This is a genomic window from Bradyrhizobium sp. F1.4.3, assembly GCF_040548375.1.
Taxonomy (GTDB): Bacteria; Pseudomonadota; Alphaproteobacteria; order Rhizobiales; family Xanthobacteraceae; genus Bradyrhizobium.
This window is the reverse complement of the sequence record NZ_JBEPRN010000009.1, coordinates 1-56,174: the sequence shown is the minus strand read 5'-3', so window position 1 is coordinate 56,174 and position 56,174 is coordinate 1. Positions and strand designations below refer to the sequence as shown.

56 protein-coding genes, 1 tRNA gene and 1 pseudogene (1 of these 58 running past the window's edge) are annotated in these 56,174 nt (G+C 64.0%); 46 read left to right on the top strand and 12 right to left on the bottom strand.

The window, feature by feature from the left end; all coding sequences use genetic code 11:
- The 3 genes in view from mscL to ABIB73_RS22650 are tightly spaced (at most 59 nt apart) and all read left to right on the top strand, a layout consistent with a single transcriptional unit that may run on beyond the window.
- Positions 1-382 carry the 3' portion of a large conductance mechanosensitive channel protein MscL gene (mscL, locus tag ABIB73_RS22660; RefSeq protein ID WP_354227852.1) on the top strand. The gene continues 35 nt to the left of window position 1, outside the view, so only the last 382 of its 417 coding nucleotides appear in the window; its start codon lies off the left edge, out of view; its stop codon occupies positions 380-382.
- A gap of 59 nt (positions 383-441) precedes the next feature.
- On the top strand, positions 442-915 hold the full coding sequence (gene smpB, locus ABIB73_RS22655) for an SsrA-binding protein SmpB (RefSeq protein WP_148743736.1): 474 nt from the start codon (positions 442-444) through the stop codon (positions 913-915).
- 4 nt (positions 916-919) lie between these two features.
- Complete coding sequence (locus ABIB73_RS22650; RefSeq protein WP_354227491.1) at positions 920-1,501, top strand: peroxiredoxin; 582 nt, start codon at positions 920-922, stop codon at positions 1,499-1,501.
- Here ABIB73_RS22650 and ABIB73_RS22645 read toward each other — a convergent pair.
- Positions 1,498-2,172: a uracil-DNA glycosylase gene (locus tag ABIB73_RS22645; RefSeq protein WP_354227489.1), complete on the bottom strand. Its 675-nt coding sequence runs from the start codon at positions 2,170-2,172 to the stop codon at positions 1,498-1,500. The genes ABIB73_RS22650 and ABIB73_RS22645 overlap by 4 nt on opposite strands.
- A complete protein-coding gene (locus ABIB73_RS22640; RefSeq protein ID WP_148773836.1) occupies positions 2,153-2,797 on the bottom strand; it encodes a LabA-like NYN domain-containing protein in 645 nt (214 codons plus the stop codon). The genes ABIB73_RS22645 and ABIB73_RS22640 overlap by 20 nt, the downstream gene beginning before the upstream one ends.
- A 328-nt stretch (positions 2,798-3,125) precedes the next feature.
- On the opposite strand from ABIB73_RS22640, the gene rpoZ reads away from it, so the two are divergent.
- The 14 genes and pseudogenes from rpoZ (at position 3,126) to ABIB73_RS22570 (ending at position 18,844) form a co-directional block, all read left to right on the top strand.
- Positions 3,126-3,518: a DNA-directed RNA polymerase subunit omega gene (gene rpoZ / locus ABIB73_RS22635; RefSeq protein WP_014494742.1), complete on the top strand. Its 393-nt coding sequence runs from the start codon at positions 3,126-3,128 to the stop codon at positions 3,516-3,518.
- 208 nt (positions 3,519-3,726) lie between these two features.
- Entirely contained in the window at positions 3,727-6,015 is a 2,289-nt protein-coding gene (locus ABIB73_RS22630) for a RelA/SpoT family protein (RefSeq protein ID WP_354227487.1), read from the top strand.
- A 44-nt stretch (positions 6,016-6,059) separates the two neighbouring features.
- The gene (locus tag ABIB73_RS22625) at positions 6,060-6,812 is read left to right on the top strand and encodes a pyridoxine 5'-phosphate synthase (RefSeq protein ID WP_354227485.1); all 753 of its coding nucleotides are present in this window, start codon (positions 6,060-6,062) and stop codon (positions 6,810-6,812) included.
- On the top strand, positions 6,809-7,228 hold the full coding sequence (gene acpS, locus ABIB73_RS22620; RefSeq protein ID WP_354227483.1) for a holo-ACP synthase: 420 nt from the start codon (positions 6,809-6,811) through the stop codon (positions 7,226-7,228). The genes ABIB73_RS22625 and acpS overlap by 4 nt, the downstream gene beginning before the upstream one ends.
- 249 nt (positions 7,229-7,477) lie before the next feature.
- Positions 7,478-8,242, top strand: a complete 765-nt coding sequence (gene lepB / locus ABIB73_RS22615) for a signal peptidase I (RefSeq protein WP_354227481.1) — start codon at positions 7,478-7,480, stop codon at positions 8,240-8,242.
- Positions 8,239-9,072 (top strand): ribonuclease III, encoded by an 834-nt coding sequence (gene rnc / locus ABIB73_RS22610; RefSeq protein ID WP_354227479.1) that lies wholly within the window; start codon positions 8,239-8,241, stop codon positions 9,070-9,072. Before lepB ends, rnc begins: the two co-directional genes overlap by 4 nt.
- Complete coding sequence (gene era / locus ABIB73_RS22605; RefSeq protein WP_354227477.1) at positions 9,062-9,988, top strand: GTPase Era; 927 nt, start codon at positions 9,062-9,064, stop codon at positions 9,986-9,988. Before rnc ends, era begins: the two co-directional genes overlap by 11 nt.
- A gap of 21 nt (positions 9,989-10,009) precedes the next feature.
- The gene (locus tag ABIB73_RS22600) at positions 10,010-10,390 is read left to right on the top strand and encodes a hypothetical protein (protein ID WP_354227475.1); all 381 of its coding nucleotides are present in this window, start codon (positions 10,010-10,012) and stop codon (positions 10,388-10,390) included.
- A 145-nt stretch (positions 10,391-10,535) separates the two neighbouring features.
- The gene (gene recO / locus ABIB73_RS22595) at positions 10,536-11,288 is read left to right on the top strand and encodes a DNA repair protein RecO (RefSeq protein ID WP_354227473.1); all 753 of its coding nucleotides are present in this window, start codon (positions 10,536-10,538) and stop codon (positions 11,286-11,288) included.
- Positions 11,289-11,439: 151 nt separating this feature from the next.
- Positions 11,440-11,678: pseudogene (locus ABIB73_RS22590) on the top strand (hypothetical protein).
- Positions 11,679-11,742: 64 nt separating this feature from the next.
- Complete coding sequence (parC, locus tag ABIB73_RS22585; protein WP_354227471.1) at positions 11,743-14,001, top strand: DNA topoisomerase IV subunit A; 2,259 nt, start codon at positions 11,743-11,745, stop codon at positions 13,999-14,001.
- A 320-nt stretch (positions 14,002-14,321) separates the two neighbouring features.
- On the top strand, positions 14,322-15,872 hold the full coding sequence (locus ABIB73_RS22580; protein WP_354227469.1) for an ABC transporter substrate-binding protein: 1,551 nt from the start codon (positions 14,322-14,324) through the stop codon (positions 15,870-15,872).
- A gap of 4 nt (positions 15,873-15,876) precedes the next feature.
- Positions 15,877-17,421, top strand: coding sequence for a GMC family oxidoreductase (locus ABIB73_RS22575; protein WP_354227467.1), 1,545 nt, complete (start codon positions 15,877-15,879; stop codon positions 17,419-17,421).
- A 904-nt stretch (positions 17,422-18,325) separates the two neighbouring features.
- Positions 18,326-18,844: an SgcJ/EcaC family oxidoreductase gene (locus ABIB73_RS22570; protein WP_354227465.1), complete on the top strand. Its 519-nt coding sequence runs from the start codon at positions 18,326-18,328 to the stop codon at positions 18,842-18,844.
- 735 nt (positions 18,845-19,579) lie between these two features.
- Here ABIB73_RS22570 and chrA read toward each other — a convergent pair.
- Complete coding sequence (gene chrA, locus ABIB73_RS22565) at positions 19,580-20,959, bottom strand: chromate efflux transporter (RefSeq protein WP_354227463.1); 1,380 nt, start codon at positions 20,957-20,959, stop codon at positions 19,580-19,582.
- Positions 20,959-21,777, bottom strand: coding sequence for a chromate resistance protein ChrB domain-containing protein (locus ABIB73_RS22560; RefSeq protein WP_354227461.1), 819 nt, complete (start codon positions 21,775-21,777; stop codon positions 20,959-20,961). Before ABIB73_RS22560 ends, chrA begins: the two co-directional genes overlap by 1 nt.
- A 195-nt stretch (positions 21,778-21,972) precedes the next feature.
- Between ABIB73_RS22560 and dmeF the strand changes: the two genes are divergently transcribed.
- From dmeF to ABIB73_RS22545, 3 genes are all read left to right on the top strand, one after another.
- The gene (dmeF, locus tag ABIB73_RS22555; protein ID WP_354227459.1) at positions 21,973-22,935 is read left to right on the top strand and encodes a CDF family Co(II)/Ni(II) efflux transporter DmeF; all 963 of its coding nucleotides are present in this window, start codon (positions 21,973-21,975) and stop codon (positions 22,933-22,935) included.
- 86 nt (positions 22,936-23,021) lie between these two features.
- Entirely contained in the window at positions 23,022-23,852 is an 831-nt protein-coding gene (locus ABIB73_RS22550) for an N-acyl homoserine lactonase family protein (RefSeq protein ID WP_354227457.1), read from the top strand.
- A gap of 84 nt (positions 23,853-23,936) precedes the next feature.
- Positions 23,937-24,815, top strand: a complete 879-nt coding sequence (locus ABIB73_RS22545; protein WP_354227455.1) for a DMT family transporter — start codon at positions 23,937-23,939, stop codon at positions 24,813-24,815.
- Here the strand turns inward: ABIB73_RS22545 and ABIB73_RS22540 are convergent.
- Positions 24,812-25,003 (bottom strand): hypothetical protein, encoded by a 192-nt coding sequence (locus ABIB73_RS22540; protein WP_354227453.1) that lies wholly within the window; start codon positions 25,001-25,003, stop codon positions 24,812-24,814. The genes ABIB73_RS22545 and ABIB73_RS22540 overlap by 4 nt on opposite strands.
- Before the next feature lie 31 nt (positions 25,004-25,034).
- Positions 25,035-26,192 (bottom strand): MFS transporter, encoded by a 1,158-nt coding sequence (locus ABIB73_RS22535; RefSeq protein ID WP_354227451.1) that lies wholly within the window; start codon positions 26,190-26,192, stop codon positions 25,035-25,037.
- Positions 26,193-26,358: 166 nt separating this feature from the next.
- Between ABIB73_RS22535 and ABIB73_RS22530 the strand changes: the two genes are divergently transcribed.
- On the top strand, positions 26,359-27,618 hold the full coding sequence (locus tag ABIB73_RS22530; protein ID WP_354227449.1) for an adenylate/guanylate cyclase domain-containing protein: 1,260 nt from the start codon (positions 26,359-26,361) through the stop codon (positions 27,616-27,618).
- Here ABIB73_RS22530 and ABIB73_RS22525 read toward each other — a convergent pair.
- Entirely contained in the window at positions 27,615-28,859 is a 1,245-nt protein-coding gene (locus ABIB73_RS22525) for an MFS transporter (protein ID WP_354227447.1), read from the bottom strand. The genes ABIB73_RS22530 and ABIB73_RS22525 overlap by 4 nt on opposite strands.
- 169 nt (positions 28,860-29,028) lie before the next feature.
- Between ABIB73_RS22525 and ABIB73_RS22520 the strand changes: the two genes are divergently transcribed.
- Positions 29,029-30,381 carry an Nramp family divalent metal transporter gene (locus ABIB73_RS22520; protein ID WP_354227445.1) on the top strand — a complete coding sequence of 451 codons (1,353 nt, stop codon included), beginning with the start codon at positions 29,029-29,031 and terminating at the stop codon, positions 30,379-30,381.
- Between the two features lie 67 nt (positions 30,382-30,448).
- Here the strand turns inward: ABIB73_RS22520 and ABIB73_RS22515 are convergent, their stop codons facing one another.
- The 3 genes from ABIB73_RS22515 to hemB form a co-directional block, all read right to left on the bottom strand.
- Positions 30,449-31,225 carry an arginyltransferase gene (locus ABIB73_RS22515; RefSeq protein ID WP_063194860.1) on the bottom strand — a complete coding sequence of 259 codons (777 nt, stop codon included), beginning with the start codon at positions 31,223-31,225 and terminating at the stop codon, positions 30,449-30,451.
- A 119-nt stretch (positions 31,226-31,344) separates the two neighbouring features.
- Positions 31,345-31,878, bottom strand: a complete 534-nt coding sequence (locus tag ABIB73_RS22510) for an RDD family protein (protein ID WP_354227443.1) — start codon at positions 31,876-31,878, stop codon at positions 31,345-31,347.
- A 290-nt stretch (positions 31,879-32,168) separates the two neighbouring features.
- A complete protein-coding gene (gene hemB / locus ABIB73_RS22505; RefSeq protein WP_354227441.1) occupies positions 32,169-33,230 on the bottom strand; it encodes a porphobilinogen synthase in 1,062 nt (353 codons plus the stop codon).
- Between the two features lie 151 nt (positions 33,231-33,381).
- On the opposite strand from hemB, the gene ABIB73_RS22500 reads away from it, so the two are divergent.
- The 17 genes from ABIB73_RS22500 (at position 33,382) to ABIB73_RS22420 (ending at position 49,527) form a co-directional block, all read left to right on the top strand.
- Positions 33,382-33,885: a DUF6163 family protein gene (locus tag ABIB73_RS22500; protein WP_354227439.1), complete on the top strand. Its 504-nt coding sequence runs from the start codon at positions 33,382-33,384 to the stop codon at positions 33,883-33,885.
- 514 nt (positions 33,886-34,399) lie between these two features.
- Positions 34,400-34,918 (top strand): transcriptional regulator LdtR, encoded by a 519-nt coding sequence (ldtR, locus tag ABIB73_RS22495; RefSeq protein ID WP_007603420.1) that lies wholly within the window; start codon positions 34,400-34,402, stop codon positions 34,916-34,918.
- 202 nt (positions 34,919-35,120) lie between these two features.
- Positions 35,121-35,360: a hypothetical protein gene (locus ABIB73_RS22490; protein ID WP_354227437.1), complete on the top strand. Its 240-nt coding sequence runs from the start codon at positions 35,121-35,123 to the stop codon at positions 35,358-35,360.
- Between the two features lie 37 nt (positions 35,361-35,397).
- Positions 35,398-35,619, top strand: a complete 222-nt coding sequence (locus ABIB73_RS22485) for a hypothetical protein (RefSeq protein WP_354227435.1) — start codon at positions 35,398-35,400, stop codon at positions 35,617-35,619.
- Between the two features lie 220 nt (positions 35,620-35,839).
- Complete coding sequence (gene glyA / locus ABIB73_RS22480) at positions 35,840-37,138, top strand: serine hydroxymethyltransferase (RefSeq protein ID WP_354227434.1); 1,299 nt, start codon at positions 35,840-35,842, stop codon at positions 37,136-37,138.
- 29 nt (positions 37,139-37,167) lie between these two features.
- A complete protein-coding gene (nrdR, locus tag ABIB73_RS22475) occupies positions 37,168-37,650 on the top strand; it encodes a transcriptional regulator NrdR (RefSeq protein WP_007603426.1) in 483 nt (160 codons plus the stop codon).
- Positions 37,647-38,795: a bifunctional diaminohydroxyphosphoribosylaminopyrimidine deaminase/5-amino-6-(5-phosphoribosylamino)uracil reductase RibD gene (gene ribD, locus ABIB73_RS22470; protein ID WP_354227432.1), complete on the top strand. Its 1,149-nt coding sequence runs from the start codon at positions 37,647-37,649 to the stop codon at positions 38,793-38,795. The genes nrdR and ribD overlap by 4 nt, the downstream gene beginning before the upstream one ends.
- A 1-nt stretch (position 38,796) precedes the next feature.
- On the top strand, positions 38,797-39,405 hold the full coding sequence (locus ABIB73_RS22465; protein WP_354227430.1) for a riboflavin synthase: 609 nt from the start codon (positions 38,797-38,799) through the stop codon (positions 39,403-39,405).
- 74 nt (positions 39,406-39,479) lie between these two features.
- Positions 39,480-39,971 carry a 6,7-dimethyl-8-ribityllumazine synthase gene (ribH, locus tag ABIB73_RS22460; protein ID WP_354227428.1) on the top strand — a complete coding sequence of 164 codons (492 nt, stop codon included), beginning with the start codon at positions 39,480-39,482 and terminating at the stop codon, positions 39,969-39,971.
- A 2-nt stretch (positions 39,972-39,973) separates the two neighbouring features.
- Positions 39,974-40,468: a transcription antitermination factor NusB gene (gene nusB / locus ABIB73_RS22455; RefSeq protein ID WP_354227426.1), complete on the top strand. Its 495-nt coding sequence runs from the start codon at positions 39,974-39,976 to the stop codon at positions 40,466-40,468.
- Between the two features lie 160 nt (positions 40,469-40,628).
- Positions 40,629-41,627: a thiamine-phosphate kinase gene (thiL, locus tag ABIB73_RS22450; protein ID WP_354227425.1), complete on the top strand. Its 999-nt coding sequence runs from the start codon at positions 40,629-40,631 to the stop codon at positions 41,625-41,627.
- A 237-nt stretch (positions 41,628-41,864) separates the two neighbouring features.
- Positions 41,865-43,985 carry a sodium-translocating pyrophosphatase gene (locus ABIB73_RS22445; protein ID WP_354227423.1) on the top strand — a complete coding sequence of 707 codons (2,121 nt, stop codon included), beginning with the start codon at positions 41,865-41,867 and terminating at the stop codon, positions 43,983-43,985.
- Positions 43,986-44,446: 461 nt separating this feature from the next.
- Positions 44,447-45,808, top strand: a complete 1,362-nt coding sequence (gene ltrA, locus ABIB73_RS22440; RefSeq protein ID WP_354227850.1) for a group II intron reverse transcriptase/maturase — start codon at positions 44,447-44,449, stop codon at positions 45,806-45,808.
- A gap of 206 nt (positions 45,809-46,014) precedes the next feature.
- A complete protein-coding gene (locus ABIB73_RS22435) occupies positions 46,015-46,752 on the top strand; it encodes a hypothetical protein (protein ID WP_354227421.1) in 738 nt (245 codons plus the stop codon).
- Positions 46,753-46,768: 16 nt separating this feature from the next.
- Positions 46,769-47,101, top strand: coding sequence for a hypothetical protein (locus ABIB73_RS22430; protein ID WP_354227419.1), 333 nt, complete (start codon positions 46,769-46,771; stop codon positions 47,099-47,101).
- Positions 47,102-47,107: 6 nt separating this feature from the next.
- Positions 47,108-48,019: a hypothetical protein gene (locus ABIB73_RS22425; protein WP_354227417.1), complete on the top strand. Its 912-nt coding sequence runs from the start codon at positions 47,108-47,110 to the stop codon at positions 48,017-48,019.
- Positions 48,016-49,527 carry a tetratricopeptide repeat protein gene (locus ABIB73_RS22420; protein ID WP_354227415.1) on the top strand — a complete coding sequence of 504 codons (1,512 nt, stop codon included), beginning with the start codon at positions 48,016-48,018 and terminating at the stop codon, positions 49,525-49,527. The genes ABIB73_RS22425 and ABIB73_RS22420 overlap by 4 nt, the downstream gene beginning before the upstream one ends.
- A gap of 18 nt (positions 49,528-49,545) precedes the next feature.
- On the opposite strand, the gene ABIB73_RS22415 is transcribed toward ABIB73_RS22420, so the two are convergent.
- Both ABIB73_RS22415 and ABIB73_RS22410 read right to left on the bottom strand, forming a co-directional pair.
- Positions 49,546-50,547, bottom strand: coding sequence for a Bug family tripartite tricarboxylate transporter substrate binding protein (locus ABIB73_RS22415; protein ID WP_354227848.1), 1,002 nt, complete (start codon positions 50,545-50,547; stop codon positions 49,546-49,548).
- A 142-nt stretch (positions 50,548-50,689) separates the two neighbouring features.
- Positions 50,690-51,175: an outer membrane protein assembly factor BamE gene (locus tag ABIB73_RS22410; protein WP_354227413.1), complete on the bottom strand. Its 486-nt coding sequence runs from the start codon at positions 51,173-51,175 to the stop codon at positions 50,690-50,692.
- A gap of 98 nt (positions 51,176-51,273) precedes the next feature.
- Between ABIB73_RS22410 and ABIB73_RS22405 the strand changes: the two genes are divergently transcribed.
- The 7 genes from ABIB73_RS22405 (at position 51,274) to ABIB73_RS22375 (ending at position 56,003) form a co-directional block, all read left to right on the top strand.
- On the top strand, positions 51,274-51,825 hold the full coding sequence (locus tag ABIB73_RS22405) for a ubiquinol-cytochrome C chaperone family protein (protein WP_354227411.1): 552 nt from the start codon (positions 51,274-51,276) through the stop codon (positions 51,823-51,825).
- Positions 51,822-52,403, top strand: coding sequence for a YceD family protein (locus ABIB73_RS22400; RefSeq protein WP_354227409.1), 582 nt, complete (start codon positions 51,822-51,824; stop codon positions 52,401-52,403). Before ABIB73_RS22405 ends, ABIB73_RS22400 begins: the two co-directional genes overlap by 4 nt.
- A 300-nt stretch (positions 52,404-52,703) precedes the next feature.
- Complete coding sequence (gene plsX, locus ABIB73_RS22395; RefSeq protein WP_354227407.1) at positions 52,704-53,765, top strand: phosphate acyltransferase PlsX; 1,062 nt, start codon at positions 52,704-52,706, stop codon at positions 53,763-53,765.
- The gene (locus ABIB73_RS22390) at positions 53,762-54,742 is read left to right on the top strand and encodes a beta-ketoacyl-ACP synthase III (protein ID WP_354227405.1); all 981 of its coding nucleotides are present in this window, start codon (positions 53,762-53,764) and stop codon (positions 54,740-54,742) included. The genes plsX and ABIB73_RS22390 overlap by 4 nt, the downstream gene beginning before the upstream one ends.
- Positions 54,743-54,875: 133 nt before the next feature.
- Positions 54,876-55,217, top strand: a complete 342-nt coding sequence (locus tag ABIB73_RS22385) for an integration host factor subunit alpha (protein WP_247983728.1) — start codon at positions 54,876-54,878, stop codon at positions 55,215-55,217.
- A 24-nt stretch (positions 55,218-55,241) separates the two neighbouring features.
- Positions 55,242-55,820, top strand: a complete 579-nt coding sequence (locus tag ABIB73_RS22380; RefSeq protein ID WP_354227403.1) for a MerR family transcriptional regulator — start codon at positions 55,242-55,244, stop codon at positions 55,818-55,820.
- 105 nt (positions 55,821-55,925) lie between these two features.
- Positions 55,926-56,003 (top strand) — tRNA-Pro (locus ABIB73_RS22375).
- Positions 56,004-56,174: the final 171 nt, after the last annotated feature.

The following is a 56,174-nucleotide window of genomic DNA, read 5'->3' as shown; positions in this document are numbered from 1 at the left end:
CAATGTCGTCGACCTCGCGGTCGGCGTCATCATCGGTGCCGCCTTCGGCGCCATCGTCAACTCGCTGGTCGGCGACGTCATCATGCCGATGATCGGCGCGGCCACCGGCGGCCTCGACTTCTCGAACTACTTTACCCCCTTGTCGGCGAAGGTCACCGCCACCAACCTGGCTGACGCGAAAAAGCAAGGCGCGGTGCTGGCTTGGGGCAGCTTCCTGACGCTAACGATCAACTTCATCATCGTCGCCTTTGTGCTGTTCCTGGTGATCCGCGCCATGAACACGCTGAAGCGCAAGGAAGAGGCGGCACCCGCCGCGCCAGCGAAGCCGTCGGCCGAGGTCGAGCTGCTGACCGAAATCCGCGATCTCCTCAAGAAGTCTTGACGCGCGCGCTTCATCCAAACTGTTAGCGTCCGCACGCATCTCGATCGGGTTTCTTTGCCATGGCCGATAAGAACGAACGTCCTATCAAGGTCATGGCGGAAAATCGCAAGGCCCGCTTCAACTATGCCATCGAGGACACGGTCGAGGCGGGCATTGCGCTGACCGGCACCGAGGTCAAGTCGATCCGCAACGGCAAGAGCACGATTGCGGAATCCTACGCCGATTCCAAGGACGGCGAGATCTGGCTGATCAACGCCACCATTCCCGAATATCTCCAGGGCAACCGCTTCAACCACGAGCCCAAACGGCCGCGAAAACTGCTGCTGCACCGCAAGCAGATCAATAAGCTGATGGGTGCGGTCGACCGCGAGGGCATGACGCTGATCCCGCTCAAGCTCTATTTCAACGAGCGCGGCCGCGCCAAATTGCAGCTCGCGGTTGCAAAGGGCAAGAAGCTGCACGACAAGCGCGAGACCGAGAAGAAGCGTGACTGGAGCCGGGAGAAGGGCCGGCTGCTGCGGGCGAGGGGATAGCGAGATGACTCAGAGAAACCTGCTCGAGGTTGATTGGAGCCAGATCCCCGCCCCCGCCGACGACGGCGGCGCCGCGCATCTGGCCGGCATGACGCTGCCAGCGATCAGCCTGCTTGCGACCGACGACAATTCGGTCACGCTGTCGGCGCTCTCCGGCCGCACCGTGGTGTTCGCCTATCCGCGCACCGGCGAGCCAGGCAAGATCGCGCTGGTCGACGATTGGGACATGATTCCGGGCGCGCGGGGTTGCACGCCGCAGACTTGCGCGTTTCGCGACCTGTTCGCCGAGTTGAAGGCGGCTGGTGCCTCACAGGTGTTCGGGCTCTCGACCCAGAGCAACGACTACCAGACAGAGATGGCGTCGCGGCTGCATCTGCCGTTCCCCGTGCTCTCGGACGAGGAGCTGGCGCTCACGCGCGCCCTCAAGCTGCCGACCATGGAGGTCGCGGGCCTGACGCTGATCAAGCGCCTTGCGCTGATCATCGACGACGCGAAGATCACCCATGTGTTCTATCCGGTGTTTCCGCCCGACCGGAACGCCGGCGATGTCCTGGGCTGGCTGAAGGCCAATCCCGCCAAAGGCTAATCGAACTCGGCCTTTATCCTGGCGAACACGCTGCGGAACATATCCGTCGTCAGCACGCCGGTGTTCGTGTTGTAGCGCGAGCAGTGATAGCTGTCGTAGAGCCTGAACGCGCCGGCCTGATGCACCGCGCCATGGCCGAAGGGCGCTTGCGAAGCCTTCATCTTCAGCGGCTTGAGCACGGTGTCGTGCGCAATTCGCCCGAGGGCCACGATAGCGCGCAAATTCGGCATCGTCTCGAGGTTCGCGGCGAGAAACTGGCGGCAGGTATTGATCTCCACCGGCAGCGGCTTGTTCTGCGGCGGCACGCAGTGCACGGCATTGGCGATCCGGCAGTCGACCAGCTTCAGTCCGTCGTCGGGCCGCGCCTGATAGGCCCCTTTGGCGAAGCCGTATTCGATCAGCGTCGCGTAGAGCAGATCACCCGCGTAGTCGCCGGTGAACGGCCGCCCCGTGCGGTTGGCGCCCTGCATCCCCGGCGCAAGGCCAACGATCAGGAGGCGCGCCTTGATGTCGCCGAAGGGCGCAACCGGTGCATTGTGCCACAACGGCTCGCGCGCGCGGTTCGCCTCGCGAAAGGCGACCAGGCGCGGACAGAGCGGACAGTCACGGTCTGGGACGAGGGTGGGGGGCTGGCGGCTTAACCGAACCGCCTCACTCCTCGAAGTCGTCATCGCCCCTCGGCGCCATGGTGGTCGCGCGCTGGAGGAACTGCGGGGCGTGGTGGCGTGCTTCGCGCTCGCCGCGATCGCGCGGGGCGGGGCGCTCGGACGGATCGCGGCCAAGCTTGGACTGCAATTCGACGAGGTCGGTGAAGACGTCGGCCTGACGGCGCAGCTCGTCGGCGATCATCGGCGGCTGGCTGGCGATCGTGGAGATCACCGTGACCCGCACGCCGCGGCGCTGCACGGCCTCGACCAGGGAGCGGAAGTCGCCGTCGCCCGAGAACAGCACCATCTGGTCGATGTGCTCGGCGAGCTCCATGGCGTCGACCGCAAGCTCGATGTCCATGTTGCCCTTGACCTTGCGACGGCCGGAGGCATCGATGAACTCCTTGGTCGCCTTGGTGACCACGGTGTAGCCGTTGTAGTCGAGCCAATCGATCAGGGGACGGATCGAGGAATATTCCTGATCCTCGATGATCGCTGTGTAGTAGAACGCCCGCAGCAGTGTCCCACGGCTCTGAAATTCCTTCAGCAGGCGCTTGTAATCGATGTCGAAGCCGAGAGTTTTCGCCGTCGCGTAAAGATTGGCGCCATCGATGAAGAGCGCGATCTTGTTGGTAGGGGAAGGTGACATTCAGTTTGCTCGCGTAGTGTTCGTGATAAATCGTTTATTGTTGGCGCGGCGGCAGCAAGCCGCGCAGTTCAAAGTCCTGCCGAAACCCGTCGAAACCGCAAATCCGGAGAAGTCGGGGCAATCAAGGTATAGTTATGGCGGACTTTCATACTCCCGGCGCCGCCCCCAATGGCAGCCCGGGAAACCACCCATCCCAGCCCCAATGTGGGGGTAGCAGAGCCGTTTGGCGAGGCCAAATTACAAATTGGCCTTGCGAAACCGCCTTGGTCCCTATAACTAGCGCCAATCATCCACATATTTCGTCCCACCCACAACGGAGCGACAGTCCATGGCTCGCGTCACCGTAGAAGATTGTATCGACAAGGTCGACAACCGGTTTGACCTGGTCCTGCTGGCTGCCCACCGTGCCCGCATGATTTCGTCCGGTTCACAACTAACGGTTGACCGCGATAACGACAAGAACCCTGTTGTATCCTTGCGCGAAATTGCCGACGAGACAATCTCTCCGGAGGACCTCCGCGAGGAGCTCGTGCACTCCCTCCAGAAGTTCGTCGAGGTCGACGAGCCCGAGCCGGATACGGTGCCGCTGATCGGTTCCGCGGGCGCGAGCGTCGATGCCGACGATACCGAAGTTGCCGTGGAACGCATGACCGAAGAGGAGCTCCTGAAGGGCCTCGAAGGCCTCGCGCCGCCGGAAGAGCAGCCCGAGGAGGACGAGTAATCGTCCCATCGCGATCGTCGAATTCTTGTGATCTTATCAAAGGCCCGAACCCGTGTTCGGGCCTTTGCTTTTGTTGGCGTTTTCGTGGTTACCATAGCGTTGTCGTTTCGCGCCGCGCAGCTGTCACTGAATTGATCGGCCGCGCGCGCGATCGGAGCTAGGATGTATACAACGGGCTACTTCATGGCCCGCTTGAAGGCAGGACGGCATGGTGTATCGACGCCGCAGACCAACGCAGATGCAGGCCGCAACCGAATCGGTTGCCGTGGCCCCGACTGCGCCGGTGACGCGGCCTGCGAAGCCGCGTGCGCGCATGATGCGTCAATATGACCTCGTCGAGCGCGTCCGGTCCTACAATTCGAACACCAACGAAGACCTGCTGAACCGCGCCTATGTCTACGCCATGAAGGCGCACGGCTCGCAGACCCGCGCCTCCGGCGATCCGTATTTCTCGCACCCGCTCGAAGTGGCTGCGATTCTCACCGACCTGAAGCTCGACGACGCGACCATTGTCGCCGCGCTGCTTCACGACACGATCGAAGACACGGAGGCGACGCGGGCTGAGATCGACCAGATTTTCGGGCCCGAGATCGGCGCGCTGGTCGAGGGCCTGACCAAGCTGAAGCGGCTGGAACTGGTGTCGCGCGAAGCCAAGCAGGCCGAGAACCTGCGCAAACTGCTGCTGGCCATTGCTGACGATGTCCGCGTGCTCCTGGTGAAGCTCGCCGATCGCCTGCACAACATGCGCACGCTGGAATTCGTGCCGACGGAGTCGCGAAGGCGCATCGCCGAGGAGACGCTCGACATCTATGCGCCGCTCGCCGGCCGCATGGGCATGCAGGAAATGCGCGAGGAGCTGGAGGATCTGTCCTTCCGCACCCTCGATCCCGAGGCCTATTCGGTGGTGATGCAGCGGCTCGACTCGCTTGCCGAGCGCAACCGCAACCTGATCGGTGAGATCGAAGCGCAGCTCTCCAACAATCTGCGCCACCGGGGCCTCGGCGCGCGGGTCTATGGCCGCCGCAAGAAGCCGTTCTCGATCTGGACCAAGATGGAGCGCAAGTCGGTCGGCTTCGAGCAATTGTCCGACATCTTCGGCTTTCGTGTCGTCGTCAACGACGTCGAGTCCTGCTATCGCGCGCTCGGCATCGTCCACACCACTTGGCCGGTCGTGCCCGGCCGTTTCAAGGACTACATCTCGACACCGAAGCAGAACGACTATCGCTCGATCCACACCACCGTGATCGGCCCCGGCAACCAGCGTGCCGAACTCCAGATCCGCACCGAGGCAATGGACCAGATCGCCGAGCGCGGTATCGCCGCGCACGTGTTCTACAAGGAAGGTGTGGGCTCGCCGACCGAATTCCTCAAGCGCGAGTCCAACGCGTTTGCCTGGTTGCGCCACACCGTCGGCATCCTCACCGAGAGCACCAACCCCGAGGAATTCCTTGAGCATACCAAGCTTGAACTGTTCCACGACCAGGTGTTCTGCTTCACCCCGAAGGGCAAGCTGATCGCGCTGCCGCGCCATGCCAATGTGATCGACTTCGCCTATGCCGTGCATACCGACGTCGGCAACAGTGCGGTGGGCTGCAAGATCAACGGCAAGTTCGCGCCGCTGTCCTCGGAGCTCCAGAACGGTGACGAGGTCGAGGTGCTGACTTCGGAAGCGCAATCGGCGCCGCCGTCGGCCTGGGAGACGCTCGCGGTCACCGGCAAGGCGCGCGCCGCGATCCGCCGCGCCACGCGGACCGCCGTGCGCGATCAATATGCCGGCCTCGGCCGGCGCATCGTCGAGCGCTTGTTCGAGCGCGCCAAGATCGAATATGCCGACGACAAGCTGAAGGGCGCGCTGCCGCGGCTCGCGCGCGCCTCGATCGACGAGGTCATGGCGGCGGTCGGCCGCGGTGAGATCAAGGCCTCCCACGTCGCCCGCGCGATGTATCCCGACTACAAGGAGGAGCGCGTCGCGCGCTACGGGATCAAGAAGGGACTAGCTGCCAAGCTCAAGGAGAAGGCGGCGTCCGAGCCGCCGCGCAGCCCTGTTGCCATCCCGATTCGCGGCATCAATTCCGACCTGCCGGTGAAGTTTGCGCCGAACGGCGGCGCGGTGCCCGGCGACCGCATCGTCGGCATCGTCACGCCGGGCGAGGGGATCACGATCTATCCGATCCAGTCGCCGGCCCTGAAGGATTTCGAGGAGGAGCCGGAACGCTGGCTCGACGTGCGTTGGGACATCGAGGACTCCGTGCCGCAGCGCTTCCCGGCCCGCATCAAGGTCGAGAACGTCAACGAGCCCGGCGCGCTGGCGCAGATCGCGACGGTGATTGCCGAGCATGACGGCAACATCGACAATATCAGCATGCAGCGCCGCTCGCCCGACTTCACGGAGACGACGATCGACCTCGAAGTCTATGACCTGAAGCACTTGAGCGCCATCCTGGCCCAGTTGCGCGCGAAGGCGGTCGTCGCCCGCGTCGAACGTGTTAATGGATAGGCATCTTTCGTATTGGCCTGTCCGCGAAATTTGTGAGCCTTGCAATGTCTGCTCTTCCGCTCCGCCTCGGCGTCAATGTTGATCATGTCGCGACCCTGCGTAACGCGCGCGGCGGCCGCAATCCCGATCCGGTACGTGCCGCACTGCTGGCGATCGAGGCCGGTGCCGACGGCATCACCGCGCATCTGCGCGAGGATCGCCGGCACATCCGCGACGAGGACATGGCGCGGCTGAAGGCCGAGATCTCCAAGCCGCTCAATTTCGAGATGGCGGCGACCGACGACATGATGCGGATCTCGCTCGCCACCAAGCCGCATGCGGTGTGCCTGGTGCCGGAGCGCCGGCAGGAGGTGACGACCGAAGGCGGGTTGGATGTAGTGGGCCAGCACAACGCGCTCGCGCCCTGCATCGCGCGGCTGAACGATGCCGGCATCCGTGTCTCGCTGTTCATCGCCGCCGATCCCGCGCAGATCGAGATGGCGGCGCGGCTGCGCGCGCCCGTGATCGAGATCCACACCGGCGCCTGGTGCGACGCCGTGGTCGACGGCCACATCGAGAAGGCCGAGGCCGAATGGCGGCGGATCGTGGCGGGGGCGAAGCTCGCAAAGGCTGCGGGGCTGGAGGTTCATGCCGGGCATGGGCTCGACTATGCGACGGCGGAGACGATCGCGGCGCTGCCGGAGATCATGGAGCTCAACATCGGCTACTACATGATCGGCGAAGCCCTGTTCGTCGGCCTTGCCGAGACGGTCCGCAGCATGCGCGCGGCGATGGACCGCGGCCGGAGCCGGGCATGATCATCGGCATCGGCTCCGACCTGATCGACATCACCCGTGTCGCCAAGGTGATCGAGCGCCACGGCGAGCGTTTCCTCGACCGCATCTTCACTGAGGCCGAGCGGGCCAAGGCGGAGCGGCGGGCCAAGAACGAGAAGATGGTGGTGGCCACCTATGCCAAGCGCTTTGCCGCCAAGGAGGCCTGTTCCAAGGCGCTCGGCACTGGCATCCGGCGCGGGGTCTGGTGGCGCGACATGGGGGTGGTCAACCTGCCGGGAGGGCGGCCGACCATGCGGCTGACCGGGGGAGCCCTGGCCAGGCTTCAGGCCCTGACGCCGGAAGGGTTCGAGGCGCAGATCGACCTGTCGATCACCGACGACTGGCCGCTGGCGCAGGCCTTCGTGATCATTTCCGCCGTCCCGCTGGCCAAGCCCTGACGGCTCGGCAAACATTTTATAATTCGTATTAAAAATCAATATCTTATGCGTTTTTGATGCGATCCTTGATTGCGTGGACCCCGACAACCGTCTAAAAGTCCGCGAACGCAAATCAGCCTGGGCAAATTCGGCTTTACGCCGGAATTAGCCCTCACTATCAGAATCAGGACAATCTCCTTGTGCCGCGAAGCGATGGGCCGTTCGCGAGGGGAGGGCGCTCTATGACCGCCGGCCGGAATTGAGAGAGCAATGAGCGTGACTTCGGGAACAAAAACTGAGAGCGGCGTCGGCGAAACGATCCGGGTCGTGATCCATGCTCTCCTGATCGCGCTCGTGATCCGCACCTTCCTGTTCCAGCCCTTCAACATCCCGTCCGGCTCGATGAAGGCGACGCTGCTGGTCGGCGACTATCTGTTCGTCTCGAAATATTCCTACGGCTACAGCCACTACTCGATCCCGTTCTCGCCGCCGCTGTTCTCGGGACGCATCTGGGGCTCGGATCCGAACCGCGGCGACATCGTCGTGTTTCGCCTGCCGAAGGACGACTCCACCGACTACATCAAGCGCGTGATCGGTCTTCCCGGCGACCACATCCAGATGAAGGACGGGCTGCTCTACATCAACGACACTCCGGTCGAGCGGCAGCGCATGAGCGAATTTGTCGGCGAAGATCCCTGCGGCTCCGAAGGCGGCGGCACCTCCCGGGTGAAACGCTGGAAGGAGACGCTGCCGAACGGCGTGTCCTATGAGACGCTGGATTGCGCCGACAACGGCTACATGGACAACACCAACGTCTACAGCGTGCCGCCCGGCCACTTCTTCATGATGGGCGACAACCGCGACAACTCGACCGACAGCCGCTTTCTCGGCCAGGTCGGCTATGTACCGCAGGAGAACCTGATCGGCCGCGCCCAGATGATCTTCTTCTCCATCGGCGAGGGCGAGCATGCCTGGATGTTCTGGCGCTGGCCGTGGGCGGTGCGCTGGAATCGTTTCTTCAAAATCGTCCGATGAAAGACGAAGCCAAGGACATCACGACTCAACCGATCGAGGCGCAAGCGGGCCCTGACGGCGAAGCTGCGACCAAGACGCTTGTGGCGAAGACGCCTGCGAAGAAGCGGGCGCGGGGTGGCAAGCCCAAGGCGGCGGACGCGAATGCGGCGCTCGAAGCGCGTATCGGTCACAGCTTTGCGGATCCGAACCAGCTGGTCCAGGCGATCACGCATGTCTCGGCGCTGAAGTCCGGGCGCAAGCGCGGCGACAGCTATCAGCGGCTGGAATTCCTCGGCGACCACGTGCTCGGGCTCGTCGTCTCCGACATGCTCTATCACGCCTTCCCGAACGCCGACGAGGGCGAACTGTCCAAGCGTCTTGCCGAGCTCGTACGCAAGGAGAGCTGCGCCGACGTTGCCAAGTCGCTTGGTCTGCTCGACGACATCAAACTGGGCTCGGTCGGCTCCAGCGCCGATGCCCGCCTGCGCAAGTCCATCCTCGGCGACATCTGCGAAGCCGTGATCGGCGCCATCTTCCTCGACGGCGGCCATGCGGCTGCGGCCGAGTTCGTCAAGCGCAACTGGACCGAGCGCATGCACAAGCCGCGCAGGCCGCTGCGCGACCCCAAGACCGTGCTCCAGGAATGGGCGCAGGGGAAGGGACTGCCGACGCCTGTTTACCGCGAGGTCGAGCGCACCGGCCCGCATCACGATCCGCAGTTCCGCGTCGCGGTCGACCTGCCGGGCCTGGCGCCGGCCGAAGGCATCGGCGGCAACAAGCGCGCGGCAGAGAAGGTAGCGGCCTCGGTCATGATTGAACGCGAAGGCGTTGGCGGCAGCAATGACGGTTGAAGCAAGCGGCGAGACGCCTGCCGCGACGCGCTGCGGCTTCGTTGCGCTGATCGGCGCGCCCAATGTCGGCAAGTCCACGCTCGTCAACGCGCTGGTCGGAGCCAAGGTCACGATCGTCTCGCGCAAGGTGCAGACCACGCGCGCGCTGATCCGCGGCATCGTCATCGAGAACAACGCGCAGATTATCCTGGTCGATACGCCCGGTATTTTCTCACCCAAGCGCCGGCTCGACCGCGCCATGGTCTCCACCGCCTGGAGCGGGGCGCACGACGCCGATCTCGTCTGCGTTCTGATCGATGCCAAGATCGGCATCGACGAGGAGGCCGAGGCGATCCTCGCCAAGGCCGCGAGCGTCAATCACGACAAGATTTTGGTGATCAACAAAGTCGACTTGGTCCAGCGCGAAAAACTCCTGGCGCTGGCACAGACCGCCAACGAGCGCATGCCGTTCGCCAGGACTTTCATGATCGCGGCGCTGTCGGGCGACGGCGTCGATGATCTCAGGCATACGCTTGCCGAGATGGTGGCGCCGGGCCCGTTCCTCTATCCCGAAGACCAGATGTCGGACGCGCCGATGCGACATCTTGCGGCCGAGATCACCCGCGAAAAGATCTTTCGCAAGCTGCACCAGGAATTGCCCTATCAGTCGACGGTCGAGACCGACAAGTGGGAAGAGCGCAAGGACAAGTCGGTGCGCATCGAGCAGACCGTCTTCGTCGAGCGCGAGAGCCAGCGCAAGATCGTGCTCGGCGCGGGCGGCGCCACCATCAAGTCGATCGGCGCGGATGCGCGCAAGGAGCTCGCCGAGATCCTGGGCGTGCCAGTGCATCTCTTCCTGTTCGTCAAGGTGCGCGAGAACTGGGGTGACGATCCCGATCGCTACCGCGAGATGGGCCTGGAATTTCCCAAAGAATAACCAAGAAAAGATCGGTACCCGATGAGCGTGCCCCGCAACGTCCAGCGCTTCGAAGCGTTGCTCTATGCTTCGCTGATGCTGGATGCCCTGTCGGTGGCGGTCCAGGATCGCACGCCCACAGTCGACATGACCGACCAGATGATCATGACGTCGACGCTGCTCGGCGGCGTGATGATTTCGCTGCTGGTCTATTTCGTCTGGCTCGCCGCGCACTGGCGCAAGAACTGGCCGCGATGGGTGCTGGCCGCGGCATTGGTGCTCTCCGTGATCTCGCTCGGCCAGGTCATCGGGGAGAAGGGGATGGAGCTCGACAGCGCCATCGAGATCGTCTCCTGCGTGCTGACGGTATTCGGGCTGTATTTCTCCTTCAGTGGCGACGCGCAGGGCTGGTTCAACGCGTGAGGTTTCGCGCGTTGCCGTAGGTGGGCAAAGGCGCGCCCTTGCGCGCCCTGCCCACCGCAGCCGCCAGCGTTCGGTTAATTAAAATGGTGGGCACGCTTCGCTTTGCCCACCCTACGATTCCTCAAAATGCGCTACACTTCCTCCCATGGAATGGACCGACGAAGGCATCGTGCTGGGCGTGCGGCGGCATGGCGAATCCAGCGCCATTGTCGAGCTGTTGACACGTGCGCACGGCCGGCATCTCGGCCTCGTGCGCGGCGGCGCCGGTTCGCGGATGCGGCCTTTGCTGCAACCAGGCAATAGCGTCAGCGTGGTGTGGCGGGCGCGGCTCGACGAACATCTCGGCACCTATGCCATCGAAGGCCTGAAGCTGCGCGCGGCGACGCTGCTGACGTCGTCCCATGGCGTCTACGGCGTGACCCATCTTGCCTCGATCGCACGGCTCTTGCCGGAGCGCGATCCGCACGAAGAGATTTTTGTGCGGCTCGAACATTCGCTCGACGATTTTGACGACATCGGCAGCGCTGCCGTGCACGTCATTCATTTCGAGCTGGCGATGCTCTCCGAGCTCGGCTTCGGACTGGCGTTGGAAAACTGCGCTGTGACCGGGGAGACCTCGGACCTGATCTACGTCTCGCCGAAATCCGGCGGCGCGGTGTCGCGCACCGCCGGCGAGCCGTGGCGCGACCGGCTGTTGCGGCTGCCACCGTTCCTGCGCCAGGGCGAGATGCACGGCGATCTCACCGATCAGGATCTCCAGGACGGGTTTCGGCTCACCGGATTATTCCTGCTGCGCCACGTGCTGGAGCCGCGCGGGCAGGTCCATTCCGACGCTCGCGCAGGCTTCATCAACGCATTGACGCGGCAGCAGGCGAGGGCGGCGATGTCGGCGCCATGAGGCCACCACTACTCTGCATTGCCGAATAAGATAGCTGTTTCTGGAACAAATCCCGGTCCCGGATGGGCCTCCGGGGTTCCAATCCAGGGAAAGCCTCCAATCCGGGGAAAGCCTGATGTTGATCAAGGCACTTGTGGTATAGGCAGCGTTGATGGCGCTGGCGCCGGATGCCCTTGCAGGCGAGCAGCCGGGGTTGATTCGTCGCGCCTCCTGCACCGTCGTCCGATACTATGTGGCGAAATATTCGGCAGTCGCGGCAGAGACATGGGGGCGATCCCATGGCGCGACAGAGGCCGAGATCGAGACCGCCCGACGCTGCCTGACCAATGCCCGGCAACCGCGCAGACCAAGGTCACCCAGATCGTGACCGCCGGCCGGGCCGGGCAGTAAGTAGCCGCCCACAGGGAACCAATCCATCCTTGCCCGATTCGCCCGTACGGTCTAACCGGGCGGCATGGGAAAACGATTGATTCCGCCGGGGGAGCCGGCTGAAATTCATGAGGTGCCGCTGCGGGACGCGCTGGAAGAGCGCTATCTCGCCTATGCGCTCTCCACCATCATGCACCGTGCGCTGCCGGATGCGCGCGACGGCCTGAAGCCGGTACACCGGCGCATTCTCTATGGCATGCGCCTGCTGAGGCTCGATCCGGGCTCGGGATTCAAGAAATCCGCAAAAATCGTCGGCGACGTGATGGGCTCGTTCCATCCGCATGGCGACCAGGCGATCTACGACGCCATGGTTCGCCTCGCGCAGGATTTCTCCTCGCGCTATCCGCTGGTCGACGGCCAGGGCAATTTCGGCAATATCGACGGCGACAACCCCGCCGCCTACCGCTACACCGAAGCGCGCATGACCGATGTCGCGCGGCTTCTGCTCGACGGCATCGACGAGGACGGAGTCGAATTCCGCCCCAATTACGACGGCCAGTCGAAAGAGCCCATCGTCCTGCCCGGCGGCTTCCCGAACCTGCTCGCCAATGGCGCGCAGGGAATCGCGGTCGGCATGGCGACCTCGATCCCGCCGCACAATGCGGCCGAGCTCTGCGACGCCGCGCTGCATCTCATCGAGAAGCCCGACGCGAAATCCAAAGCGCTGCTGAAATGGGTCAAGGGCCCGGATTTCCCGACCGGCGGCATCATCGTCGATTCCAAGCAGGCGATTGCTGAGGCCTACACCACCGGCCGTGGCTCCTTCCGCGTTCGCGCCAAGTGGGAGCAGGAGGAGGGCGCCCGCAGCACCTGGGTGGTCGTCATCACCGAGATTCCGTTCCTGGTGCAGAAGTCGCGCCTGGTCGAGAAGATCGCCGAGCTTCTGGACCAGAAGAAGCTGCCGCTTGTCGGCGATGTCAGGGACGAGTCGGCCGAAGACGTCCGTCTCGTGATCGAGCCGAAGTCGAAGAACGTAGATCCCGCCCTGATGATGGAATCGCTGTTCAGGCTGACCGAGCTGGAAAACAAGATTCCGCTGAACCTCAACGTGCTGATCAAGGGTCGCATCCCCAAGGTGGTGGGGCTCGCGGAGTGCCTGCGCGAATGGCTCGACCATTTGCGCGATGTGCTGATCCGCCGCTCCAACTTCCGCAAGGGTCAGATCGAACACCGGCTGGAGGTCCTTGGCGGCCATTTGGTCGCCTATCTGAACCTCGACAAGGTGATCAAGATCATCCGCACCGAGGACGAGCCGAAACCGGCGCTGATCAAGGCATTCAAGCTCACCGAAGTTCAGGCCGAGGCCATCCTCAACATGCGTTTGCGCAACTTGCGCAGGCTCGAGGAAATGGAGATCCGCAATGAAGACAGGGATCTGCGCAAAGAGCTGAAGGGCATCGAAGCCCTGCTCGCCTCCGAAGTCGAGCAGTGGAAGAAGGTCGCCGAGCAGGTCGGCAAGGTCCGCGACATGTTCGGACCGAAGACTCCGCTCGGCAAACGCCGCACCACCTTTGCCGATGCGCCCGAGCACGATCTTGCGGCGATCGAGGAAGCCTTCGTCGAACGCGAGCCGGTCACTGTCGTCGTTTCCGACAAGGGCTGGATCCGCACCATGAAGGGGCACGTCGAGGATCTCTCGGGCCTTGCCTTCAAGCAGGACGACAAGCTCGGCTTTGCGTTCTTCGCGGAAACGACCTCGAAACTCTTGCTGTTCGCGACCAACGGCAAGTTCTACTCGCTCGATGTTGCGAAACTTCCGGGCGGGCGCGGTCATGGCGAGCCGATTCGCCTGTTCATCGATCTCGAGCAGGAGGCCGCGCCGGTCGCGCTGTTCGTCAACAAGGGCGGACGCAAATTCCTGGTCGCGAGCCATGAGGGCCAGGGCTTTGTGGTCAACGAGGACGATTGCGTCGGCACCACCAAGAAGGGCAAGCAGATTCTCAACGTCGAGATGCCGAACGAGGCGCGTGCGATCACCGAGGTGCTCGGCGACACCATCGCGGTCATCGGCGACAACCGCAAGATGCTGATCTTCCCGCTGAGTGAGGTGCCGGAGATGGCGCGCGGCCGCGGCGTGCGCTTGCAGAAGTACAAGGATGGCGGCCTGTCCGATATCGCGGTGTTCGACGCCAAGGCGGGCCTTACGTGGAAAGATTCCGCCGGCCGCGAATTCTCGGCGACCATGAAGGAGCTCGCCGAGTGGCAAGGCACCCGCGCCGACGCCGGCCGCCTGCCGCCGAAGGGATTCCCGAAATCGAACAGGTTCGGTCGGCTGATCGGATAGGGTGGCTCTCGTGTCCCGGACGCGCTGCAACGCTCCATAGCGTGTCGAAGACGCGCGTAAACGCGCTTATGGTGTTGCGGCGCAGAGCCGGGACCCACGCTGCGCGGATGATGCTCGGAAACATGGACCCGGGCTCAGCAGCGCACCGCTGAAGTAGCGCTGCGCTGCGTCCGGGACACGAGAGATCGCAACCTCGCCAATCGCATCCGCGCAAACGCGCAGCAGGTAGTCGTCACGGCATGAGTGACTCCGCCTTGCAGGCACGAACATTGCCTTTTATTTCGCGCACACGAACTTCCAAAAAGCGAAAAAAGGCATCAATGTTCAAACTGAAGACTTTCACGCCGGCGCTGTTTGCCCTCGCGCTGGTCGCCACGCCGGCGCACGCGGCAGGCAATCTCGTCGCGGTGCTCGAGGCAGAAATCGTCACGCTCGATCCGCATTTCTCCACGGCCTACATTACGCGCACGTTTGGCTACATGGTGTTCGACACGCTGTTCGCGAAGGACTCCAAGGGCGACGTCAAGCCGCAGATGGTGCAGGACTGGAAAGTCTCAGCCGATGGCTTGACCTACAGCTTCACACTGCGTGACGGCTTGAAGTGGCATGACGGCCAGCCGGTCACGGCAGCGGATTGCGTGGCCTCGCTGCGCCGCTGGGGCACCCGCAGCGCGCTCGGTCGTCGCATTTTCGCGATCACGGCGTCGCTCGAGCCGACGGACGCCAAGACGTTCGTGCTGACGCTGAAGGAGCCGTCCGGCCTTGTCATCGACGCGCTCGGCAATCCCGTTAGCCCCGTCGCCTTCATGATGCCTGAGCGCATCGCCAAGACGCCCGGCGACCAGCGCATCACCGAGATCATCGGCTCCGGCCCGTTCGTCTACAGCAAGGCCGATCACCGCACCGGCGACCGCATGATCCTGAAGAAATTCGCCGACTATGTGCCGCGCCCTGAGCCGGCCGATTTCCTCGCCGGCGGCAAGCGCGTCACCATCGACACGCTCGAGATCCGCGTCATCCCCGACGGGTCGACCGCGGCCTCCGCGCTCCAGGCCGGCGAAATCGACTTCATGCAATATGCACCGTTCGATCTCCTGCCGGCCCTTGAAAAGAATGCGCGCGTAAAACTCGTCAATTTCACCGGCGGCAACATGTTTGCAGGCGCCTATCGCCTCAACGCCGCATCGAAACCGTTCGACGATCCTGCTATCAGACGCGTGCTATGGAGGCTGGTCGATCAGCGCGAGGTGCTGGACGCGCTCGGCCTCGATGCCAAATACGCCGCGCCCTGCGCGACGTACTTCACATGCGGCACCACCTATGACAGCAAGGCCGGCATCGAGGCTGCGGCCAGCCCGTCGATCGAGGCGGCGCGCGCCGCGCTGAAGGCGACGAAATATGCCGGCGAGCCCGTCGTCGTCATGGAGGCCAACGATCTTGAAGCCCCGCGTGTCTCGGCGCAGGTGTTGGCCGAGCGGCTGAAGCTTGCCGGGTTCAACGTCGATCTCCAGGTGATGGACTGGGCGAGTGTGCTGGCACGCCGCGCCAAGAGGGAGGGCTGGAGCGTGTATGGCGTTCATGCCGGCGGCTTCGATCTGGGTTCGCCCCTGACCAACGTCATGGTCGCCTTCAATTGCGCCGACTTCACCGGCTGGCAATGCGATTCGCGCATCACGCCGTTGATGGAAGCCTTTGCCAAGGCGCCTGCCGAGGAGGATCGCAAGAAGATCGCCGGCGAAATCCAGAGCGTCATGTACGATCAGGCGCCTGCGATTCCGTGGGGCCAGTTCGCGCAGCCGGCGGCCTATCGCGCCAGCTTGCGCGGTCTGATACCGTCCGCCATCCCGGTTTTCTGGAACGTTGAGAAGTAACGCGATGTACGATGTCATTGTTGTCGGCGGCGGCTCGGCCGGCGCCGCTGTTGCGGCGAGGCTCTCCGAGGATCCCGCAAGGCGCGTTCTGCTGCTTGAGGCCGGTCTCGACTGGCGCGCCGACGAGGCGCCATGGGAGGTGATGACGCCGAATCCGATTCCGATCATCCACAAGCGCGAGTACCAGGAGAAATGGCAATGGCCAGACCTGCTGACGCGCCGGGTAGCGGGGCAGGAGCCGCGCTTCTATTGGCGCGGCAAGGGGCTCGGTGGCTCATCGATGATGAACGGTCAGATCGCCATCCGTGGCGTTGCGGACGCGTTCGACGAATGGGCGGCCAATGGCTGCACTGGCTGGTCGGCCAAAGAGGTGATGCCGTTGTTCTCGGTCATCGAGGACGATCTGGAATTCGGCGACGCTGTGGGACACGGACGCGGCGGGCCGTTGCCGGTCTATCGCGCTCCGCCCGAGACATGGGGCCCGATCGATCGCGGCTTGCGCGACGCGGCGCTGGCGAGCGGCTATCCCTGGTGCGCCGACCTCAACGGTCCGGACGGCGAGGGTGCGGCGTGTTATCCGATCAACAGCCGCGATAGCCGCCGTATCACGACCAATGAGGGGTATCTGGAGCCTGCGCGCAGCCGCGCCAATCTGGAGATCCGTGGGCGTGCGCTGGTTGATCGCGTGCTGATCAGCGACGGCCGCGCGACCGGCCTCCGCGTCCACATCGAGGGGCAGGGTACGAGCGAGATCAGCGCGCGCCAGATCGTGCTCTGCGCCGGCGCCATCCACAGTCCGGCGATCTTGCTGCGTTCTGGCATCGGACCGGCCGCCGAGTTGAACGCGATGGGGATTGCGGTCGAACAGGACCTGCCGGTCGGCCGGCACTTCTTCGACCACCCGCTGTTTCGCGCCACGATCCAGCTCCACGAAAATCTGCGGCCCACCGATCCGGACACCCGCCACACCAATTGCTGCGTGACCTACTCCTCCGGCCTCGCCAGTGGCGGCAAGCGCGACATGATCCTTATCGCCTTCAACCACCGCGGCATCGGCGTGCCCGGGGCCATCGGCGCCGGGCTGTTCAACGCCTATTCACGTGGCACGCTCAAGCTCGCCTCGATCGATCCCGAAATCGATCCGATCGTCGAGGAGAACATGCTGGCCGATCCACGCGACATGCTGCGCATGATGGATGCGGTGAAGCGGCTGGCCATGATCACCTCCCAGCCCGCGCTCGCCGGCATCGCCGACTGGATCCGGCTGACCGACACCGATCTGACGTTGCCGCAGGCTGCCGCGCTGCCGGAACACGAGCTCGATGCGTTGCTGCGCCGTGAAACCGGCGACATCCAGCATGCCGCCGGCAGCTGCCGTATGACCGGCTTCAAGGACGCCGACGGCGTGGTCAATCCCGACGGCACGGTGAAAGGCATCGCGGGCTTGCGCGTGGCAGACGCTTCGATCATGCCGTCGGATTGCCGGGCCAACACCCACTTCACGACGGTGGTGATCGGCGAGGCGATTGCACGGATGATGATGCGGTAGTTCTGCTGGGGCAAGCTACCTCCGCGTCATTGCGAGCGGAGCGAAGCAATCCAGAATCTTTCCGCGGAGACAGTCTGGATTGCTTCGCTCCGCTCGCAATGACGGAGCAAGCGGCGAGGCCATCGTTCTCCAATTCACATATCAAACAGCAGACACACCTTCACGTTCTCGCGGCGCCTTTCGCCCGAGTTTTGTTTCTCGCAGCGCCCTCGCAGAGACGAGGGCGCAGGGAAGGCCGGGCGCCGGCTGGCACCCGCAGGTCCGTGCGCCATAGAAATGCACACGGGGTGGACCACAGGTGTTGCCGGTCGCCCGGCCTTCCCTGCGCGATGGTTTTAACGTGTCCTTCGTGCTCTCCCCGGGGAGCGATGCACTATTGCCCCCGTCGCCCTGCGGATGACTGATGCGCACGCCCGGTCGGGCTGCCACATCACCACAGGACTTGACGCACAGGCTCCGGGCGTCAGGACCACACGACTTGTTCGTCCGCGCACGTCCTCGCTGGGACTTCGGGAGCTGGCGTGTGCTCACGCCCGAAGCCATGCCAGGACGCTGTCGGCGTCGTGTCGTCGGCACGACGGCCATTGCTCACGACTAAAGCCGCCCTGCAACGCCGATCCCGCCCGACGCCGTCGCGTCCATCGCTGCCAGGCCCGCGGTTCGTGACGATCGCGATCCGCCCCTTGTCTCGGGCCAGGGTGTTTCGCTTTTACGACAAATCCGAATTTCGGTAAAGTGGAATATTTGGGTTGATGGGGCTTGACAGGTCGTGAGGTCATGCGGCGTGCCTGTTTTGCCCGACGGAGCAATTCCTTCGGCTGCTCCGGCAGACAGGTGGACGTTGGATGCTCGCGGCGAGTTTTATCGGGTTTGACCCAACTCGGACAATGGCTGTAGCCTGCCAGTGGCTGAACGTGCTTTGATGAATTGGGCTGAAATTTTTCCGGTGCAGGCTCGTGCAGCCCGCAACCACACCAATTATGGGGGGATCGTTATGCAGAGGCTGTTGGCAGTTTTTCTGATTGTCGTTGGTTTGTCTTCGCCGCAATTCGCAAAGGCCGGACCGAACGAAGACGCTGCGGCGGCGAGAGCGCAGTGGGAGCAGGTTTACAATTCGGGCGATGCCGACAAGTTCGTCGCTCTCTATACCAAGGATGCAACGCTTTTTGGTTCGACCGCCCAGCTATTCTCCGGCTCGGAAGGCGTGCGTGCTTACTTCAGTAAGCTGCCGCCAGGCATCCAGGCAAAGATGGGCGACCAACAAGCCATAGCGGTGGGATCAAACGTCCTCCTCAGCTCCGGCTTTGCGAGTTTCACTCTCAAAGACGGCACAATGATCCCCTACCGTTTGACGCTCGCGTTGGTGAAAGTCGATGGCCAATGGCTGATCGCTCAGCACCACGGCTCGCCGGTCCCGAAATGAGCTAACGATCCAACCAGTCAGTTGGCCCAGAGCTGAAGGGCTGCTCATCGGGGTGACGCGGACTCGCTATGCTCGCCGAGAGCTCTTCGGTTCATGACCCAGAGCCTGCATCACGCCGACTTTGGACAAATGGCAATTCGGCAGAATGATGGGCAAGCCTGAGAGCTATCGTTCGGGTTGTCGGACCCATATAGACGCGGCTGCGAATGGAGCACCATCGTAAAGCAAGCCGACCTGCGGAGATGTCAGAAAAAGAGCGTCGTGCGCCAACGAGGCTGAATATCTGAGTTCGGTGTGTCTCCATTCGAGCCGCGACGAAACGTCAGAAATCGTGCTGATTTCCGAACCTTCAAGAACGAAGCGTCCGGAATGAACCTCGTAGCCCAAGGCGCTTAAGGCCCCTTCGCTCCCAAGGACAACTAGCATCATCCGTTGGTCGCTCGTGAAGACAAGCGATCCGGTCGCGCTAGTGCCGAAGGGCCACTTTGTAGGGGCGTCGGGAAATTCGTGCCAAACTCTGGAGAGCTTCCACCAACCCATTAGTTCATTCAGTGAAATCGTCATCGATGCGCCGGCTCGGTTTCGCTTAGGAAGATGCGCCCAAGTTTGCGAGACAAACCCCCGATGTCAACTTCCGCTTGTGGCCTTATGCGACGTTAGGCAGTGCCCGTTCCTTCGCCGCTGTCGAGAGTTGAGCGGCCTGGGTCGCGGCCGACCGCTCGATGAGCACACGCCCTAAATCACCCCCGCCAGCCGCAGCGCCACGCCGGCGGCACAACTCCCCGCCAGCACCGTGAGCATGCCGAGCTTGAAGCGGAAGATCGCGGTCGCAGCCGTGATCGACAGCAGCAGCGCCGGGATATCGACGCTGGTCAGCACTGGCATGTCGAAGTTCAACGGGAAAGTATGGACCGACACGGTCTCGTGGAACAGCGTGTGCAGCGCGAACCAGATCGAGAGGTTGAGGATCACGCCGACGACGGCGGCGGTGATGGCGCTGAGCGCGCCGGCGAGGCCCTTGTGGCCGCGCAGCAGTTCGATGTAGGGGGCGCCCACAAAAATCCAGAGGAAGCAGGGCGTGAACGTCACCCAGGTCGCGAGCAATCCGCCGAGCGTGGCCGCGAGCATCGGCGACAGGCCGCTGGCGTCGCGGTAGGCCGCCATGAAGCCCACGAACTGGAGCACCATGATCAGCGGGCCCGGCGTGGTCTCGGCCATGCCGAGGCCGTCGAGCATCTCGTGCGGCTTGAGCCAGTGATAGTGCTCGACCGCCTGCTGGGCGACATAGGCGAGCACGGCATAGGCGCCGCCGAAGGTGACCAGCGCCATCTTTGAGAAGAACAGCGCGATCTGGCTGAACACGCTGGCCTGCCCGAGAGCCGCAAGCAGCGCGATCACCGGCACCAACCACAGCCCAAGCCACAACGCGCCGACACGGATCGCGCGCCCTGTGCCGGGACGGACGTGGTCGGGTACGGCTTCGCCGAGCATGCTGTCGATCGCGGCATCGCCGCCGCCATGACCGGCCTGCGCGAATTCCGGACGGCCCTGCCTGGCGCCGGCATAGCCGATCACGCCGGCGGCGATGATGATGATCGGGAAGGGGACGGCGAAGAAGAAGATCGCGACGAAGGCGGTCGCGGCGAGCGCGATCATGATGCGATTCCTCAGCGCGCGCTTGCCGACGCGCACCACCGCCTCGACGACGATGGCGAGCACGGCGGCCTTCAGCCCGAAGAACAGCGCCTCGACGAAGCTGACATTGCCGAAGGCGGCGTAGACGTAGCTCAAGCCCATGATGGCGATGATGCCGGGCAGGATGAACAGCCCGCCCGCCATCAGCCCGCCGGCAGTGCGGTGCATCAGCCAGCCGATATAGGTGGCGAGCTGCTGTGCCTCCGGTCCCGGCAAGAGCATGCAGTAGTTCAGCGCATGCAGAAAGCGGCCTTCGGAGATCCAGTTCTTCTCCTCGACCAGGATGCGGTGCATCACCGCGATCTGGCCCGCGGGCCCACCAAAACTGAGGCAGGCGACGCGGAGCCAGACGCGAAACGCTTCACCGAAGCTGATGCCGTGACCGGCATCAGCTTCGGCTTGAATGCTACGGGTATCCATCAGGCCTTCACCTTGTTGGTCGGCCAGTTGTGGGTCTCAGCCGTAGCGTCGCGGCACCAGCGATAGAAGGCGTCGTAGAGAAGCATGCCGGCTTCGAGCTGTTCGAGGTCGTCGTCGTACATGCGTGAGAGCCCGAGCGAGGCCGCGAGCAGGCCGGGCGCCTCCGGCGCGAGGTCGGGCCGCGCGGTGTCGGCGCCGCGCACCAGGGTTGCGAGCCGGAGCAAAGCCGGCGTGGTGATCCCGAACTCCTCGATCATGATGTCGAAGGTGCAGAGCTCGCCGCGGTGGCTCCAGAACACGTTCTCGATGTCGAAGGGCGCTGCATTGAAGCGCTCGCCGACGGCGACCACCTCGGATGGTGCCACGAACAGGAACACCGCGTTAGGATCGACGAAACGGCGGATCAGCCAGGGACAGGCGATGCGGTCGACCTTCGGCCGCGCCCGCGTCACCCAGACGGTGCGGCCTTTCGCATCGCGTGGTGGCAGCTTGCGGGTGTCGACGAGCGGCAGCTTTGCCGCCTTCCAACCCTCGAAGCCGCCCTCCAAGGTCTCGGCCTGCACGCCGAGCTGGCGCAACCAGGCCGCAGTGCCCTGCGCGAGCTTTTCGCCGCGCAGGCATGAGACGATCGCGGAGCGGCCGGCAAATTCGCCGCCCCAGTCCGAGACGTTGTCGTGGCTAAGCTTGATGGAGCCGGGAATCAGCCGCCGGTCGGCGGCGAAATCCTCGTCCGTACGCACGTCGATTAGGGCAGGGGCGTTTCCCGTGCCGATCAGCCGTGCCAATTTGTCAGATGATATCGTCGTGTAGGAAGACATGATGCGCCCTCGTAAAAGCAAACGGGACGCGATACTTGGGCATGTCGCCTCGTGGGGAGATCGCTCAAATCCCCATGAACGCCATTACAGCGAAACCGCGCCGAGCTGTCAATCGGCTCGTTTCCTTGATTTTGCACCGGCATCCCGCAGGTCTATATTGCGGGTCAACGGACCAGACCTTTCGGAGACTTTGCGATGCATTCCCATTCCATCGAACAATGGACGCACGACCATGCGTTCCTCGGCGAGAAGCACGACGAGAACGAGCGGCGTACCTGGCTGGTTGTGGTCCTGACGCTGGTCATGATGGTTGGCGAGATCGTTGCCGGCTCGCTGTTCGGCTCGATGGCGCTGCTCGCCGACGGCTGGCACATGGGCACGCATGCGGCGGCACTCGGCATTGCCGCGTTCGCCTACCGCTTCGCGCGCCGGCACCTGGGGAACGCGCATTTCACCTTCGGCACCGGCAAGTTCGGCGATCTCGCCGCCTTCTCCAGCGCGATCATTCTGGGATTGATCGCGGTCGAGATCGCCTATGAAAGCGTGCTGCGGCTGTTCACGCCGGTGCCGATCGTCTATGGCGAGGCGATTGCGGTGGCAGCCCTCGGTCTGTGCGTCAACCTCACCAGCGCGTGGCTGCTGCGCGACAGCCATAATCATCATCACGATCACGATCACGGCCACGGCCACGGCCACGGCCATGCGCATCATGACCACGATCATCACCACCATCATCACGACAACAATCTTCGCGCGGCCTATGTCCACGTGATGGCTGATGCCGCGACCTCGGTGCTGGCGATCGGCGCGCTCTTCGTTGCGATGTATTCGGGCTGGGTCTGGGCCGATCCGGCCGTCGGCCTGGTCGGCAGCGCGGTGATCGCGAGCTGGGCGTTCGGCCTGATCAAGACGTCCGGCGCAGTGCTGCTCGACGTCCGCGCCGACGAGAAGCTCGAGCGCACCATCCGCGCCCGCATGGAGGTCGGAGAGGACCGCGTCACCGACCTGCATCTCTGGCAGGTCGGGCCCGGCCATTGCGCCGTGCTGGTCTCGGTGGTGTCGGACCAGCCAAAGCAGCCGGCCGTCTACAAGCGGCGGCTCGCCGGCCTGAAGGGCCTGAGCCACGTCACGGTCGAGGTCGAGGCCTGCCCGCATTGACGTGATCGGCGGGAACGGAATTCTGCGGCGCAGCCGGGGTTGATCCTCGGTCGCAGCTTACCCAACCGCTGCAAGGAGGACCAAGGATGATGCCAAAGATCACGCTCGCACTCGCTGTCGCCGCGCTCGCTCTGTCGGGCCATGCTGCGGTGGCGCAATCGGAAAAGACCGGCGTCGAGAAGCTCTACATCCTCAATTGCGGGGAGGGGACCGCCGGTGACATCTCGCGCTGGACGCCGGGGTTGAACGAGGGCAAGACGATGGACTTCGTTGACACCTGCTATCTCATCAAGCACGCGCAGGGCTGGTTCCTGTGGGACACCGGCATCGCCGATTCCGTTGCCGCCATGCCCAACGGCCTTACGCCCGCCGATCCCAAGGCCGTCACCTGGCGCCGGCCGAAGACGCTCGAGGCCCAGCTCGAGCAGCTCGGCGTCAAGCCCGCCGACATCAAGCGGATGGGCGTCTCGCACACCCATCCCGACCATATCGGCAATGTCGAGCTGTTCCCGCAGGCAACGCTCTACGTGCAGAAGGCCGAATATGACTGGCCTGGCGCCAACAACGAACCGCGCTTCAAGCCCTCGCATCCCGTCGAATTGCTCGCGGGCGACAAGGACGTGTTCGGCGACGGCAGCCTAACCATTCTGTCGACGCCTGGCCATACGCCCGGCCATCAGTCGTTGCTGGTGAAACTGCCGAAGACCGGCGCGGTGGTGCTGTCCGGCGATGCCGTTCACTTCAAGGACAACTGGGACAACCGCCGTGTGCCCAGTATGAACGCCAACAAGGAACAGAGCGCGGCCTCGATGCAAAAGATCGCCGACACCCTCGACAAGGAGAAGGCGCAGCTCTGGATCAACCACGACAAGGCCCAGCGCGACAGCCAGAAGATGTCGCCGGAGTTTTACGACTAACCGCTCGCGCCGCTCCTGCTGCCATGATGCTGGCAGCAGGAGCGTGCTAGGGGCCCGCAACAAGCTCCGCGACAGGAGATGATTGTGGGAGAATGGACCGGGGTTGCGATTGCGCTGGCATCGAGCAGTATCGGCGGCACCGCGGCGGCGATCACCCGCTATCTCGTCGTCGGCGCCGATCCGGTCCTGCTTGCGATCCTGCGCTGGGGGATCGGCTTTCTCTGCCTCTTGCCCTGCGCGCTCCTGCTCGGCGTGCGCTGGCCGCAGCGCTCCGATTGGCCGGCGGTGGCGCTGCTCGGCATTTGCTTCTTCGGCCTGTTCTTCATCCTCTACAACATCGCGGTGTCCTATACGACCGCCGCGCGCGCCAGTCTGGCGCTGGCGACGCTGCCGCTCCATACCATGGTGGTCGGTGCGATTCTCGGCGTCGAGCGGCTGACGGCGCGCAAGATCATTGGCGTCGGCATCGCCGTGCTCGGCGTGGCGGGGGCACTGGCCGCGGGCCTGGCACAGAGCCCGCCCGGCGCCTGGCGCGGCGAACTGATCATGACCGGCGCCGTGTTCTGCATGGCGTTCTACAACGTGTTGTCGCGTCCGTTGATGCAGCGTTCCAGTGCGCTCGGCTTTCTCACCGTCGGCATGGGTGCGGGCGCCGTCGTGCTGGTGCTGGCGGGGCTCTTGAAGGGCAGCTTTGCGGCACTCGCCCACTTCACGACGGAGCAGTGGATCGCCGGCATCTATCTCGGCGCCGGCGGCGGCGCGCTTGCCTTCATCCTCTGGGTCATGGCGCTGGCGCGTGCGACGCCGACCCGGGTCGCCAATACGATGACGGTCAATCCGATCGCGGCCACCTTGCTGGCGGCGCTGCTGATCGGCGAGCCGATCACGCCAAATCTTCTGATCGGGCTGGTTGCCGTGTTCGCCGGCATCTGGATCGCGACCAGCGAGGCGAAGCCGGCCTAGCTGTGCGGCGACGTCACTGCGGGCGGGTTGGCTTCGGGCGTCTTCTTCGGCTTGAGCGTGCCGGCATAGAAGGAGACCAGCCAGACCAGGATGATTGCGAGGAGATAGACGCCCCAGGCCTGCGGTGGCGTGGTCGCCCAGCGCAGGAGGCCTTTGAACGTGCGGGGCGGGCTTGTGTCTTCGGTCATGGTTCGCTTGTGCGCGAAAGCCGCAAGCCCGTCAATCCGGCCGCGGCGCGGCGCGGATCAGGAACAGCGCGGCCAGCGCCGAGAGGCTCAGCGCGGACGAGACGATCAGCACCTTGGCTCCCATGATGTCGATGAGCAGGCCGAAGGCGAGCGGCGCTGCCGCCTGTGCCATCCGCGCCGGCGCGCCGATGACGCCGAGGCGGTAGCCGAAATCCTTCGGGCCGAAGATCGACAGCGGCAGCGTGCCGCGCGCGATCGTCAGGATGCCGTTACCCGAGCCGTGGAGCAGCGCAAACGCGGTGGCGGCGGGGGCGCCGAAGATGGCAACGACGGCTGCGCCGAGCGGATGGGTGAGGCAGGCGAGGCGCGTCGACCACAGCGGATGGAAGCGGCTCAGAAAGCCCGCCTCTAGAATGCGCGCGACCACCTGCGCCGGGCCGATCAGCGCGCCGGCCGCGATCGCCTGGACATGCGTCGCGCCCGTTGCTTCCAGGATGCGTGGGAAATGGACGGCCATTGCGCCGGTCACGGTCCAGACCGCCGCAAAGACGAAGGCGAGCAGGATCATGGTGCGGTCGAGCGGCAAATGCGGCTTTTCCGCCGTCGCCGCGGCGTGCTTCGCGCCCTTGATCGCCGGCAGCATGACGAAGTTGAGGGGCAGGCCGATCAGGACGTTGGCGGCGGCCCAGGCGAAACACGTGTCGCGCCAGCCGATATGGGCGAGCCCCCAGGCGGTGAGCGGCCAGCCGACGGTCGAGGCAAAGCCCGCCATCAGCGTGATGCCGGTGATCGAGCCGCGCGCCTCGGTGCCGTAGATGCGGCCGAGGGCTGCGAAGGCGGCATCGTAAAGTCCCATCGCCATGCCGATGCCGAGCACGAGCCAGGCGATCGCCATCACCGCCACCGATTGCGAGAAGCCGAGCAGAACGAGGCCGGCGGCGATGGTCAGGTTCGAGGCCGACAGCACCTGCCGGCCGCCGACGAGATCGATCTGCCTCCCGATGCGCGGACCGAGCATCGCGGAGATCACCAGCGAGGCCGAGAACGCGCCAAAGATCCAGTTGGAGGAGACGCCGAGGTCATGTGCCATCGGGTCGGCGAGCAAGGCCGGCAGGTAGTAGCTGGAAGCCCAGGCCAGGGTCTGCGTGGTGCCGAGCGCCAGGATGATTGGAAGTTGGCGCTGGCTCATGTCCTCGTGTTTCTGGTCGGCAGTGTCATCGGTTGCATTTGCGGCCCGTAGCGGGAGCGCGTCAACAGCGTTCGCGGCATATTCGATCTGCTGCCGGCGGGAGCCTTGGTTGCGCACGACCCGCGCGCGGCCTTTCGCTCGTCACGAATGCACGCCATAATGGCGTATGCAATTGACCTCGCGCCTCGGGCTGATGAACTGGCTGACGGGCCAGGGGCTCACCGGCCTGCCCGAAAACGAACTGCTCCGTGGGTTCTGCGAGCGTTGCCGCGCCGAGGGGCTGGAACTCTCGCGCGGGCTCGTCGTCATCGACACGCTACATCCGATCTATGAGGGCCGCGGCTTCCGCTGGAGCGACCGGCAGAGCAATGAGAGCGACGTGTTCGAATACGGCTCGACTGCCGAGGGCGATGCGGCGAAGAGTTGGCGCCGTTCGGTGTTCTTCCACATGCTCGAGCACGGCCACGACGAGATGGTGATCGATCTTGCCGATGCGCCCTCGATGGATTTCTCGCAGATCGGCGAACTCGCCGAGAAGGGGCACAAGCACTATCTCGCCTTCGTGCATCGCTTCGGCGAGAACGGTGCGCTCGGCCTGATGGACTGCCTCTATTCCTGCTGGACCACGCGCCGACCCGAAGGTTTTGGCGAAGCCGAGCTCGAAGCTCTGCGCGATCTCGTGCCGGTGCTGGGGCTCGCGATCAAGTCGGCGCAGCAGGTCGACATCGCGCGTACGCTCGGCCGCGTCTATCTCGGCCGCGGCGCCTCCGAACAGGTCCTGGGCGGGCGCATCTCGCGCGGCGTGACCGAGCGGATCAATGCCGTGCTGTGGTATTCGGATTTGCGCGGCTCGACCGGGATCAGCGAGAGCATCGGCCCCGACGAGATCATCCCGTTCCTCAATGATTATGCGCAGGCCGTGATCGATGCGATCCACGACGCCGGCGGCGATGTGCTGAAGCTGATCGGCGACGGTGTGCTCGCGATGTTCACCGGCGCGGATATGGCGGATGCGCGCCGCGCCGGGCTACGTGCCGAGCATGTGTCCCGCAAGAACGTTGCGGCGCTGAACGCGCGCCGGGAAGCCGATGGCCGTCCCACCACGTCGGCCTATATCGGCCTGCATGTCGGCGAAGTCTTCTACGGCAATATCGGCAGCGAGGATCGGCTCGATTTCACGGTGGTGGGGCCGACCGTCAACGAGGTGAGCCGCATCGCCTCGATGAGCCGCTCGGTCGACCGGGAGCTATTGGCGTCAGCGGAGTTCTACAAAGGCCTCGATGCCGCCGGCCGCCGCTATCTCGTCTCCACCGGCCGCTACGCGCTCCGTGGCATCGGCCGCGCGCAGGACCTCTATACGCTCGATCCAGAGGTCGACAGCAGCGAGCCGGTGACGGGGAGTTACGAGCGGTATCTGGCGGGTTAGCACCGCGCCGCCGCGCCGTCCCCCACCAAGTCCGGCTGCCGATCCAATGCCACCGCAGGCGAAAGCCAGATGACCAGTGCCTGCACGCCGAACACGGCGGCTGCGAGATAGAGGCAGGCCTCCGCACCGTAAAATCCGCCGACGATCGCTCCCAACGCAGAACCCAGCGGGCGTGCGCCGTAGCTCATGATGTTGATGGCGGAGACGCGCCCCAACAGGCGCGGCGGCGTCACCGACTGGCGCAGCGTCGTGGTCGAGATCACCCACAGGATCGGGCCGACGCCGAGCAGGAAGAAGCTGAGGCCAGCAAGCCAGGGCGAGGGCACCAGCACCGTCAGCGCCATCACCACCGAGGCGACGAAGCCGGTGACCGGGCCAAGCCCCACGACGGTGCCGAAAGCGATCCGTTTCATCACACGCGTTGCGAACAGCGCGCCAATCACCATGCCGACGCCGTACATCGTCAGCACGGAGCCGACACCGGCCGCGGTCAAACCGAGATGGCGCACCGCGTAGGGCACGAACACCGCGATCTGGAGGAACCAGCCGGTATTGAAGATGAACTGGGTGATGAACACCGGCCGCAACAGGCGGTGATGGAAGACGAAGGCCGCGCTTTCGCGGATGTCCTGGAATGGATGGCGTCGCGGCGAAGGCGCCCGCGCCGGCTCGTAGATGCCGGAGAGCAGCACCACGGCGATGGCCGAGAGCGCGGCAGCAAAGCCGAAGGCGGGGCTCGCGCCCCACCAGCCCACCAAAGCGCCGCCGACCGCAGGGCCGCTGGCAAAGGCGATGGTGCGGGCGAGCTCGATCCGTGCATTGGCGGCTGGCAGCAGTTCCGAACTTACCAGTGAGGGCACCAGCGCCGGCGCGGCCACGCTGTAGACGACGGTGCCGCATACAGCAGCAAAGCCGAGCAGCGCCAGCAGCGACAGATTGAGCGCGCCGAGCGCGAGCAGCAGCACGATTGTCCCGAGCGCGGCGGCCCGCAGCGCCTCGGCGCCCGCCATCAGCGCGCGGCGGGAGATGCGGTCGGCGAGCAGACCCGCCGGAATGGCGAACAGCACAAAGGGCAGGGTCAGGGCGGTCTGCAACAGTCCGGTCTGGCCCTCGGCAACGCCGAGCGTCAGCACGGCGACGATCGGCGCTGCAGCCAGCGCGATCTGCTCGGCCGATTGCGCCGCGAGGTTGGACCAGGCCAAGCGGTTGAACGTATCAGGAAGGCGGGGCGTCGTTGACATGGCTCGTTTCCTGCAAAGTCGGGTTTGCGCCAGTATCCGCCCCCTAGGGCAGCCAAACCCACCCGCTTCCCGACAGGGCCGCGCAACACTGGCCCGCAGTGGGAACCGAAGCGGCTAGATGCAGTTGCAAATGAGTTGCAATAAGGCTCGACTTCGGTATTGTGCCAGCATGGATGCCCGATCGCCCGATCTGACCCCCGACGCCGCCGGCTGGCGCACCGACGCGCCGACCACCAAGAGCTTGGCCGAGGTGAATGCCACCGTCGCAATCCCCGCGGCGGGGGCGTGGTGGCGGCGGCTGCTCGCCTTTGTAGGTCCGGGCTATCTGGTGTCGGTCGGCTACATGGACCCCGGCAACTGGGCCACCGATCTCGCCGGCGGGTCGAAATTCGGCTACACGCTGCTCTCGGTCATCCTGCTCTCGAATTTGATGGCGATCCTGCTTCAGTCGCTGGCGGCTCGGCTCGGCATCGTCACCGACCGCGATCTCGCGCAGGCTTGCCGCGCGACCTATTCGCCGGCCGTGAATTTTCTGCTCTGGCTCGCCTGCGAGGCGGCGATCATCGCCTGCGACCTCGCCGAGGTGATCGGCACCGCGATCGCGCTGAAGCTGTTATTCGGCATTCCCCTGATCGGCGGCGCGCTCATCGCAGCGCTGGACGCCTTCCTGCTTCTGGTCCTGATGAACCGCGGCTTCCGTTTCCTGGAAGCTTTCGTCATGGCGCTGCTCGCGGTGATCGCGGTCTGCTTTGCGGTCCAGATCGTGGCCGCGGCGCCGCCGGTGGCCGACGTGCTGCGTGGCTTTACGCCGAAAGCGGAAATCTTCACCAATCCTGAAATGCTCTACATCGCGATCGGCATCATTGGCGCCACCGTGATGCCGCATAATCTCTATCTACACTCCTCGATCGTGCAGACGCGCGCCTATGAGCGCAACGACACGGGCCGGCGCGAGGCGATCAAATGGGCGACGACGGACTCGACCATCGCGCTGATGCTGGCGCTGTTCATCAATGCCGCGATCCTCGTTGTCGCTGCCGCGACCTTCCACAAGAGCGGCCATTCCGACGTCGCCGAGATCGACCAAGCCTTCGAGCTGCTCTCGCCGCTGCTCGGCCTCGGCATCGCCTCGACGCTGTTTGCAATTGCGCTGCTCGCCTCGGGCCTGAATTCAACGGTAACCGCGACGCTCGCCGGCCAGATCGTGATGGAAGGCTTTCTCGACCTCCGCCTGCCGAGCTGGGCGCGCCGCCTGCTCACGCGCGGCATCGCCATCGTTCCGGTTATCGTCGTCACCGCGATCTACGGCGAGCGCGGCACTGCGGATCTGCTGGTGTTCAGCCAGGTCGTGCTGTCGATGCAGCTGCCCTTCGCGGTCATCCCGTTGGTGCGCTTCGTCTCCGACCGACGCAAGATGGGGAAGTTCGCGATCCCCGCGTGGGTCGCCGCGATCGCTTGGATCGTCGCGGGCGTGATCGTGGTTCTGAACGTGAAGCTGCTGGTGGATACGCTGTTCGGGTAGGGGGGCGAATAGCGAGTGGCGAATGGAATTTGTCCTATTCGCGATTCGCCACTCGCTATTCGCGATCTTAATCCTGCGGTTCGGACGCGGCATCACCCTGCGCGTCGATGCGCAGCCAGCCTGATGGCGCGAGGCGCTGCTGCGGCAGGAAACGGGCCTTGTAGTCCATCTTCTTGGAGCCTTCGATCCAGTAGCCGAGATAGACGTAGGGAAGGCCTTGCCGGCGGGCGCGCGCGATGTGGTCGAGGATCATGAAGGTGCCCATCGAGCGGCTGACCTGGCCCGGCTCGAAGAACGAATAGACCATCGACAGACCGTCGCTGAGCACATCGGTGAGGGCGACTGCGATCAGCTCCTCGCCGCGGCCGGTGATGCCGCTGTCGGGGCCGCGCTTGCGGTACTCGATGATGCGGGTCTCGACGTGGCTGTCCTCGACCATCATGGCGTAGTCGAGCACGGTCATGTCGGCCATGCCGCCATGGCGGTGGCGGGCGTCGAGATAGGCACGGAACACCGAATACTGTTCGGAGGTCGGCACCGCGCTGCGCTGCTCGCCGATGATGTCGGCGTTGCGCGCCATCACTTTGCGGAAGTTGCGGGAGGGGCGGAACTCGTTGGCGACCACCCGGACCGAGACGCAGGCGCGGCACTGGTCGCAGGCCGGCCGGTAGGCGATCGACTGGCTGCGGCGGAACCCGCCATGGGTCAGGAGGTCATTCAGGTCACCGGCGCGCTCTCCCACCAGGTGCGTAAACACCTTGCGCTCATGCCGGCCCGGCAGATACGGGCAGGGGGACGGCGCCGTGAGGTAAAATTGGGGCGTGTCGCGCGAATGCTGGGTCAAGGGACGTCGTGGGCCTCCGAAGTGAGTATCAGCATCGCGCTACGAAAGCCCCCGGTCAATTGGCCTGCTCGGCAGGGCAGATCAGTCAGCTTAGTAGGTCCTGGTTGATAGGTCCTTGATCAGTAGGTTCTGGCCGCCTGAGGCACCGGCGCCCGAACGGAATTGTTGATGATCACTGTTCCCAGCACGAAATCGTGCAGCAGGCGCCGGCGGCCGTTGAACAAGCCGACCAGAACCACGAAGGGCGACAGGAACGACACCGTCACCCAGAACAGCACGGCATGGGTGGCGCCGAGCACGAAATAGCCGGGCGCGCCGTACCAGGTGCGCAACTCCAGGTCCATCACCCGCATCCCGATCGTCGCCGAACGGGGGCCACCGATACAGGCGCCGTAGTAGACGATGGCCCAGACCACGGAGGCGGGCCAGGCCAGCCAGAACAGCGCCCAGCCGATGCCGAGCGTGACCACGCCGAAAACAGCGATGAAGAGGTAGCCCAGGATCACCGGCACTGAGATCACGACCATGTCGATCAGGAAGGCGAACACCCGCCGCGTCGCTACGCCGCGGAACAGGTCCGGATGCAGATAGGGATCGTAGGCATGAGCCCCGCCGTCATTGCGCCAGGCATTGCCCGAGTCCGAATACGACATGTCCGTTCTCCCAGGGAAAACTCCCGTGACAGGACATGGGAACAGGCCGTCCGCGTGCCAAGGGTGCGCAGGGATTAACAAGCCGAAATATTCCGGCGATTCCGCGGCGGAGGGGGCGGGAGGAAAGGGCGCTGGTGCCACACCACAATGTCTCCTGGCGAAACCCATAACCACAGGGAGCAGTTTGGCGAGAACTGGAAGTTGACCGCTTCGCCAGTATTGATACCGCGCATCAAGGATAGATCACGCAGTATGAATCCCCTGGCTTTCGCCAGGACGACGTTGTTCGCCTACCCCTGCGCCCGCAGTTTCTCTGCAGCCTTCGGCGCAAAGTAGCTGAGCACGCCATCGGCGCCGGCGCGCTTGAACGCGAGCAGGCTCTCCATCATCGCGCGCTCGCCGTCGAGCCAGCCGTTGTTGGCGGCTGCCGCAATCATCGCGTATTCGCCGGAGACCTGGTACGCGAAGGTCGGCATCGCAAAGGTGTCCTTCACCCGGCGGACCACGTCGAGATAGGGCATGCCGGGCTTCACCATCACCATGTCGGCGCCCTCGGAGATGTCGAGCTCGACCTCGCGCAGCGCTTCATCGGTGTTGGCGCTGTCCATCTGGTAGGTGCGCTTGTCGCCGGTCAGCGTCTTGGCCGAGCCGATGGCGTCGCGGAACGGGCCGTAGAAGGCGGAGGCGTATTTTGCCGCATAGGCCATGATCTGCACGTCGAGCAGGCCTGCGTGGTCCAGTCCCTCGCGGATTGCGGCGACGCGGCCGTCCATCATGTCGGAGGGCGCGATGATGTCGCAGCCGGCTTCGGCCTGCACCAGCGCCTGGCGCACCAACACCGCGACCGTCTCGTCGTTCAAAATCTTGCCGTCGGTGATCAGGCCGTCATGGCCGTGGCTGGTGAAGGGATCGAGCGCGACGTCGCAGAGGATGCCGAGATCGGGAAACTCCTTCTTGATCGCGCGCACGGCCTGGCAGACCAGATTGTTCGGATTGGTTGCTTCCGATCCCTCCTCGTCGCGCAGGGACGGGTCGGTATAGGGAAACAGCGCGATGCAGGGGATGGTGAGCTTTATTGCGCGCTCGGCATCGCGCACGGCCTGGTCCACGCTGAGGCGGTCGACGCCCGGCATCGAGGCGATCTGCTCGCGCTGGTTGTTGCCGTCGATCAGGAACAGCGGCCAGATCAGATCGTCGGTGGTAAGCACGTTCTCGCGCACCATGCGCCGGGCCCATTCGGCCTTGCGGTTGCGTCGCGGGCGGATGGTCAGATCGAGGGCAGGGGAGGTCGCGGCGCCATCCCGGCGCGAAACCTCGCGCAATTCGATCGGACGTCCGTATTTGATCGCCATCACTCTTCCTCCGGCTGGAATTATTCTTATACCAGCTCGCATGGTTCCCGTCACCGCGGCTTGACCTGCCGCAGGGCAAAATTGAAGTGACCAATTGAAGTGATTTGGGCAGCCGATTGATTTTGCGAGGCGAAGCAGCCAGAAGGGGGCCATGTCCGATATCTCCACCCGCGATGCGGCCCGCGACAGCGCCAACGCCAGGGACGCCTCAAGAGACAGTGCCAGAGACAATGCGATGTCGGTGGCGGCGATTTCGTCGGAGCGCCGGGAGTCTGACGACAATGTCTGGACGCGGCGGCTGGTGCTGTTCCTGCGGGTGATGGCGCTGCTCTCGATCCTCAAGGGCCTCTATCACTGGGCGCAGGTTACCGGCTTCGTCGGCGGCGAGGACGAGGCGTTCGAGAACCAGTCGACGGCCTGGCAGGCTTCGACCATCTACTTCGCCGTGATTGAGCTCGTCGCCGCCGTCGGCCTCTGGCTCGCCACGCCCTGGGGCGCGGTGGTGTGGCTGACGACCGTGGTGTCGATGGCGGTGATCGAACTGATGTTCCCGGGCATCTACGGCGGCAGCCTGATTGTGGTCGGGGTGGAGGCCATCATGCTCGCCGCTTATCTCGCGCTCGCCTGGATGGCGGCGCGCGAACGGCCGCCATAGCGACTCGTCGGCACTGCAAATTGCGCTCGTGCCCCGGACGCAGCGCAGCGCGCCGCACTTGCGGCGTGGTGCGCTGCTGAGCCGGGGCCCATTTCTCCGCGGTCTATGCTTTGGCTATCTGGGTCCCGGATCTGCGCTTCGCTTGTCCGGGACACGTGACGGTTTCACGTCCGCGTGGTTGACCGTTGGTTGCGTAAAATTCGAGGTAACTTTTCGTTGACTCCGTGCATTCCGCCACAGCTCTTACGCGCGCGTTTCGAAACGGGGCGAGGCTGTTCTGGAATGCGACAGAATGGGCGGACGGAGGGTGAACAGGACCTTGCGAAGGTCAACAGACGGTTGCGAAAAGTGCTTGTGGCACAGGCTTAATCCGCAATTCACTGTCTTAAATTCATGATCTCTTTATTCTCTTATTTAAGCCGATGTTCAAACGGGCCCCTTAAGTTGCACCTATCAGACGGGACACAAGTTTCGTCGAATAAGTGTCGATAAAAACGACAACAGGGGAAGTGTCATGATGAAAGCCGTTGCAACTGCGGCAGATACCGCAGAGCGCGTCTCCGGCCAGCAGGGTTCGGTGCAGACGCTCTATCTGGAAGCTTTGACTCTGGTGGAGCGGCTGCATCGCCGACTCCTTGATGTCATCAAGGACGAGTTCGATCGCCGCGGTCGCGCCGACATCAACTCCGTGCAGGCGCTCTTGCTTTACAACATCGGCGACAAGGAGCTGACCGCGGGCGAACTGCGCACGCGCGGTTACTATCTCGGCTCCAACGTCTCCTACAATCTGAAGAAGCTCGTCGAGCTCGGCTTCCTCGATCATCAGCGCTCGCGCGTTGACCGCCGCTCGGTGCGCATCCGCTTGACCCCGCAGGGCCAGGAAGTCCGCCGCATCGTCGACTCGCTCTACCAGAAGCACGTCAAGACCGTGGAACAGGTCGGCGGCATCTCGGGCGAGGAGTTCTCGACCCTGAACAAGTCGCTGCACCGCCTCGAGCGGTTCTGGACCGACCAGATCCTGTATCGGCTCTGAGTTTTTAAGAAGGACGAAGGCCAAGCCGGCTCACAACAAGACCGGCGAGCCTCCCGAACGTGCCTAAACTTCCCCAAGCGCATCGGCCCGGCTCTGCCCGGACCGGTGCGTTTTGTCGTTTTTTGCAGCTGCAAAAAAAATCGCCGGCTGGGCGGAACGAGTTCCCGGCTCGGTGCTTATCCCTTTCGGACGGAGGCTGACGATGCTGGTCGAGCGCGGCTTGGGGGCGATGAACGTGGAACTCGTGAGCGAGGCCTATGCCATCGCCGCGAACTACCTTCGCCGCTCCGGCGCGATCCCCGACACGCTCGTTACCAACGAACGCCTGCTCGAGATCATCGTGAAACTGCTCCAGCTCGGCGAATTCAACAAGATCAGGTTGGCCAACAAGGCCATCGCCAGGTTCGAGGCGCAACAGCCCGGGGCCAGAGCGGTTGCCTGATCAAAACTCCCAGAATTCTGACGAACCAGAGGGTGCCATGGAAGCTGCCATCGACCGCATCATGCAAACCTATGACCTGCTCGCCAACCGTACGTCCGCGGCGAGCGAAGAGGCGCGGGCCAAGGTGACGAACTACCTCAATACCCTGATGGAAGCCGGCGAGAAGGACACCCACAGGTTGACCGTCTGCGGCCTGACCTATCTGCGCCAGCTCGACGGAACCGTCGACCCGGTGAAGGCTGGGTATACCGGTCTGTAGACAGCTGGGGCATACCCCCAATCGGCCGCGACTGGTCCTGTCGACTTCTGGGCCTCCAAATCCCACGATCCCCACCATATCTGGCATAATTCCCGCTCCCGACCCGCAAATGCTTGGCCGGGGGCGGGCGATGTGGTAGATCGCGCTCGCCGCTTCCGATCACCACACCAGACCCGCCCGTAGCCCGCCAAAAGGCTGCGGCGGTGGAGATATTCGCAAGATGACCTTCGCCAAAACCGCCTCCGCGCCCGATTCGTTTTTCACCGCCGCGCTCGACCAGGCCGACCCGGAAATCGCCGCCGCCATCAAGGGCGAGCTCGGCCGGCAGCGCCATGAGGTCGAGCTGATCGCCTCCGAGAACATCGTCAGCCGTGCCGTGCTGGAAGCGCAGGGTTCGGTGATGACCAACAAATACGCGGAAGGCTATCCGGGCGCGCGCTACTACGGCGGTTGTGAGTGGGTCGACGTCGCCGAGAACCTCGCGATCGATCGCGCCAAGAAGCTGTTCGGCGCGAACTTCGCCAACGTGCAGCCGAACTCCGGCAGCCAGATGAACCAGGCGGTGTTCCTGGCGCTGCTCCAGCCCGGCGACACCTTCATGGGCCTCGACCTCGCGGCCGGCGGCCATCTCACCCACGGCTCGCCCGTCAACATGAGCGGCAAGTGGTTCAAGGCCGCGCACTACACCGTGCGCCGCGAGGATCAGCTCATCGACATGGATGCGGTGGCCAAGCAGGCCGAGCAGGTCAAGCCGAAGCTGATCATCGCCGGCGGCTCGGCCTATTCGCGCTCCTGGGATTTCAAGCGTTTCCGCGAGATCGCGGATAGCGTCGGCGCGTATCTGCTGGTCGACATGGCGCATTTCGCCGGTCTCGTCGCTGGCGGCGTGCATGCCTCGCCGGTGCCGTATGCGCACGTCACCACCACCACGACGCACAAATCGCTGCGCGGCCCGCGCGGCGGTCTGATGCTGTGGAATGACGAGACGCTGACCAAGAAGCTCAATTCGGCGATCTTCCCGGGCCTCCAGGGCGGTCCGCTGATGCACGTGATCGCGGCGAAGGCTGTCGCCTTCGGCGAGGCGCTGCGTCCGGACTTCAAGGTCTATGCGAAGAACATCGTCGAGAATGCCAAGGCGCTGGCCGAGACGCTGAAGAGCCACGGGCTCGATATCGTCTCCGGCGGCACCGACAACCATCTGATGCTGGTCGACCTTCGGCCGAAGAGCCTCAAGGGCAACGTCTCGGAGAAGGCGCTGGTCCGCGCGGCCATCACTTGCAACAAGAACGGCATTCCCTTCGACCCCGAGACGCCCTTCGTCACCTCGGGCCTGCGGCTCGGCACGCCGGCTGCGACGACCCGCGGCTTTGGCGTCGCCGAATTCCAGCAGGTCGGCGGCATGATCGCCGAGGTCCTCAGTGCGATCGCGCAGTCCGACGACGGCAAGGCGCCGCTGGCCGAAGCCGCGATCAAGGAACGGGTCAAGGCGCTCACTGATCGGTTCCCGATCTATCAGTAAGGTCCAAGTAAACTGGTCAAGGTAAACGGATGCGCTGCCCGAACTGCAACAGTCTCGATACGCAGGTAAAGGACTCGCGTCCGACCGAGGATTCTTCCGTGATCCGCAGGCGGCGCGTGTGCGTCGCCTGCAATTTCCGCTTCACCACCTTCGAGCGCGTGCAGTTGCGCGAGCTCACCGTGATCAAGCGTAACGGCCGCCGCGTGCCGTTCGACCGCGACAAGCTGATGCGCTCGGTGTCGATCAGCTTGCGCAAGCGGCAGGTCGAGCCGGAGCGGGTGGAGAAGATGGTCTCCACCATCGTGCGCGAGCTCGAGACCGGCGGCGAGGCCGAGATCTCGTCCGAGGTGATCGGCGAGACCGTGATGGAGCATCTGCGCACGCTCGACGACGTCGCTTATGTGCGCTTCGCCTCCGTCTACCGCAATTTCCGCGAGGCCAAGGATTTCGCCGACGTGCTCGGCGAGCTCTCCGGTGAGGAGGAAGCGCGGCTCGCCGCGATCCGCAAATGATCTTCCGAATCCTGGAAGATCAGTTCGCGCATAAGGCCCGTGAGTCCAGGGACGCCGACCGCCGCTTCATGCAGCTTGCGCTGTCGCTCGGCCGGCGCGGGCAGGGGCGGACCTGGCCCAACCCGGCCGTCGGCGCGGTCATCGTCAAGGACGGCGTGATCCTTGGCCGTGGCTGGACGCAAGCAGGCGGGCGGCCGCACGCGGAGCCCGAGGCGTTGAGGCGGGCAGGCGAGGCGGCACGGGGCGCCACACTCTATGTCACGCTCGAACCATGCTCGCATTTCGGTAAGTCGCCGCCCTGCGCGGACGTAGTGATCGCAGCCGGCATCAAGCGGGTGGTCGCGGCGGTCGAGGACCCCAATCCGGAGGTCGCGGGCCAGGGGCACGCGCGCTTGCGTGCTGCTGGCATCACGGTGGATGTGGGTCTGTGCGCGGCGGAGGCCGCCTTCGACCACGCCGGGCATTTCCACCGTATCCGCGACAAGCGCCCGCACGTGATCCTGAAGCTCGCCGTCTCGTCCGATGGCAAGATCGGTGCGTTCGGCGGCAGACCGGTCTCAATCACCGGCGAAGCCGCGCGCAATCGCGTGCACCTGCTCCGCGCACAGTGCGACGGCATTTTGGTCGGCATCGGCACGGTGCTCGCGGACGATCCGATGCTGACCTGCCGCCTGCCGGGCATGGCGGCACGTTCGCCGGTGCGCGTGGTGCTCGATCAGAGCCTGCGCATTCCGGCCTCGAGCCAACTCGTGCGTTCCGCGCGCGAGACGCCGCTCTGGGTCATCGGCTCCGAGCTCGCGGAAGCCGCGGCCGCGACACGCCTTGGCGCTGCCGGCGCGCAGATCATCCGCGTACCGCCCGAAAGCGCTTCCGGGCTCGATCTGCCCGCGGTGCTGCATGCGCTAGCCGAGAAAGGCATCACGCGGCTGATGGTCGAGGGCGGCAGCCGCGTAGCGGCATCGTTCGTTGCCGCTGACCTCGTCGACGAGATCTGGCTGTTCCGCGGAGCGGAAGAGGTGGGCCCTGATGGCGTCGATGCGCTCGATGCATTGCCCCTGTCGAAAATCACGCAGTCGCAGGCCTGCAAGGTTCATGCTAGCGAGATATTCGACAAGGATACTCTCACCATCTACGAGCGCGCCTAACATGTTCACCGGCATTGTCACAGATATCGGCGAGATCGTCAGCTTCACGCCAACGGCACAGGGACAGCTGCACCGCCTGCGCATCGCCTGCCGCTACGATCGCGCGACCATCGCCGATGGCGCTTCCATCGCCTGCAACGGCGTCTGCCTGACCGTCGTCGCCTCGGGTGTCGACGGCAGCAAAACCTGGTTCGACGTCGATGCGGCCGCCGAGACCCTGGCGCTGACCACCGCAAAACATTGGAAGGTGGGCACCAGGCTCAACCTCGAACGCGCGCTGAAGATCGGCGACGAGCTCGGCGGCCACATTGTTGCCGGCCATGCCGACGGGATCGCAACCGTCGTCAGCCGCGAAGACCTGCCCGACATGGCGCGATTCGAACTCAGCACCACGCGAGAGCTGGCGCGGTTCATCGCCACCAAGGGCTCGATCACGCTCGACGGCGTCTCGCTGACGGTCAATACGGTTGCGGATGTGAGCTTTTCGGTCCTGATCATCCCGCATACGCTGACCGTCACAACGATCGGTGGCTGGAAGGCGGGCGCCGAGGTCAATATCGAGGTCGATTTGATGGCCCGCTATGCGGCGCGGCTGACGGAAATGAAGTGACGGCCTCTTTGAACTTGGCTTGCCGGCTCGCGGCGACTACATAACGGCCGACCCAGAATAGACGGATTTAGATGATGGCAGACGCGCGGCGCGCACCCCTGAGGGACCAGACCGACATTTCCGGCGCGCGCGCGCTGATTGTCGAGGCGCGGTTCTATGACGACCTCCAGGATGCGCTGCTGGACGGCGCGGTGGCCGAGCTGAAGGCGGCCGGCCTGACGCATGACGTCATCACGGTTCCCGGCGCGCTGGAAATCCCGGCGGCGGTCGCCATTGCGGTCGATGCCGCCGCCGCCAACGGCAAGCCCTATGACGCCGCGATCGCGCTCGGCTGCGTGATCCGCGGCGACACCATCCATTTCGAGATCGTCTCGCAGGAGTCTTCGCGCGCGCTGATGGATCTTGCGGTTGCTCGCAAGCTGCCGCTCGGCAATGGCATCCTCACCGTCAACACCGAGGCGCAGGCCTGGGCGCGGGCGCGGGCCAGCGAGCTCAACAAGGGCGGCGACGCCGCGCGCGCGGCAATTGCGATGTTGCGCATAAAACGCCGGCTGGCGAAGGCTTGATCATGGTCGATAGCAAGAAGCCGCCGGCTGGCACGGAGAAGAAAGCGAACCGGCGCGGTGCGGCGCGGCTCGCAGCCGTGCAGGCGCTGTACCAGATGGACATCGCTGGCGCAGGCATCAACGACATTTTTGCGGAGTTCGAAAGCCACTGGCTCGGCAACGAGGTCGAGGGCGACACTTATCTGCCGGCGGAAGCCGCGTTCTTCCGCGACGTCGTCTCCGGCGTCGTGCGCGACCAGAAGAAGCTCGATCCCCTGATCGACGAGGCACTGTCGAAGGGCTGGCCCCTGAAGCGGATCGAGGCGATCCTGCGCGCGGTGCTGCGGGCGGGGGCCTACGAATTGGAACATCGCAAGGACGTGCCGGGCCGCGTCGTGATCTCCGAATATGTCGACGTCGCGAATGCCTTCGTCGACCGCGAGGAGACCGGCATGGTGAACGCGGTGCTCGACCAGATCGGCCGCCAGTTTCGCGGTGACGAGTTCGGGCGGGGGTAGTTGTCCGCGAGGGCGGTGAAGTGATGCGAAACGGCTGCCCAATATTCCACTGTCATCACCCGCGAAGGCGGGTGATCCAGTACTCCGCGGCGGTCGTGCCTGAGCAGAGGCGGCTCGGCGTACTGGATCGCCCGGTCAAGCCGGGCGATGGTTGGCGCTGATGGCAAACACGCACAACCCATCTGGCGAAGACTCCCTCATCGCGCGCTATTTCAAGCCGCTGGCGACTGATCCGGGCGCGTTGGGGCTGGTCGATGACGTCGCCATCCTGCAATCGCTCGGCGAGGACATCGTCGTCACCACCGACGCCGTGGTCGAGGGTGTGCATTATCTTGCCACTGATCCTCCCGACACCATCGCGCGCAAGGCGCTGCGGGTGAACCTCTCCGATCTCGCCGCCAAGGGCGCTGTGCCTGCCGGCTTCGTGCTGACGCTGGCGCTGCGCAGCAAGGAGGATGCCTGGCTCAGGCCGTTCGCGGATGCGCTGGGCGAGGACGCGAAGGCCTTCGCCTGCCCGCTGCTCGGCGGCGACACGGTGTCGACGCCGGGGCCGCAGATGATCTCGATCACCGCGTTCGGCCGCGTGCCGCGAGGGCGGATGGTCGGCCGCACCGGCGCGCGACCGGGCGACCGTATCCTGGTGACGGGGACGATCGGCGATGCCGCGCTTGGCCTCGACGTGCTCACGGGCGGTGCGGCGGCCGGAGCGCTCGCATCCGATGCCGCTGCAAGCGATGCATTGATCTCGCGCTATCGCATTCCCCAGCCGCGCAATGTACTGGCGCAGGCGGTGCGCGACCACGCGACCGCGGCGATGGACGTCTCTGACGGGCTCGCGGGCGATCTGACAAAACTGTGTGCGGCATCGGGCGTCTCGGCCACCGTGGACGTGGCGAGCGTGCCGCTCTCGGCCGCGGCGGCAGGCCTGATCGCCCGTGACGCCGTTTGCGTTGAGACGCTGCTTGCCGGGGGCGATGACTACGAGGTGCTGTGCACGGTGCCGCCAGCGCAGAGCGATGCGCTGATCGCGGCGGGTCGGGCGGCAGGTCTTGCCGTCACGGCGATCGGCACGATCGTCGAGGGCGGCGCGCGGCCGCGCTTCCTGGACGGGCAGGGCCAGGAACTCGCCTTGAAGCGGCTGTCCTACAGCCACTTCTAGGAATTGCTCCAAACCCGCAGTCAAGCACGTAGGACCAGCCTAAATACCTGCCGAGATCGACCTTTTCGGCCGCTTACGGCGTTGCACCCGCATTCTGATTTTGGCAAGCTTGTGACCGACCAGGGCCGCCCCTTCGGGCAAGGGGCGGCCCTGTTCAACATAAAGGCGCCGCACCGCACGACGGAAAAACAAAGGCGCCGGGGGTACGTACATCAAGGATCTGAGGCAAAAAATCACATGACAGCATTATGGTTGATTGTGCTCTGCGGAGTGCTTTCCGTCGTCTACGCGATCTGGGCGACGTCTTCGGTTTTGAGTGCGGATGCGGGGTCACCGCGCATGCAGGAGATAGCGGGAGCGGTGCGCGAAGGCGCACAGGCCTACCTGCGGCGCCAGTACACCACGATCGGCCTCGTCGGCATCGTCATCTTCGTGCTGCTTGTCTACTTCCTCGGTCTCTATGTTGCGATCGGTTTTGCCATCGGCGCCATCCTGTCGGGGGCGGCCGGCTTCATCGGCATGAACGTCTCGGTCCGCGCCAATGTGCGTACCGCCCAGGCCGCGACGACGTCGCTTGCCGGCGGCCTCGAGTTGGCCTTCAAGGCGGGCGCGATCACCGGCATGCTGGTCGCCGGTCTGGCGCTGCTCGGGGTGACCCTCTACTTCGGCTTCCTGGTCTATTCGCTGAAGCTTGCGCCTGACAGCCGCACCGTCGTCGACGCCATGGTGGCGCTCGGCTTCGGCGCTTCGCTGATCTCGATCTTCGCCCGTCTCGGCGGCGGCATCTTCACCAAGGGTGCGGACGTCGGCGGCGACCTCGTCGGCAAGGTCGAGGCCGGCATTCCCGAGGATGATCCGCGCAACCCGGCCACCATCGCCGACAACGTCGGCGACAACGTGGGCGACTGCGCCGGCATGGCCGCCGACCTGTTTGAGACCTATGCGGTGACCGCGGTCGCCACCATGGTGCTCGCGGCGATCTTCTTCGCCAAGACGCCGATCCTCATGAGCATGATGACGCTGCCGCTCGCCATCGGCGGCATCTGCATCATCACCTCGATCATCGGCACCTTTTTCGTCAAGCTCGGAGCGAGCCAGTCGATCATGGGTGCGCTCTACAAGGGCCTGATCGCAACCGGCGTCCTGTCGCTGGTCGGCATCGCCGGGGTGATCTACACCCTGATCGGCTTCGGCAAGCTCGACGGCGTCGAGTTCACCGGCATGGCGCTGTTCGAGTGCGGGATCGTCGGCCTCGTCGTCACCGCGCTGATCATCTGGATCACCGAATACTACACCGGCACCGACTATCGTCCGGTGAAGTCGATTGCGGCGGCGTCGGTGACCGGCCACGGCACCAACGTGATCCAGGGCCTGGCGATCTCGATGGAGGCGACCGCGCTGCCCGCGCTCGTCATCATCGCCGGCATCCTCGTCACCTACAGCCTGGCCGGCCTGTTCGGCATCGCGATCGCGACCGCCACCATGCTGGCGCTCGCCGGCATGGTCGTCGCGCTCGATGCGTTCGGCCCCGTAACCGACAACGCAGGCGGCATCGCCGAGATGGCCGGCTTGCCGAAGGAGGTGCGCAAGTCGACCGACGCGCTCGACGCGGTCGGCAACACCACCAAGGCGGTGACCAAGGGCTACGCGATCGGCTCCGCCGGTCTCGGCGCTCTCGTGCTGTTTGCGGCCTACAACCAGGATCTCAAGTTCTTCATTGCGGACTCGGCGCACCACACGTATTTCGCCGGCGTCAATCCGGACTTCTCGCTCAACAATCCCTATGTGGTTGTGGGCCTGTTGTTCGGCGGCTTGCTGCCGTACCTGTTCGGTGCGATGGGCATGACCGCGGTTGGCCGCGCGGCGAGCGCGATCGTCGAGGAGGTGCGCCGGCAGTTCCGCGAGAAGCCGGGCATCATGCAGGGCACCGACAAGCCGGATTACGGCAAGGCGGTCGACCTGCTGACCAAGGCGGCGATCAAGGAAATGATCATTCCGTCGCTGCTGCCGGTGCTGTCGCCGATCGTCGTCTACTTCCTGATCTATGCCATCGCGGGCGGCGGCGCGGCCGGCAAGTCGGCGGCGTTCTCCGCCGTCGGCGCGATGCTGCTTGGCGTGATCGTGACGGGCCTGTTCGTCGCGATCTCCATGACCTCGGGCGGTGGCGCCTGGGACAACGCCAAAAAGTACATCGAGGACGGCCATTACGGCGGCAAGGGCTCTGACGCCCACAAGTCGGCCGTGACCGGCGACACCGTCGGCGATCCCTACAAGGACACGGCCGGCCCTGCGGTGAACCCGATGATCAAGATCACGAACATCGTGGCCTTGCTGCTGCTGGCGATCCTGGCGCACTGAGCGGCGGGCACGGCTCGAAACGGAAAGCCCCGCGGCCTTGCCGCGGGGCTTTTTTCTTGTGCGCCCAGCATGGGCGCACTCTTATGGGTGAAAGTCCCACCGTGAGCTGATCACAGCGAGCGAAGCGAAGCGCAACTGCATGAGGGCGACCGAGTGTGGGGAGGAAGCGTGGAGCGAGGCTGCGGGCCGATGAACAACAACCGGATAGAAGGCGTTGCCGACCAGGGCGAGCGGGCCAGAAACCGCAAAGCTCACGTGATCAAGGGGAAGCAGCGTAGATTCGGCGGCCGTGCAGTGAAGGAGTGCGTTCTTACCTGGGGAGATCTCGCCTTGTGCCTGAAAGGGCAACGGTGTCGAGCCGGAGCGAGAAGTCAGCCGAGGTCGTAGTAGTCGGTGGGAAGGCTGCGAAGCCGTCCCGCAGGTGAAGGGCCGAACGAGAGGGAGTGTTCGAGGCCATGCCGATGCGGCGAGCATCGCATCAGATGCCTGCGCAAGCAGGGCGGTCCGGGGTAGGACGCGGTGAAGCCGCGTGTGGCTCGGGTAGCGATGAAGCTCGTCGCCCGCGGCATGAACTGAAGGGCACAGGGTCAGCGCTGCTTTTAGCGGCGCTGACGAGAGAGAACCTGCAACGGGCGTGGAAGCGGGTGCGGGCCAACAAAGGCGTAGCCGGTGTGGACAGTCTGGACATTGACCAGACCGCCGCGCATCTGCGTACGGCGTGGCCGGCGATCCGCGAGCAACTGTTGTCGGGGGCGTACCGGCCCGGTCCGGTGCGACGGGTGACGATTCCCAAGCCTGACGGCGGCGAGCGCGAGCTCGGTATCCCGACGGTGACGGATCGTTTGATCCAGCAGGCGCTGCTGCAAGTGTTGCAGCCCATTCTTGATCCGACCTTCAGCGAGCACAGCTACGGCTTCCGGCCGGGCCGAGGTGCGCATGACGCCGTCCTCGCGGCGCAGTCATACGTGCAATCGGGCCGCCGGATCGTGGTGGACGTGGACCTGGAAAAGTTCTTTGACCGGGTCGATCACGACATCCTCATCGACCGCCTACAGAAACGGATCGGGGACCCCGGGGTCATCCGGCTGATCCGGGCGTATCTGAACAGCGGAATGATGGACGATGGCGTGGTCCAGACGCGTATGATGGGGACGCCGCAGGGCGGGCCGCTATCGCCGCTGCTGGCCAACGTCCTGCTCGATGAAGTGGACAAGGCGCTGGAACGTCGGGGCCATTGCTTCGTGCGCTACGCTGACGATGCGAACGTTTACGTGCGCAGCCGCCGGGCGGGTGAACGGGTGATGGCGCTGCTTCGGCGGCTCTATGGCAAGCTGCACTTGACGGTCAACGAGACCAAAAGCGCGGTTACCAGCGTGTTCGGTCGCAAATTCCTGGGCTACAGCTTCTGGGTAGCCCCGGGCGAAGTGATTAAGCGCAAGGTCGCCGACAAGTCGCTGGGGACGTTCAAGCAGCACATCCGGCAACTGACCCGCCGCAGTGGCGGGCGCAGTATGCAGGATGTGGTGGATCGTCTGCGGCCCTACGTTCGGGGATGGAAGGCGTACTTCCGATTGGCGCAAACGCCGAAGGTCTGGCGCGAGCTCGATCAATGGCTGCGTCACCGGCTGCGCGCCATCCAGCTCAAGCAGTGGAAGCGCGGAACGACCATGTACAGGGAATTGCTGGTGCTGGGAGCCAAACTTGACGTTGCGCGACAGGTGGCGGCCAACAGCCGTCGCTGGTGGCGCAACAGCGGCATGCTCCTCAACGCCGTGTTGCCCCTGAACTGGTCGGATCGACTGGGACTGCCCCGGCTCTCATGACCTCAACTTCTCGAACCGCCCGGTGCGGACCCGCATGCCGGGTGGTGTGGCAGGGGAGCGACCCACAAGGTCGCCCCCTATGCCGATTCGTGAAGACGCAATTTTTGATTGTGCTGAGTATGATGTGCGCGGATTGCAGACTTATACTTGAAGTAGTATACGTTAGTATTGCGTACGGCCCTGACTGCAACCGCGAGGAGGGCGATGTGTATTATTTGAAGGCATATTCCGCAGGATCGATTATTGCCACGTCGTGGCGGATTTATTTTCGGGAGTGGCGGACAATATTCCTGATTCTCATCCTGCCGATGACGGCGGCCCATGTCTTGAGCTTTCTGATCAAGCACACGGGGACGCTTGGGACCGTAGTCGGTTCGCTCGCTACCCTTTTTGCGCAAGCGTTTATCATTTTCCCAACGGTGGTCGCCGTATCGGAAGTCTGTCTCGACATTAGACCGACCGTGGCGCGATCCTATCGCAGGGCCTTTGCGCGGCCAGGCAGATTGTTCGGAGCTTATTTTCTGACCGTCGCCATCGTCTTTGGAGGGTTCATTCTGCTGCTCATTCCGGGCATCTTGTTTTCGGTTTGGTACATGCTTGTAGGCCCGGTCGTCGTGCTTGAGGCGCTGACCGTTAGGGCGACCCTGAAGCGCAGCAGGGAACTCGGCCGCGGATATTATTGGCGCAACTTCGGAACGCTGTTTGGCGGCAGCATTCTCGTGCTGATCCCGACGATGCTTATTGCCGGGATAGCCGGCGCGTCGATTGGCTATCTCACAGACGCCGGACCGTGGAGGTTCGGTGTAGCAGAATTGGTAGGCAACTTGATGGGTCTCATCGCTGCACCACCTTTGGCCATCATGCCCGTGCTGCTCTATTACGACATGCGTGCGCGCAAAGAGGGATATGCAGCCGCCCAGCTTGCTGAGGAGCTTCGTTTCTAACCGAGGGAGGAAGTGCATGCCGAAGGATCTCTACTTTTGGCTGGCGGTGATCGCAGTCATTTTCCTGGTTGCGGTCCTGGCAATATGGAGGTGGGCAAAGAACGTCAGCGTTGCCATCGGTCCAGTCCGTATCGAGACATCCGATCGTGATGCGGCGGCCGCGGCGCCGGATCCCGTCGTGGTCGCAAAGCAGGCCGAAATCGACGGCACCGTAGGTCGGATCATCGGCAAGGCCGGCGAGGCAGGCGCGCTACCGCACGGGCCAACCAGCGTGGGCGAGGGGATGAAGGTCGGAAAGGGTGCCAGCATCAACGAGATCACAGGCGTGAGCGTGACACCGCGCAAGTAAGGAACAATGGCGACCTTTCAGCAGCAACGTCTCGCTCGGTTCGTCGATCGCGAAAGCGAGATGAACAGCTTTTGCAAGATGCTGGACGGCGATTGGCCACGTCCGATCCTGGCCGTCTGGGGAGAAGGTGGTATGGGAAAGTCCTCGCTCCTGTTGCGGATGGTTCATGAGTGTTCATTGCGGTCATTGAGCAAGGTCGAAATCAATTGGAGTGACACTCGCAACTATGACTATCTCGCCGTTATGCGGAAGATACGGGATGATCTGGGTGCGCCTCAGTTCAGCGGCTTTACGGATCTCGTGAACTTCTACACCGTGCCCCGGCATCGCTTGGAAGTAGTCGTCGAAACGAACGCTCCGATTGACGTCGCCAGAAATGCAACGTTTGGACCTAACGCCCAAGTTGGTTTCATGGGGGGCGTGGTATTGCAGCCTGGAGCGATCAACGCGGATCTGATGCTGAACGATGCGCGGACCGACCTCGGCATTTCCGAATCAGATCGAATGGCTCAGTTGACCGATTCATTTGTCCGGGAATTGAACGCCCTCGCGCTTCAAGGCCGCGTTGTGATCTTCCTCGACGCGATCGAGAAAGCAACGAACACGACGCAGCGCTGGATCTGGGACGAGCTTTTCGGCGCGCTCCGCGCGGATAGGCTGGCGAACGTACTTGTCGTCATCGGAGGTCGAAACCAGCCGGTCATCGACGAGGATTGGCGCCTGCTTGTGGAGGAGAGACGACTGGGACCGCTGAGCCGAGAGCACATCGTCGAATACATGATCAAGCGCGAGATCGCCTATGATGCAGCTCAGCGCGAGATTGCCGCAGATGTCATCTTCGACGCCACCCAAGGCAATCCCTTAAGCGTCGCAAGCACAGTCGAGGCAATGTCGCGTAGACAAGGAATGAAGGCTTGAGCGGCACGGCTCTGCCGCTGTCTCAGCTTCAAGAGCTGATCGGCGAACTGTCGTCTTCGCAATCGCGAGAGTCGGATCTCCTCCTTCTGCAACTAGATGAGGAAAATGGTCGCCGGCTGCGACTTTGCGCGATTCCTCATTCTTTCGACGCCGCTACGCTACAGGCGCTCGATCCTTCGCTTTCGCTTCAAGATGTGAAATTCACGCTGGAGCAATTTCAAGTCCTGCCGGCGGTTACACTGTCCGGTGATTGCCTTGTGCTGCACGATGTCGCGCGCCAGGAGCTGTTTTCGCAATGGCTCTCTCCAGAACATCGCCCGGAATTCGCAGCAGCATCGGCTCGTCTGGTGGAATTCTACAAGCCGGACGAGAACGACAACCCGGTCGACGCGGCGACCAAGCAGATCAGCCGGCTGTTTCACCTTTTGGGCGCGGACCCGGACGCGGGTCTTTGGGAATTTCAGGATGCTTACCAGAGTCGGCGTAGCCTTGGCCGATTCAGCGATTGCGAGAGTTTGCTCCGTCTATTGAGAGAGTATGAGCCAGCTCTCGAAGGCGAGCAGCGAAATTGGCTGAACTACTATCAGGCGGAGGTCGCCGACGATAATCGGGATCTGGATGCTGCGCTGGCAGTTCTGGATAGGCTGCGTCAAGATACTCCGGCAGCGGCCTTGCGTTCCATGGTCTTGCTGCGATCAGCTTCCGTGCTGCGTCGACTGGAGCGGCTGCCCGAGGCGGAATCCGCCGGCCGCGAGGCGCTCAAGTTTGTAAATGGCGTGGAACGATCCCCGATACGACATCTGATTCATCATGAGCTCGGCCTGATCGCTCGCGACCGTGGCGATTTCGAAGAGGCGCGCACCGAGCTCATGCGCTCGATTGAGCTGGCAAAGGCGGCGTCGAGCCACCGCGATGTCGTCGTCGCCTATAACAGCCTAGGTACCCTGTTGCGAAAGCCCGATCCCCGTGAGGCCCTGAAGCTGTTTCGGGAATGCCTGGACCTGCTCGATCCCGATCTGGACAAGCTCCGCATGGCGCAGGTCCTGAACAATCTAGGGCTTGCAAGTGCAGACCTTCAGGAATGGGAGAACAGTTCTCAGTATTTTCAGGCGAGCCTGCAAATAAAGCGGGACGCGCTTGACCTAGCAGGTGAAGCCTCGACGCTGCTCAACGTATCCCGCGTCTACCGGGCCGAAGAGAAATGGGAGGACGCACGTAGCGCATTGATGATGTCGGCGAAGCTGTTCGAAGATGTCCGGGATCCGGTCCGCGCAGCGCAGGCTTTACGCGAGCTTGCCCGGCTTATGCGGTTGCGGGGCGGAGCCGATGCGGCCGCGCACTACGCCGTCAGGGCTGTCGAATGTTTGCGACGCGCAGGCAGGGAGGCCGACGCCAGCCAGGTTGAACAGGAGTTCGCGCCGAAGAAATCCCGCCGCCGATGGTTGATTTGGGTGGCCGTAATCCTTGCAGTCGCCGTCGCGATCGTATTGGCGGTTGAGCTCGTTTGAGCGGAAGAGGACGTGTCATTACTGCACATCCATCTGCAGCCCTTCCTTCTCGATGATGCCGGCAAACTTCTTCGTCTCGGCGTCCACGAAGTCGGAAAACTGTTGCGGGGTGCCGTAGTCGGCGCGGGCACCCATGGCGACGATCTGCTTCTTCATGTCGTCGCGCTCCAGCATCGCCTTCACTTGAAGATTGAGCGCGTCGAGCGCAGCAGCAGGGACGCCCTTTGGCAGGAACACGGAGAACCACGACGACACGTCGAAATTGGCCAATTCCGGCGCGCTCTCGCGCATGGTCGGCAGGTTCGGTGCGAGGTCGCTGCGCTCGGTCGTGGTGACGCAGAGGCCGTTGAGCGTGCCGTTCTGCACCTGGGGCAGGCTCGGATAGAGATTGTCGAACAGGATCTGGATGTCGCCGGCGAGCGCGGCCTGGAGCGCGGGGCCGGCGCCGCGGAACGGGATATGCGTCATCTTCAGCCCGGTCAGCTGGAGGAACCAGGCGCCGGTGAGGTGAGGGCTCTGGCCGACGCCGGAGGAGGCGTAGCTGAGCTTGTCGGGGTTGGCTTTGAGGTAGGCGATCAGCTCGGCAATCGACTTGATGCCGGTCTTCGGATGCGCCGAGACGATGTTCGGGATCCGGATCATGTTGGAGACCGGCTGGAGCTGGTCCGGCTTGTAGGTGAGGTTCTTGAAGATGCTGTAGGCGATCGCATTCGGACCGGGATTGCCAATCAGGATGGTGTGGCCGTCGGCCTTGGAGCGGACGACCTCTGCCGCCCCGATGGTGCCGCCGCCGCCCGAACGATTCTCCACGACCGCGGTCTGGCCCCAGGCAGATTGGAGATGGGCGGCGAGCAGCCTGCCCATCACGTCGGTCGAGCCACCCGCAGCAGCCGGCACGATGACGCGGATGTTGTCGGTCGGCTTCCAGTCGGCGAGACTGGATCGCGGCAGGATGGCTGCAGCCGAAAGCCCGGCAATGCCAGTGAGCACGCGACGGCGGGACAGAGATTTATTCTGCAATTTCCTGGACACGAATCCGCTCCCTGCTTTTTATTTTGCGAGAGCGTATGGAACCCGGCGCACAACGGCAAGTCGTACGCGACAGCAAGTGCCGCGCGGAGGGTGGCACGACGCCGCAGGCACAAGGCCTCAGCTCAAGACCTCAGTTGAAGCTGAGCAGCTTGAACAGTGGTGCGAGGTAGCTCATCTCCTGACCCGACGTCGGCGTGGTCCGGCTGATGAAGTCGAAGATCTTGCCGTCCTGGAGACCGTAATTCGCAAGCCGGCGCACGCGCCGGTTCTTGTCGAAATAGATCGCGATGACGCGCTGGTCGACCAGCTTCTGGTTCATGAAGGCGACCATGCGCTCTGAGCGCTGCGAGATGTAATAAAACACCTCGCCGTCCAGCGTGGCCACCGTGGAGGGCGTGCCCATCACGATCAGCACCTGATCCTGGCTCGCGCCGATCGGAATCTGCTCGAGCGCGCCGGGCGGCAGAATGTAGCCCTTCTGGAATTGCTCACCGGTGCAGCCGGCGAGTGCGGCTCCGACCAGGGTCACGGCCGCGAGCATGCGCAAGGCGCGCCAGCGCGAATGAAGGCCGCGCGGTCTGTCGGCGCGCGGGCGGGTCTGGTTCGTTATGGTCATTGCGGAACTGATTCCGTCCCCTTGCGTCGCGCGAGGCGCTGAAGTACCGGGCGGAGGCTCTGAATGCAACTCGCGCGCGCCCGCTTGCGGAAACCACAATGCTTTGGCCGTTCAATCACTTCAGGAAACCCCGGCTAGCCCCGGCCGGCACCATTGAGGCCATCTATGGCATGATCGTGACGCAGGCGCGAGAACCCATATTTTACCGGGACTTGGGCGTGCCCGATACGGTTAATGGCCGTTTCGACCTGTTGCTGCTGCATCTCTGGCTGTTGCTGCGCCGCCTGCGGACGGTCCAGGGCAGCGTGGAGCTGTCGCAGGCCCTGTTTGATCGCTTCTGTGAGGACATGGACGACAATCTGCGCGAGATGGGCGTGGGCGACCAGACCGTCCCGAAGCGGATGCGGGCCTTCGGCGAGGCCTTTTATGGCCGCGTCCAGGCCTATGATCAGGCGATCGATACGGGCGCCGAGGCGCTGGCGCTGGCGATCTGCAAGAATATCTTGAATGGCGCGGAGATGGATCACGCGCGGCGGCTCGCCGCTTACGCGCAGGCCACCGGGGCCGACCTCGGGTTGAGCAATGAGGCCGCGCTGCTGCTCGGATCCTTCACGTTTCCCCCGCCGCTTGGGAAGGATGTGACACCATGAACCGACCGATGACCGGATCTGCCCCCGACCCTTGGCGCGCGCCCGTGATGGTCGCACATATTCCCGACACCGGCCTTCATCGCAAACTCGAGGCCTCGGTCACCGAGCGACAGGCCATGGCTGAACTCGCCGGGGTGCGCGAGATCCTGTCCGCCCGAGCCGCCTTCGACGTCACGCCGAAGAGCGGCGGCCGGGTCCATGTCACCGGGCAAGTTCGCGCCCGGATCGGCCAGACCTGCGTGGTGACGCTCGATCCGATGGAAAGCGACATCGACGAGGAGATCAACCTGACATTCGCCCCGGAGGCCGAGGCACGGCGGCTGGCCGACCTGATCGAGCAAGGCCAGGACGACGAGGCGCCGTCCGAGATTGCCGATCAGCCGGAGGCTATCGTCAACGGGATCATCGACCTCGGCCGCATTGCGACCGATGCGCTGTTCCTGGCGATCGATCCCTATCCGCGCAAGCCGGGTGTCGTGTTTGAGGCGGAGGTCACCGCGCCCGACCCCGAGGACAATCCCTTCGCGGCGCTGAAGGCGCTCCAGGACAAGAAGAAGGACAAGAAGAAAGGCCAATAGCTTGCGCGCCCCACCGCCGGAGCGTTCTGTGATGAGGCGTGAGGCGTTTGCCTGGCCGGATTGAAAGGTTGCCTTATCTACCTGATATCTATATAGTTTGTGCTAATTTATGGCGCCGCGGCCAGATCGTCCCCAATCCAAAAGGCTGGGGGCAAGAGGTTGTTTCGGGACAACAAAACGCTATTGTCGCGCCCCGGTCAGGGCGCGGCGTGGCGCCTGGCCGGTCGCCATGTCCATGGCGAACCCATTTCGCGGCCCCGCTAGTTGACGGCCGCGCCAGACCAGGTTTCCGGGATTTTGATGCCAAGCAAGGTTCGTATTGCGCTCGACGCCATGGGGGGCGACGTCGGCGCCGCTGTGGTCATTCCAGGCGCGGCCATCTCGCTCGGCAGGCATCGCGAGACCGAATTCCTGCTGGTCGGGGATCGCGCCAGGATCGAGCCCGAGCTTGACCGGCACCCCGCGCTCAAGGCCGTCTCCCGGATCATTCACACCGATGTCGCCGTCAGCATGGAGGACAAGCCGAGCCAGGCGCTTCGGCGCGGCCGCAAGACCTCCTCGATGTGGCTGGCCATCGACGCGGTGAAGAAGGGCGAGGCGGACGTCGCGGTTTCCGCCGGCAATACCGGCGCGCTGATGGCGATGGCGCGCTTCAACCTGCGCATGCTGCCGGGGATCGACCGTCCGGCGATCACCGCGGTGTGGCCGACCATGCGCGGCGATACCGTCGTGCTCGACCTCGGCGCCACCATCGGCGGCGATGCGCGGCACCTCGTAGCGCTCGCAGTGATGGGTGCCGCCATGGCGAGCGTGCTGTTCAACAAGAAGCGTCCGACCGTCGGTCTGCTCAATATCGGAGTCGAGGAGATCAAGGGCCACGAGGAGATTCGCGAGGCCGGGGAGATCCTGCGCGCGATGAACCTGCCACAGCTCGACTACATCGGTTTCGTCGAGGGCGACGGCATCAGCAAGGGGCTGGCCGATGTGATCGTGACCGAGGGTTTCAGTGGCAACATCGCGCTCAAGGCCGCCGAAGGAACCGCGCGACAGATCGCTGCATTGCTCCGCGACGAGATGCGGCGGAGCTGGATGACCAAGCTCGGCTATCTCTTCGCCCGCAGTGCCTTCCAGACCCTGCGCGACAGGATGGACCCGAACAAGTCCAATGGCGGCGTGTTCCTGGGGTTGAACGGGGTCGTGGTCAAAAGCCATGGCGGAATCAACGCCGAAGGCTTTGCCTATGCGATCGATGTTGGCTATGAAATGGCCAAGTTCGATCTCCTGAACAAGATCAATCAGATGCTAAACCGTGATGGGGGTGCGCTCAGTTCCGTGCCAACCGCACCGGAGGATGTTTCGTGACGAAAATTCGTTCGGTCGTGCTGGGCTGCGGTGCCTACCTGCCAGAGCAGGTGGTGACCAATGCGCAATTGGCGGCGCGCATCGACACATCCGACGAGTGGATCGTGCAGCGCACCGGCATTCGCGAGCGGCACATCGCGGCCGATGGCGAATTCACCTCGCACCTCGCCATCAAGGCGGCGCAGGCCGCACTCACTGACGCCGGCCTGGACGCGCAGTCGATCGAGCTGATCGTGGTCGCGACCTCGACGCCGGACAACACGTTTCCCGCGACCGCGGTCGCCGTGCAGCACGGGCTCGGCATCAACCATGGCGCGGCCTTCGATCTCCAGGCGGTCTGCTCGGGCTTCGTGTTCGCGCTCGCCACCGCCGACAATTTTTTGCGGACCGGCACCTACAAGCGCGCGCTGGTGATCGGCGCCGAGACCTTCTCGCGCATCCTCGACTGGAACGACCGCGGCACCTGCGTGCTGTTCGGCGACGGCGCCGGCGCGGTCGTGCTGGAGGCGCAGGAGCAGCCGGGCAAGGCCGCGACCGACCGCGGCGTGGTGACCACGCATCTGCGCTCCGATGGCCGCCACAAGGCCAAGCTTTTTGTCGATGGCGGGCCATCCTCGACCCAGACCGTTGGTCATCTGCGCATGGAGGGCCGCGAGGTCTTCAAGCATGCGGTCGGCATGATCACCGACGTGATCGTCGACGCCTTTGACGCGACCGGCCTCAATGCCGAGAGCATCGACTGGTTCGTGCCGCACCAGGCCAACAAGCGAATCATCGACGCCTCCGCCCACAAGCTTCATATCGCACCGCAGAAGGTGGTGCTGACCGTCGACCGGCACGGCAACACCTCGGCCGCCTCGATCCCGCTGGCACTGGCGGTGGCTCGCAAGGACGGCCGCATCAAGCGCGGCGACCTGGTCTTGCTGGAAGCGATGGGCGGCGGCTTCACCTGGGGCTCCGCGCTCGTGCGCTGGTAAGCCACAGTCGATAAAATTTTGCCCGAATCATCGCGGATTATCGATGCGTGTGCATTGATGAGCGCTGTTGACCGCCGTATCGTAAGCTCATAATTTCAGACAACAATTGTTCGCCGTGATGTGGGGCAGGGCGATGACCGATACAAGTAAAACCGTAACGCGTGTTGATCTCTGCGAGGCCGTCTACCAGAAGGTGGGCCTGTCGCGGACGGAATCGTCCGCCTTCGTGGAACTCGTGCTGAAGGAGATCACCGACTGCCTCGAGCGGGGCGAGACGGTGAAACTGTCTTCTTTCGGGTCCTTCATGGTCCGCAAGAAGGGTCAGCGTATCGGCCGCAATCCGAAGACCGGCACCGAGGTGCCGATCTCGCCGCGCCGGGTCATGGTGTTCAAGCCCTCTGCGATCCTGAAGCAGCGGATCAACGCCCAGCACCGCACCAATGGCGACGGCAGCAAGGTTCAACCGGAGGCGTAACCGCTCTCCAGAAGGATTTGGCATTTGGACAAGGCGCCGGATGCGTTCCGAACCATCAGCGAAGTAGCGCAGGAACTCGACATTCCGCAGCACGTGCTGCGGTTCTGGGAGACCCGATTCTCCCAGATCAAGCCGATGAAGCGCAGCGGCGGCCGCCGCTACTACCGTCCCGACGATGTCGACCTGCTCAAGGGCATCCGCCGTCTGCTCTACGGGGAGGGCTACACCATCCGCGGGGTGCAGCGGATCCTGAAAGAGCACGGCGTCAAATCGGTGCAGGGCCTCGCCGACGGCTCGGCCGCGGTCTCGTTCGGGGCCATCGAGGATGCCATCGGCCAGAGCCTGATGGAACCCGAGGAGGAGACCGGCGTCCGCGGCACCCTCGACACCGACGATGACGACTACCAGGGCGAGGAGGAGGAAGGCATCGACTTCCGCTTTGCCGAGACCGACGACGAGGACATCCTCACCACCTTCCGCAAAGGCGGCACCGCCGCGCCGCCGGCCGGCGCCAGCGCCGCCGACCGGGAGCGGCTGGGACGGGCGCTCGCCGACCTCGTCGCCTGCCGGGAAATGCTCGATCTGGCGTTGAAGGACGGCTGACGACGCTTTTCGTCGTCTTTGCGGTCCGTTCCGGGGATTTGAGCCGACACCAATTTGGTGTGGCTCCTTGCGCAAAGCATCGATCCTAGCTAATGGAACGGCATTCGGAGCGTGGCGCAGCCCGGTTAGCGCACTAGTCTGGGAGACTAGGGGTCGGAGGTTCAAATCCTCTCGCTCCGACCATTTTTCTCACATATCAGCAGATATTGACTCGATCGTTTGCGCCGGGTGCGATCACACAGGCTCGGCGCGTGCTAGATGTGGTCTCTCAGGAGGTTGTCCATCTGGTCTGAACCGAGGAAGCTGAGGTTGCGAAGCTTCAGTGTTCCAGGGAGAGACCAGATGAACGTCCAC

Bases quoted from the DNA above. Each gene is read 5' to 3' on its own strand.
- ABIB73_RS22625 (WP_354227485.1), top strand. From the start codon at position 6,060: ATGTCTGCTCTTCCGCTCCGCCTCGGCGTCAATGTTGATCATGTCGCG.
- thiL (WP_354227425.1), top strand. From the start codon at position 40,629: ATGGCAAACACGCACAACCCATCTGGCGAAGACTCCCTCATCGCGCGC.
- ABIB73_RS22385 (WP_247983728.1), top strand. From the start codon at position 54,876: ATGACCGATACAAGTAAAACCGTAACGCGTGTTGATCTCTGCGAGGCC.
- ABIB73_RS22410 (WP_354227413.1), bottom strand. From the start codon at position 51,175: ATGACCATAACGAACCAGACCCGCCCGCGCGCCGACAGACCGCGCGGC.
- ABIB73_RS22560 (WP_354227461.1), bottom strand. From the start codon at position 21,777: ATGTCTTCCTACACGACGATATCATCTGACAAATTGGCACGGCTGATC.
- lepB (WP_354227481.1), top strand. From the start codon at position 7,478: ATGAGCGTGACTTCGGGAACAAAAACTGAGAGCGGCGTCGGCGAAACG.
- ABIB73_RS22530 (WP_354227449.1), top strand. From the start codon at position 26,359: ATGCAATTGACCTCGCGCCTCGGGCTGATGAACTGGCTGACGGGCCAG.
- plsX (WP_354227407.1), top strand. From the start codon at position 52,704: ATGCCAAGCAAGGTTCGTATTGCGCTCGACGCCATGGGGGGCGACGTC.
- smpB (WP_148743736.1), top strand. From the start codon at position 442: ATGGCCGATAAGAACGAACGTCCTATCAAGGTCATGGCGGAAAATCGC.
- recO (WP_354227473.1), top strand. From the start codon at position 10,536: ATGGAATGGACCGACGAAGGCATCGTGCTGGGCGTGCGGCGGCATGGC.
- chrA (WP_354227463.1), bottom strand. From the start codon at position 20,959: ATGGATACCCGTAGCATTCAAGCCGAAGCTGATGCCGGTCACGGCATC.
- ABIB73_RS22520 (WP_354227445.1), top strand. From the start codon at position 29,029: ATGGATGCCCGATCGCCCGATCTGACCCCCGACGCCGCCGGCTGGCGC.
- ABIB73_RS22535 (WP_354227451.1), bottom strand. From the start codon at position 26,192: ATGAGCCAGCGCCAACTTCCAATCATCCTGGCGCTCGGCACCACGCAG.
- ABIB73_RS22650 (WP_354227491.1), top strand. From the start codon at position 920: ATGACTCAGAGAAACCTGCTCGAGGTTGATTGGAGCCAGATCCCCGCC.
- hemB (WP_354227441.1), bottom strand. From the start codon at position 33,230: ATGGCGATCAAATACGGACGTCCGATCGAATTGCGCGAGGTTTCGCGC.
- glyA (WP_354227434.1), top strand. From the start codon at position 35,840: ATGACCTTCGCCAAAACCGCCTCCGCGCCCGATTCGTTTTTCACCGCC.
- ABIB73_RS22400 (WP_354227409.1), top strand. From the start codon at position 51,822: ATGAACCGACCGATGACCGGATCTGCCCCCGACCCTTGGCGCGCGCCC.
- ABIB73_RS22445 (WP_354227423.1), top strand. From the start codon at position 41,865: ATGACAGCATTATGGTTGATTGTGCTCTGCGGAGTGCTTTCCGTCGTC.
- ABIB73_RS22425 (WP_354227417.1), top strand. From the start codon at position 47,108: ATGGCGACCTTTCAGCAGCAACGTCTCGCTCGGTTCGTCGATCGCGAA.
- ABIB73_RS22540 (WP_354227453.1), bottom strand. From the start codon at position 25,003: ATGACCGAAGACACAAGCCCGCCCCGCACGTTCAAAGGCCTCCTGCGC.
- ABIB73_RS22640 (WP_148773836.1), bottom strand. From the start codon at position 2,797: ATGTCACCTTCCCCTACCAACAAGATCGCGCTCTTCATCGATGGCGCC.
- ribH (WP_354227428.1), top strand. From the start codon at position 39,480: ATGGCAGACGCGCGGCGCGCACCCCTGAGGGACCAGACCGACATTTCC.
- ABIB73_RS22490 (WP_354227437.1), top strand. From the start codon at position 35,121: ATGCTGGTCGAGCGCGGCTTGGGGGCGATGAACGTGGAACTCGTGAGC.
- nrdR (WP_007603426.1), top strand. From the start codon at position 37,168: ATGCGCTGCCCGAACTGCAACAGTCTCGATACGCAGGTAAAGGACTCG.
- rnc (WP_354227479.1), top strand. From the start codon at position 8,239: ATGAAAGACGAAGCCAAGGACATCACGACTCAACCGATCGAGGCGCAA.
- ldtR (WP_007603420.1), top strand. From the start codon at position 34,400: ATGATGAAAGCCGTTGCAACTGCGGCAGATACCGCAGAGCGCGTCTCC.
- parC (WP_354227471.1), top strand. From the start codon at position 11,743: ATGGGAAAACGATTGATTCCGCCGGGGGAGCCGGCTGAAATTCATGAG.
- dmeF (WP_354227459.1), top strand. From the start codon at position 21,973: ATGCATTCCCATTCCATCGAACAATGGACGCACGACCATGCGTTCCTC.
- ltrA (WP_354227850.1), top strand. From the start codon at position 44,447: ATGCGGCGAGCATCGCATCAGATGCCTGCGCAAGCAGGGCGGTCCGGG.
- ABIB73_RS22580 (WP_354227469.1), top strand. From the start codon at position 14,322: ATGTTCAAACTGAAGACTTTCACGCCGGCGCTGTTTGCCCTCGCGCTG.
- ABIB73_RS22500 (WP_354227439.1), top strand. From the start codon at position 33,382: ATGTCCGATATCTCCACCCGCGATGCGGCCCGCGACAGCGCCAACGCC.
- ABIB73_RS22630 (WP_354227487.1), top strand. From the start codon at position 3,727: ATGGTGTATCGACGCCGCAGACCAACGCAGATGCAGGCCGCAACCGAA.
- ABIB73_RS22645 (WP_354227489.1), bottom strand. From the start codon at position 2,172: ATGACGACTTCGAGGAGTGAGGCGGTTCGGTTAAGCCGCCAGCCCCCC.
- era (WP_354227477.1), top strand. From the start codon at position 9,062: ATGACGGTTGAAGCAAGCGGCGAGACGCCTGCCGCGACGCGCTGCGGC.
- ABIB73_RS22465 (WP_354227430.1), top strand. From the start codon at position 38,797: ATGTTCACCGGCATTGTCACAGATATCGGCGAGATCGTCAGCTTCACG.
- rpoZ (WP_014494742.1), top strand. From the start codon at position 3,126: ATGGCTCGCGTCACCGTAGAAGATTGTATCGACAAGGTCGACAACCGG.
- ABIB73_RS22510 (WP_354227443.1), bottom strand. From the start codon at position 31,878: ATGTCGTATTCGGACTCGGGCAATGCCTGGCGCAATGACGGCGGGGCT.
- ABIB73_RS22550 (WP_354227457.1), top strand. From the start codon at position 23,022: ATGATGCCAAAGATCACGCTCGCACTCGCTGTCGCCGCGCTCGCTCTG.
- ABIB73_RS22525 (WP_354227447.1), bottom strand. From the start codon at position 28,859: ATGTCAACGACGCCCCGCCTTCCTGATACGTTCAACCGCTTGGCCTGG.
- acpS (WP_354227483.1), top strand. From the start codon at position 6,809: ATGATCATCGGCATCGGCTCCGACCTGATCGACATCACCCGTGTCGCC.
- ABIB73_RS22575 (WP_354227467.1), top strand. From the start codon at position 15,877: ATGTACGATGTCATTGTTGTCGGCGGCGGCTCGGCCGGCGCCGCTGTT.
- ABIB73_RS22485 (WP_354227435.1), top strand. From the start codon at position 35,398: ATGGAAGCTGCCATCGACCGCATCATGCAAACCTATGACCTGCTCGCC.
- ABIB73_RS22600 (WP_354227475.1), top strand. From the start codon at position 10,010: ATGAGCGTGCCCCGCAACGTCCAGCGCTTCGAAGCGTTGCTCTATGCT.
- nusB (WP_354227426.1), top strand. From the start codon at position 39,974: ATGGTCGATAGCAAGAAGCCGCCGGCTGGCACGGAGAAGAAAGCGAAC.
- ribD (WP_354227432.1), top strand. From the start codon at position 37,647: ATGATCTTCCGAATCCTGGAAGATCAGTTCGCGCATAAGGCCCGTGAG.
- ABIB73_RS22405 (WP_354227411.1), top strand. From the start codon at position 51,274: ATGCTTTGGCCGTTCAATCACTTCAGGAAACCCCGGCTAGCCCCGGCC.
- ABIB73_RS22430 (WP_354227419.1), top strand. From the start codon at position 46,769: ATGCCGAAGGATCTCTACTTTTGGCTGGCGGTGATCGCAGTCATTTTC.